Source organism: Tolypothrix tenuis PCC 7101, assembly GCF_963874875.1.
Classification (GTDB): domain Bacteria; phylum Cyanobacteriota; class Cyanobacteriia; order Cyanobacteriales; family Nostocaceae; genus Aulosira; species Aulosira tenue.
Map to the genome: position 1 here is coordinate 6,243,322 of NZ_CAWNJS010000001.1, position 57,671 is coordinate 6,300,992.

Here is a 57,671-nt window from a genome sequence, read left to right on the forward strand (position 1 = left end):
TTATCGGTTCCAGCGACTGCAACAGAGTCTGAAATAGGGGACATGTGCCAGGAGAATGTGGGAGTTGAAGCGAGAGCAGGTGAGACGATGACATTATCTGTTGTAGAGGAAGTGGAGAGTGTTGTGTGTGAGGGATCGCTGGAGGTATTACATAATGTGCAGCACTCGGAGCAGGTGATGGTTGCGCCAACTTCTGAGAGAAAATTAGAAGTCAAGAGTGATGGTTGTGGGTGTTTTGAAGTGGCTCTATTGCTGTGTGAAAAGCAGCCTACAGCAATTGTAGCTTTGGCTCAATTAGGTCAAGAAAGTCGAAATAGGGAGAATTCTTTTCTGACTATGCAAAATATACAACAACAGCATCAGGTGGGGGAAGTTGTGGGAGAATTTGTGCTAAAGTCCGGCTCCGTTATGCAACCTATTACTGCTACTGTGCGCGTATTTTTTAGACACTTTGGGCATCTGGAGGCGATTATACTGAGAGCAAATAGTCAATCATCTCCACAAAAAAGCCCAGATCTTGGTTTTGAACTGATTAAGAAAATGTGTTTCTTGAAAGAGGGTTAATAACCGTAGTAAAAGCAACTGTGATCGTTTTTCAGGATAATTGTCAAGAGATCGGGTGGTTCAAGCCCCTCTTTTTTATTTTGATGGAAGAGCGATCGCGCGATTGTAAATTTTGAATTTTCAATCCAAAATCTACAATTCGGTTAAGGAATTCTTGTCTACAATCTCCACATTCTTGCTTGTATGTCCAAATCTCAATTGGCTTAATTTGTCAATTACTTCTACTGGACTGACTCTTTGGGACACATTTATATGATGAGGAATAAGTAGCTAAATCGAACAATTCAGAAATTGATTACTGGAACCGTCTTATAGGTGGATAAGCGAAAGGAAGAAAACCTAACTTTGTCCCTGTTCAAATACCAGCAACAAAACTAATACACAAAAGAGGTGTTTGTATGGCCTCTTTCTCGATGTACTGAAAATTAAAGGAAGGAAATATGGCTGAAATTGTTGAAAAAGGTGATTGGATACAATTTGACCCAACTGAAAAGCAGAAGGAGCCAACTATTATCAAATGGCAACAAGATTTGGGTAACCGAGAAGAACCTTATATCGCGCTACCCTACTCTGTCAAGGATAAAGAGGCGGGTGGCAGTCTGTTTATACAAAAAGCTCTTGCAGACTCATTTTTCAAGAAATGCCAAAAAGATGAAGACAGCAACCCCCTAGTTAGCGGCGGCTACAAAATTCAGGTTGATGAGGCTTTTCAATATGGACAAAATAATGAAAAAACGTTGCGGTTTTTAGTCTATCACAATAAGGCTAATAAGCCCTATCAACACCGATTTATTGAGACTACTGCCTTTTCCAACATCGGAAATAAGATTATAGCGGTAGGTGGAGCAGCAGCTCCGCAGTGGGCAGCCATTTTACAGAAAGGCGCAGACCTATTAAAAGGTTTCATTGGTGATTATTTGAGAGATTTCTAAGTGGCTGTTTCATCTTGCACATCGAGTTTGAAACATACTTCAACCTCAAAAAATTCACCCATTATTTGCGGAAATTGTCTCGAAATCTATTGGAGGAAGTTTTACTATGTACATTTCACAGCTTACAGGTGTATACCTTGCCTGGAGAGGAACTGACGACCATCTCAACATTATTTCTTCTACAGACGGTGAAAACTTCGGACAGAAGATTGTCCTGTCTGACACTAGTCATGTTGGGTTGTCACTAGCTGTATTCAACAATAGGCTTTACGTTGCCTGGACAGGAACGGATGACCACCTCAACATTATTTCTTCTACAGATGGGAAAAATTTCGAGCAGAAGGTTGTTTTACCTGAAACCAGCAATAGCGGACTGGCGCTAGCTGTTTTCAACAATCAACTCCATCTTGCTTGGAGAGGAACAGATGACCATCTCAACATTATTTCTTCTACAGACGGGGAAAACTTTGGGCAGAAGATTGTCCTATCTGAAACTAGTCGCGTTGGGTTGGCACTGGCTGTATTCAACAGTCGGCTTTACGTTGCCTGGACGGGAACGGATGACCACCTCAACATTATTTCTTCTATAGATGGGAAAAATTTTGAGCAGAAGGTTGTTTTACCTGAAACCAGCAATAGCGGACTGGCGCTGGCTGCTTTCAACAATCGACTCCACCTTGCTTGGAGGGGAACAGACGACCATCTCAACATTATGTCTTCCACCGATGGGGAAAACTTCGGACAGAAGATTGTCCTATCTGACACTAGTCACATTGGGTTGGCACTAGCTGTCTTCAGCAGTCGGCTTTACCTTACTTGGACGGGAACGGACAACCATCTCAACGTTATTTCCTCAACAAACGGGACAAATTTTGAGCAGAAGGTTGTTTTACCTGAAACTAGCAATAGCGGACTGGCATTGACTGGAGTTTAATCAATGCTTGAGTGTACTACGTTTCTAAGTTCTTCGTTATATAGAGACGAGTGCATGGCGATTAGATTTAGAACTCACAAGGGTGATTGACGCAAAGCGCCAGCGCTCTCATGCGATCGCAGTTTCTCTTAAGAGACTGCGATCGCTTCTTGAAGGAACTTCCAAACATTTAGAAAAATAGGAGACAATCATGCAAGCACAAGGGCAATTACCGGGATTGATATTGAACAATTTACAAGCTGGTGACATTCTGTTAACTTCTGGTAGCAAAGACACTCTTGTCCACGGAGTGATTACATTAGGACAATGGTTGGGACAATTGTTCAAACCTACTGGCGGCAGTAGCTCTACTGTCCACGCAGCTATCTACATAGGTCGGGATCAAAACAATAGGCACCGACTGATCGAATCCGCTGGCGAAGGACTTGCCTATGTAGACATGGAACCAAACAATCCTGGCTCTGGAACAAGTACATATTTAGTGTACCGATACATAGCTCCCCACCCTGATAACCCAGAAATTTCCCTATCCCAGATGGCAGCTTTTTGTGCCGAAGATTACTATACGCAACAACAAAACCCAAACTGGGCGGGAACACCAAATGTTGGTCAATACAGCAAATTACAGGCAGCTAGGAGTGTATTATCTGCATCAAAGGTCACGGAAGATGTTATAAGAGCAATGAATAGGATTTGGGGCGATCCAGCAGGGGTTATGGGGGAGGTCTTTTGCTCCAACTTCGTGATACGGTGCTACGTAGCAGCTAGTATTGCCCTTAGTCCTGGAGGAATGATTATTCAAGAAGCTCAGCTAGGTATTCGCAAGAACCCCAAAACTACTTCACCACGAGAGTTACAAGGAACACTGGATGAAGATCCCCAGCGTTGGCAACGTGTTGGTAATATTACAGTACCAAAACCTGCCAAAAAATAGCTTGAAGAAATCACAGGAAGCGACTGCCTTATAATTTAGGCAGTCTCTCTAGATAAAAGGCGATCACTCCTCCAGCTAATCAGACTCACAACTCACAAGGGCATAGTTCTCTCTAATCCAAACTGTAATTGCTCGTTTACTGAAGTCATCGCTGGTAAGCCTCTTTCAGATTCGATTACCAATGGAAACAGATACTTCATGTTTCATAGAAGCAAGAGTTTGCTACCTAGAACACCGATTTAGTAATTAGGATAAAGTAGCAGACTGCTCAGTAGCGTGGGTAAAAATTTTGGTAAGGACATAATATTGGCTATGCATTAATAATATTTTAGAGGGCAAAGTAGTGCCTTGCCCCTACAATTTGCCCCATTCTTTTTTCAAATTGGTGTTATTGTTCTTCCCTGCTTTGTCTAGCTTTATGGATCAGCTACCGCATATTGCAATCACTGATTTAATTATCCGACTTTTCCGACTTCATGAGCCGACTTTGCCGACTGACAAAAAGGAGGGAGAGGAATGAGAATAGATAAAGATATTACTCATTCATTAGACGGAAACTTCTTAATTATGTAGAGTTTGGTAACAGAAGAAAGGAATCATTGCTATTTGTATTTCAATTTAGATTTTGAAGAGGTAGAGTGTGCGACTCTACAATGTGCTCTAGTCGAAGGCAAATTATTGTAACAAATCTAGGAAGGAGAAAAAGTCATGAAAATTTTTAAGCAATTACCTGCTATTTTTTCAAAAAAAGCCTTGAAAACAAATACATACCGCAACTTAAAAATCGCGAATATTGCTGTTGTTGTTTGGATATCTACTATTGTCCTATCCTTCTTTGCTAGCCCGAGCTACGCCTTTGAACCTAGAGATTTAGAGAAGTTAAGGCAAATGGGTGAATGTCGTGGCTGTAACCTTGCAGGTGCTGACCTGAGACCTATTCTACTGAAGGACAATGCTGACCTTTCACGTGCTAACCTTTCAGGTGCTGACCTTGAAGGTATTCCGATGAATGGTATTAACTTTTACAACGCTAACCTTTCAGGCGCTGACCTTTCAAAGACTAGAATTGCAGGTTCTAACTTTTCAGAAGCTAATCTTGAAGATGCTAACCTTTCAGAGGCTGACCTTGAAGGTTCTGTCTTTTTAAATGCTAACCTGAAAAATGCTAACCTTGAACGTGCTAGCCTTTCAGGTGCTGACCTTGAAGGTTCTATCCTGAAAAATGCTAACCTGAAAGATGCATTGATATCGCCACACCAATTGGAGCAAGCTAGAAAGAACTAAAGTCTGAGGGAATTGGATCTGGGGGATTGAGGGTTAATGGGTGTTCAGCAAGCCACAAAAAACTGCCCCAATCCGTTTCTTTTATTTGTAACGGTTAGCGCGCCGCCTGTGGGGCCCTCCTCAGATCCACTTTGTCCAATGTCTGAAATACTCAATCAACTTGGCAGCACAGAAGTTACCAGTAATTTCCAGATACTCTCGTCGTAATATCACCAGCACAGATATTTTGTCAGAGGAGACAATAGCACTCATCTTTTACCTCCTTGCCAAAGTGAAACTTCGTTGACGCAATATCACTTTTGAAAAAATGCATATAGGAGTGAGCAGCAATTTCTATTACTGCTCACAGTGAGTTTGAGACTGTTACCAATTACTGAACTTGCGCCTCATCCGAAAGAAGCGATCGCTATTCTCTAGGGGTAAGAGTTCAAGTATTGCAGATATGTATCAGTCGTAGGCAAAAAGTTGCTATGTGATAGCAAATGTTTTTTTAGGTCTAACTACTCTTGTAATAGGAGTTTACCTTCCTGGTACAGTTGTTTAATGTAACTGTGACATCTGGCTGGGCTAATATCTCGAAAAATCTCTTTAGCGTTAATTATTACCCGCCAGTATAGATTATCGTAATTTCCATAGTCGTAGATAATCCTAGCTATCAGTTGCTCACCAACAAATGCTTCTTGCTCGTAAAAAGAAATTTTCATAATTGTCGGGACTTCTGGGACTTCAGCCAGTTCAATTTGGTCGAATGGGTTGAGTGTGCCATCCTGGTAATGCCATTGAATGTAGCGTAGGCATTTGGCAGATGTAGTGGCGCGGAACATCTCTTTGCCGTTAACCATAACCAACCAAGGTTGCATAACAAATTCGTCATTATCGTAGACCATATAAGCTATGAGTTTGTTACCCACGTAGACTTCATGGTGGTAGAAGTTGATTGCTACTGTTCTCAGTTGGGGAGCAATAGCTTCGGTTGTGGGTTGTTCGTCAAGGGTAGTATCAACCACTGTCTGAACCCTGCTAGCTTGATACTCAGCTATGGCATTAATCCAAGCATCCTTGCACCGCTTGTCAAGTACCTCAACTGTACAGATGATGTCATTGTAGATTTGCTTGAGTCGAGCTATGGATTTGTATTGCAGCTGTTGATAGCTATAGATGGTTTGAGTCATAATGGTATTTCCTATTAAAGGATTAAAAGGCGATCGCACTAAGTTTTCCAGGCTCTGAGCGATCGCCTTTCACTTTGACATTATCTAAAATAACAACTCAGAGTACAAAAATCAACTCTTAGTACAAACTATTGTTGTGACTTCAACACGCAATTCATAAATTATTTCAATCAACTCAACGTCAAGGGTTTTAGCAATTGTAGTGATAATTTTCGTGGAAACAGAGGCGGCTTCACCGTTTTCCAGTTTTCTGATGTACTCTTGTGAGCATTCAACACCTTGCTGAGAAACAGCATCTGCAATTTCGCGTCTAGACCTTTTACCGCGCAATAATTTTAGAGTTTCGCCACACTCTTTGTTCCACGCCAGCATGACAACCCATTCCAGCGGAACCATAATTACCTCTTTGAAATTCCTAGTTCTTATATTTGCACTTTCAGTTGTCATGTAGCAAGATATTTTTGTACCGTGAGTGTCAGCTAACCAGTTTAGTTATACAAGAATTTATAGGTGGCATGAGTATTCAAGTCGTCATTTTGGCGTTAACTTCATTTTCTTGTAAGTATATAGTTACAATTTTCATTTATTGTTGAGCAGCCATTTCCTTTACGATAGGCTGTCCTCAACAGATATTTCTAGTTTGATAGTGTAAACTGTTAAGAATAACAGTTAAACCAACGTTCCCAATAATCTTCTTTATTAGTTAACTTCGCTAAAACGCGGTTGTAGGTGGCAAACCACCCTTCCCAATAATCTGTGGGTTGTTTAACGCAACCATCACAAGTAGGACAACCAGCTTGACATTGAGGTACTGTATGAATACTACCGACGCAGTTTGTGCAAAGTTCGGGGTCAATCCAGCGATTACCATCAACTATTTTGATTGCACCAGTAGGGCATACAGACAGACACAAATCACAGGAAATACATTGGCCAGTAATTTTGTAAGCCATGACTAAGCTCCTTTTGGGGATTGGGCATGGGGCATAGGGCATGGGGCATGGGGCATTGAGCATTGGGGGTATAATTTTCCTAGCCGCTAGCCGCTAGCCCCTAGTCCCTATTTGCCTAACCCTTCGACATATTGCTCGTAATATTCCAAAGCAACTTTCTCAATTACGTCGTAAGCTTCAACAGTCTGTATGCCAGCTTTGTGCAATTCTTCTTTGGGACAGTTCCCAATCTTGGAGACCAAAACCGCTTTGCAATCTGCGATCGCTTTAATAATGTAGTCTAGAGTGGCTTCTTCTCCAAATCCACCTTGACAATAGTGGTCAATTTTACGATGACTGATAAAGCGTACTTCACTACCATCCACTTCGTAAATCTGGAATTCCTTCGCATGACCGAAGTGTTGGTTAACTAATCCACTTCCTTTGGTTGCTACAGCAACTAAGATTTTCGGTTTGTTAGCAAAATTCTTGCCGACTAGCGCCTTTTCTTTAGCGGCTTTGATTTCTTGTTTAAATTTCTCAATACCTTCGTGAACTTCTTGGCGTTGTTCTAGGTTATATTCGGGAGCCATTTCCAGGAATTTATCTTTGGTAAATTCTTGGCTGCGGTCTTCTCCTAACAATCCTACAGCATCGGCTCGGCATTGGCGACAGTGACGCATCATTTTCATGTTGCCGGCACAGTTGTCTTGAACTTCTTTGAGTTCTTTGGTGGTAGGGCCACGCTGACCAGTTAAACCGAAGTGTGTGCCATGTTCTGGCGCAGAAATCAACGGCATGATGTTGTGCAGGAATGCGCCGTTTTCACGAATGAATTTATTTACTTCTACCAAGTGCTGGTCATTGATTCCCGGAATCATTACCGAGTTGACTTTGCACAAGATATCGGCTTCTTTGAGGGCTTGCAATCCTTCCATCTGCTTTTCTAGCAGAATTCTCGCTCCCTCAACACCTTTATAACGCTTACGTTTGTAGTGAACCCAAGAATAAATCTGTGCGCCTATTTCTGGGTCAATAGTGTTAAGGGTAATAGTAACGTGATCTATATTGAGTTGTTTAATGCGATCGACATATTCAGTCAGCATCAAACCATTAGTTGATAAGCACAACTTAATATCTGGTGCTTTATCTGCAATCAACTCAAAGGTACGGAAAGTTTTTTCGGGATTCGCCAATGGATCACCAGGGCCAGCAATTCCCAAGACTGTCATTTGGGGAATCTTACCTGCAATCACCAATACTTTATGTGCTGCTTCTTCTGGGGTAAGTAACTCGCTAACTACACCAGGACGGCTTTCGTTAGCACAGTCATATTTTCGGTTGCAATAGTTGCATTGAATGTTACAGGCGGGGGCAACTGCAACGTGCATTCTAGCGTAATGGTGGTGTGCGTCTTCGCTATAGCAGGGATGCTTGGCAATGCGTTCCTTGAGCTTTTCATCCATCTCTACGGTAGAGTTGCTTTTGCTGTCGCATCCGCAACCACCTGATTTGGCTTGGGTAGTGGTAGGTTCCTGATTGGAGGAGGTGAGGAGTCCTGTAGACGGTGGTGTCATTGAATTTCGCAAGGGTCGGTGGACTGGCTGCCACTGTGAGAGATGCCGTTGCTACTCTTTATTGCCTAGGAATCGAAGTCGCGGCTTCTACTCGTGATTCGCAAGAATTTACTCTTTTGCGAAGTGATACTGATGAGAACATCAAATATGAGAGTAAAGCAGGCTTACAATCCTTGATTTTCGGCTGGTGTGTCAACGTTTGGGTCGTGGGTAGAATTTGTGCGTACAGCCCTTACAGCCGCGACTTCTATTCACAGAGGCATGGTGCTATCTCATCCCTCCACTCACTCTTCGCTTTTGTTTAGAAGCGTTAAGTGATTGGCGATATATGATTTATAGCAGCCATTTTTCCAGTCGGCTGACTTGTATCTAGGATAGAATTTATTGGATTTATTAAACTTGTACTCAAATTTTTTCAGCCCGAGTTTTCAGGCGTTACAAGAATTAATAAATTTTTTTTCGGGTAGAGGTTCTAGTATTTTTAGATTGGGGTACAAGTATTTATAGAGTGGGGTACAGGATTTCTTTGTACTCAGCCAAAACTTAGCACCCACAAAGGTTAGAACTTGATTTTAGATTGTTTTCAGACATTTATGTCTGTACTCAAACATTCCCCAGACATCACCCAAAGCCAGTAATCATAGGGGATTGAGGGGGAAAAACTGGAGTAGTCTACGTCGTTCTACTCCAGATACGTGCGAAATTCAATTCTGTATCCAACATATCATTTTTTTTTTGGTAAAAATGTAATTCATATTGTTTTAATCTTTCATTAAAAATAATATGCAATAACGTCAATAATCCTTGCTATATAAAGCTTATATAACGGTCTATATATCTACATTAATGCATATGATTGTCAAAAACTTAATTTTTTATCCTAAATTTTTCTTTTTCTAAAGAAGTCAAAACAGGCATTTTTACTCGATTGGTAATGGGTAATGGGTAATGGGTAATGGGTAATGGGTAATGGGTAATGGGTAATGGGTAATTGGTGTTTGTCTCCCTCATCCCGAGTCCCCAGTCCCCAGTCCCCAATCCCCACTACACTGTATTCATAGGCGAAAACGGGGTAGCAGGAGGAATGGGATGAAAGCTATGTTTATCCGCTGCTATGGGTCTGCTGAGGTGGTTGCAGCATGAGGATATGGAACAACCAACGATTAAGCCTGACCAATTATTCGTGAAGATTCACGTTAGTAGTGTTAATCCTGTTGATTGGAAAATTCGCCAGGGAATGTTGCGATCGCTCATTTGGAAAAAATTCTCGGCCTGCTGATAGCAAACGAGTCCTCAAACCCAATAATGTGTAATCACCACCCTACCCAGCACTGAAAGCTTCATGCAGAGCATTTTCACAACCTTTTTACCTGGTAAAAAGGTCAAATTTATCATAGAAAAACCCCAATCCTAAAGACTTACTTTACTTAAAAAACTTGATTGAATCGGGTAAAATTTTTGTTGTCATTGACCGCACATATCAGTTACAAAAATTAGTAGCAGCGCATACAGATAGTAAAACAGAACGTGCTGTGGAGAAAATAGCTATTACAGTTACTCTTTGAGCCAAATTGACCAATTTGATACATATCTGTGCTGTGCGAGTAGTCAAGAGTCCAAATTCTAAATTTGTTAACTCATATGACAAATAAATGTAGAAGATTTAAACTTTTTACACCATTATTAGAAAATTTTGATACAATTCACTCTTCCATCTCTTTCAACTTAGTTAACCAAATGTATTATTTTTTAAGTCAAGTGGTATTTAACCCCCGCATACTGATACCCTACACTACACATTAATCAAGCATTTTGTGATTTTTCGATTATATTTCTGCAATAAAGTGGAAAATTGCTATATTAAATGAATATAGTGTATATACTTATAACTAAATATCAAAGGCTACTAAATTTATGCTGAATTGGTTGACTGTTTGGGGGGCAATTCAGGCTGTTGGGTTGATTTTTAAGGTAATTTTGGAAGAAGTTGCAAAAGAAGTTGCTACAGATGGGACAAATATTTTATTGCATGGTATCCCTAACAAAGTTTTAAATCAATTACCAAAAGAAGAGCTAGGAATTACTGCTGGTAAGGCATTAAAAGAACTTTTACAGCTACTACAACAGCAGTTAAAAGTGCGATGCAAACTTTCTGACGATGAAATTAAAAGCTATACCGAAGATGTCAGGAAATTTACTAAAGATAAGTATGTCAGAGAAATTCTTGGTCAGGCTTTTGATATTCATTGTGAACATTTAAATGCTAAATCATTAGAAGAAGCTTGGCAAAGACTACGCCTAAAATCTCTACCTTATAGATTTAACTGGCAAATTTTAATAGATCAGTATTTAATACAAGTTCAAGAATTGCTGTTAGAGTCGGATACTTTACGCTTTTTTTTAACATCAGAACAATCATCTAATTTTGCTGAAAATGCTGGGATTGTCATCGAGCCGATGGTAAATTTTAACCTAGCTAAATATCAGGAATCTATTCGGGAAATCTACGGTGACATTAAGCTAGATAGTTTAGATACTAGCGGTTATGCTTACAGGAATCTGAATTTATGGCGAATGTTTATCCCTCAAAATGTGCGAGAAACACATCAATTTTTACCACAACTTCACGAACTACCAAAGGAATATTTTAGACAACTAAGAGAAAGTGATGAATTAGCATTAAAAATTTCCGATGCTGAACTAGTGGGACAGAAACTTCTTTATTTGGAACAGCCAATTCGCTCAGTATTAGACGTAATTAACGAAAAACATATTTACAAATCTATTGTAATTTTGGGATATCCTGGTTCGGGTAAATCTACATTGTTGCAATATTTAGCATTGAATTGGGCAGAATCTTCTCAAGAGAATTTAATGTTATCCCCAATTCCCTTGCTAATTGAATTACGTAATTATATGCGGCTCCGGGAGAATGGAGAATGTGAAAACTTTTTGGATTTTTTTACCCAATGTAGAAATACAATTGCCCAATTAAATCAAGTTAAATTACACGATCAGTTAAAAGCTGGTAATGCGTTGGTAATGTTTGATGGTTTAGATGAAGTATTTGACCTCAGGCTACGCGACGAGATAATTAATGATATTCATAGCTTTGTTAATGATCATCCTTATGTGCGGGTAATTGTTACTTCTCGGATTATTGGCTATGAACCACAACGATTTAGTAATGCTAATTTTCATCACTTTATTTTACAAGATTTAGAACCGGAACAGATTCAGGATTTTATTGATCGTTGGCATGAGCTAACTTTTAGTGATGTAGCAGATAAAGTCAGAAAAAGAGAACGCCTGCAAGAAGCAATTAATACAGTCAAATCTATTGCAGAATTAGCAGGAAATCCCTTGCTATTAACGATGATGGCAATTCTAAATCGTAATCAAGAACTGCCACGAGATAGGAACGAACTTTATAATCAAGCATCCAAGATATTACTACATCAATGGGATGTAGAACGCACTTTGGTAGAAGGTAATCGTTTAGATAAAAAGACTATTGATTATAAAGATAAACAAGCAATACTTCGTCAAGTTGCTTATTATATGCAAAATAGCCATCCAGGATTGGCAGGTAATTTAATTAGAGAAAATGAGTTAGAAAAGATTTTAATTGATTATTTAACACTCAGAGAATTTGAGCAGCCCAGAGAAGTAGCGCAGATGATGATTAATCAAATGCGGACTCGTAACTTTATGCTATCTTTTTTAGGTGCAGATTATTATGCTTTTGTACATCGGACATTTTTGGAATACTTCTGTGCTTGGGATTTTGTTTGGCAGTTTAAAGAAACACAAACTCTGACTATAGAGCAAATAAAATATGAAGTTTTTGGTCAACACTGGCAAGATGAAATCTGGCATGAACTTTTGCTACTGATATCGGCAATGATTGAGCCGAAATTCGTAGGTGAAATTTTAGTTTATTTAATGGCACAGAATGGTGAAGAGTTTGCATTTAAAAACTTATTTTTAGCTGCTAAATGTTTAGCAGAAGTCAGAAATCGTTCGGGGATTATCTCAATAGCTAATCAATTATTTGAGCAATTAAATGCATTAACTAAATATGACCTCTCATACAATTACGTACTTTATCGAGATGAAGAAGAAACAAAGCTAGTTCAGGAAATTCGCACTCAAGCAGTTGCAGCAATTGCTATGACTTGGGCAGAATCTTCTGATACTAAAATCTGGCTGCAACAACATGCTGCTAGTGATGATGATAGTGATGTGCGCTGTGCAGCAGTAGAAGGATTCGCCCACAGTTTCAAAGATGATCCTAATACTAAAACCTGGCTACAAGAACGCGCCATTAATGATGCTCATTGGGCTGTCAGACGTGCAGCGGTGCAAGAATTTGCTCGTGGGTTTAAAGATGATCCCGACAACAAAACTTGGCTACAACAACGGGCTGTTCACGATGATCACTGGGCTGTGCGTGTTGTCGCAGTGCAAGAATTGGCTCGCAGTTTTCCCAATGATCCTGACAACAAAACTTGGCTACAACAACGGGCTGTTCACGACGATCACTGGGCTGTGCGTGTTGTAGCAGTACAAGAATTCGTCCGCAGTTTCCCCAACGATCGCAATTCTACAAGCTGGCTACAACCACCTGTTAACCAAGATGATGATAGTGATGTAAGAGTTGTAGCAGTGCAAGAATTCGCTCGTAGTTTCCCTAACGATCGCAATTCTACAAGCTGGTTGCAACCACCTGTTAACCAAGATGATAATAGTGATGTGCGACGTACAGCACTCGAAGGGTTAGCCCGCAGCTTTCAATACGATCGCGACACCAAAATTTGGCTGCAACAACGTGCTATTCAAGATAATCATTGGGCTGTGCGAGTTGTAGCGGTGCAAGAATTAGCTCGCAGCTTCCCAGAGCAATCGGATACTAAAAATTGGCTGCAACAACGCGCTATCAATGATGACAACAGTGATGTGCGACGTGTAGCACTTGAAGGATTAGCTCGTAGTTTCCCAAATGATCCTGAAATCAAATCACTCCTGAAACAAAGTGCTACTCATGATGATGATAGTGATGTGCGAATTGTAGCGGTACAAGAATTAGCTCATAGCTTTTTATTTGACCCAGATATTAAAATATGGCTGCTAGAACGCACTATGCATGATGAAAGTGCAGGTGTAAGATGTGCAGTGATGGAAGAATTAGTCCGCAGTTTTAAAGATGATCCCGACACAAAATCTATTCTTAAACAACGGGCTATCCAAGATGATAATGAATATGTGCGGCGGGTAGCAGTAGAAGAATTAGTCCGCAGTTTCAAAGATGATCCCGACACGAAATCTATTCTTAAACAACAAGCTACTCAAGATAATAGTGCAAGTCTGCGTGGCGCAGCAGTAGAAGAATTAGCCCGTAGTTATCCAGATGATCAGGAGTTGTTTGAAATTTACTACAACTGTGCTGTCAACGATCCTGTTGAAATTCAAGCAGACTATGAAGGTAATCCCCGACAAATAGCACTGCAGATTATAGTCCAACATTTTTCGCAGCATCCCTACACCGTACCATTACTACGCGACAGAGCAGAAAATGACCCAGATGAGCAACTGAGGAACTTTGCTCAGAATCAGTTGCAGCAATGGCAAGAATAGAATTTCTCCCTATAATTTTGGATGCGATCGCAGTAACTGCAATTACAAATTCTCTATATCGATTCCCTCGGCTTGGAGTTTAGTTAACAACTGTTGATAGCGATCGCGCTTTTGCTCCTTTTCCCCTTCCCCTTTTGCCCTTAACCGATATTTATATATTGACTAATTTGTAGAACAGCTAGCTGCATTAAGTCCAGAACTATGAGGCGTGATCACTGTTGCTTGTGCTGTTAATAATATTTCTCCTTGAGGAGTAATGAGCAGTCCCTGAGCTTCTATAATCTCATTGGCAGTCTGGGATGGTAGATTTATCGAACTAGCAGTTACCAAAGAGCGATCGCTGTTTGTAGGAATCGGAACTGTTTGCATATCTTCTAAAACTGTGTCGCTCCCCAAAACTACATCTGGATTTTGGGGTAAACCACCTCGTCCAGTGACAATGAAGTGGTTAGATTCACTAGGTTGATTTTGTCCACAACCTTGAGTAATTAATGATGATGCATCTTTTGGCTGTACGGGTAATGCCACAATTCCTTTGCTAGGATCAACTGCTAGAGTTTTAATTTCTACACCACCATTTAGTCCAAACTGAGAACTAGCGGTAATATCGCTTTTAGAAGTTAGCTGCGGACGTAATTCGAGACCAAAGATACCTTGAGTTGTAATTTGAATGTTCCCACCTTGACCTTGGACTGCATTGGCAATAATGTCGCTGTTTTCTAAACCAACAATCACCGATGCATTAATTAACAGGTTACCACCATTACCTTTACCCGCAGCAGTGGCGGTAATGAGGCTATCGTGACGCATGAGCAAGTCATTATGTAAGTTTAATTTGACATTCCCCCCATTGCCATTGATATTCCGTCCTTGAATTTGAATCGAGCCGTTAGTGCCACTGGCATCAAGTAGCGATCGCTCATCGAGATTGATATCCTTGAATTGCTCAACTTTTGAGTAATCGCCTACCCAATTTTGTCCAGTACTATTGAGTGCAACCTGCCCATTGCTGACACTGCCTATTTCTATATGTCCCCCCCCATTAACGGTTGCAATCCCACCGACGAACTTCACATCACCGCCAATCAATGCCAATGTATTACCTGCCTTGACCTGTAAGCCAATGGGATTCTGGCTACGATCTGTAGGGATATATAATCCGCTAATCAGGCGATGTCCATTTCCTTGCACAGTAATTCCTTGGGAATTTGGCCCCAACTGTAAGCCGATGGGCACAGTCATTGTCAACAAGGGCGGCGCAGCAGGATTAACTGCACTAAATTCTACCCCATCAGCAAACTTAATACTATTCGCTGTGGTTCCCACAAATGAGCCACCAATATTCAACGAGGCATTTTGGCCAAACACAATCCCTGCAGGATTCATCAAAAACAAACTCACAGGATGATTACCGTTGAGAGTTTGAATTAACCCGTTAATATCGGAAATCTTTCCACCTGTAACTCGACTAAATATAGTTGTAATATTGGGCGTATGAATTAAATCAAATGTTGCTGAACCATTCTGAGGAATAGAGAAGTTACTAAAACTGTGAAATAAATTATTACCTTTTTCACTACCATTAAGAATATTAAAATTATTTCCACTTTGCTTGACTATGGTGTCAGTAGTTCCGTCAGATATCACCTGAGCATTGGCGCAGCGATTCCACAGGAGTATTACTAATAGGATGATCCCTAGAGTGAATAACTCACTTGTGAATTTCAAGAGAAACAGTACTACCTTCATCACCCATGACTTCCTCGTCCTGATTTAAAGCTAGTGTTCCCGTTCTAGGCACAATTCTCTAGCTGCTTTATAAACTCTTGTTTGTTTCAATTTACTTAAACGAAAAAATGTGACGCTTGCGGAAGTCCTATTAATAACAATTCAAATAATGTTTGCGACAGATAAAGTCTTTGTAGGGGCACGGCATCCACAATCTTTTGGTATATGAAATATCTTACAGGTGCCGTGCCCCCACCCATCTGTCGCGTTCTTTTTTCAAAATGGTATAACTTAACTTTAGACATCGCTCGCCATAGATCCAGATAATCTTAATTAAGCTGCGATATCTTCAATATTGCTGAAATGTGCTTGAAAAACAGCATTAACTGACTATTGATTTGGGGGTGTTTGCTGTGCTACTTGCTGAACTTGTGCAATATCTAAATCCAACGCCTGTGCTATTTGTTCCACAGTTAAACCCAGTGCTAAAAACTTAGGTATAGCTTCTAATTTTGCTTCCAAACGACCTTTCTGTTTACCTTCTTGTTCAGCTTCTTGATAAACTCGCGTTTGCTTCAATTCACTTAAACCAAACATTGCTTCTATCTCCTCTCGACTCATTTGCGGAAATTTATAAACTAGGATTGTCTCTATTAATTCTAGTAATTGCTTTTGTGGTAGTTGCAAATTAATGGCTTGCTGGGTGCGGTTGATTAATTCCCTGGCGGTGTTAATTGCTGTATCTTCCCCTTCAATTACTAATTTTATCGTAGCAATACCTATTGGTAAGGATGCAGATTCGCCTAACTCATCTAGGTAAATTAGACTGATACGCTGGCTTTGAAATAATTCTAAGAAATGTTCTTTATCTCCGATATCTATATCTCTGCTGGGATAAATCACTACTCCTCGCCAAGGATTTTTGGGTTTATTTTGGCGTAAGTATAAAGCGACTTCTGATATTAGGCGTAAGTAAATATCTGAGTCTGGTTGAAATTGAACTTCAACAAAATAAATCGGGCTTTGTTCATCTTGGGTGGGGAGAAATACACCATCAATTCTAAAGGCTGTTTGTTTGATTTCAACAGATGCAAATTGATAGATGTTGGCAATTTCGGGAGGATTGTCAATTAGTTCAAAGAAGATAGCAGGGAGTTCTTGAAAGAGGCGATAAAATATGCTGTCAGTTTTCACACTTATTTTTTAATTAAAGTCAATATCACCAAAGTCTTGTAATTGAATAAGCATCAAATGCTGTATCTGCGCTAATAATTGGAATATTTTCTACCATTGCTTGGGCAATTAAAATTCTATCAAAGGGGTCACGATGTTGTAAGGGTAAAGTAGTAATTACATCAATATGGTCAAGATTGATATTGAGTAAATTAAAATCATTTAATGCTATTTGTTGCTCGATAAAAGTCTTAATTGGCAAACCAAAACTTAGCTTACCAATGTTTTGTTTGATTGACATTTCCCACACGCTAGCAATGCTAATGAGCTTTTCGTTATTTTGGTCTTCTATTAATAGTCTCATCTTGTCACTAAAACTTTGATGTCCTTGGAAAAACCAAATCAAAGTATGAGTATCTAACAATACCTGCATTACATATAATCCTGGAATTCTTCTAATGGCGCATCAAAGTCATCTGAGATTGTAATCAAATCTTTAGCGCTACCAAATAAAGGAGAACGTTTTTTTTCTGAAATCAATGGAGTCAGTTTAACCACTGGCTGCTCATCTTTGGTAATAATAATTTCCTCGCCATTGATTGCAGCTGCAATTAATTCGTGTAAATGTTGTGATGCTGCGTCAATTGTAATGTGTTGCATAACTATCACCATTTAATTAAATATTTTATAGCATTATGCTATTCCTCAGCAAATGGGATATGGCGATCGTTACATCGTGCAGGAGTCTCTAAAATATAATTTTCTTCAACACAGAGTTGACGTAATTCTGCAAAAGCATCTGCCACCGAAGAGACTTTTTGTTGCTGATGCCAAGCAAGGAACTCTTGAAACAAATGAGGTTCTACAATTGCAGCTACTAATTTGTCCTGCTTGAAGATTAATTGAGGTTCTGACGTAATAGCATCAATCACCTCTGGGAGTTTTTGTTGTGCTTCGTCAAGTTTCCAGTTCATTTGTTTTAAATGTTGGACTGCTGATTATAACTTAACGCAACTTTAGACATCGCTTGGCATAGATGCAGATAATCTTGATTAAGTTTATGTTGTGATTATTCAATCCTGAATTACTATTCCTTAGCGATTATCTGACTATATTCAGTCACAGCATCATATTGGTCAGCCATTAGCGCACATTTTGCTAATATATCCAAATTTAAATCAGGCAATAAAGTACTTTTAGAGACTTTTATATAGCTGTCACCTTGCAAACAATAAACTGATAATAAACCATCTTCCCAAAACCAAACTTCAGGTACTCGCAAACGCTGATAAATTTCTAGCTTATTAATTCCGCCACTCGTGACAGTTATTTCCACAATTAAATCAGGAATAGATTTTTTTGTGCCTAAATTATAAGACTCATCTGGTTCTCGTCGCGTTTTGTCTTCCTGTTTACCTATAGTTGCACTTCCCCGACCATAAAAGCGGATATTCTTTGCCCGCATATAGACTTCCAGCAACATCGCCAGAGTTTTTTTATAATCCTCATGGTCGTCAGAAAGTGGGGAGATAATTTCGAGAATCCCATCTAAATAAGTTAGTCGTGCGCTTGTTCCTGCAAGGGTGACATCAAGCTGTTCTAACTGTTCCCAACTGACATTGTACAGAAGAACGTAGGAAGTCTCAGAAGTCGAAGGTTTTTCCAGGACAGGAGAAGACATAAGTTAAACCATAGAGTGGCTTGTTTCTATCATAGAACTGAGATGCCATAGATCCAGACTATCTTGATTAATCTGCTATAGTACTCAAAACTGCGAATTCAGCACTCATTACTTTAGTCACCAAATTTTGATGGTATTGCCATCACTACTTACAAGGGTTTTGCCATCTGGGCTGATGGCTAGGGAATTAACACCGCGAGAATGCTCAGTCAGGTTGCGGATTTGCTCTCCTGTCTCCAGATTCCACACTTTGATAGTCCCGTTACGACTACCACTGACAAGGGTTTTGCCATCTGGGCTAATGGCGACGGAATCAACCGAGCTAGAATGCCCCTCCAGGGTGCGGATTTGCTCTCCTGTCTCCAGATTCCACACTTTGATAGTATTGTCACCACTACCACTAACAAGGGTTTTGCCATCTGGGCTAATGGCGACGGAAAAAACCGTGCTAGAATGCCCCTTCAGGGTGCGGATTTCCTTTCCTGTCTTCAGATTCCACAGTTTGATAGTCTTGTCAACACTACCACTGACAAGGGTTTTGCCATCGGGGCTAATGGCTACGGAATAAACATTACTAGAATGCCCATCCAGGGTGCGGATTTGCTCTCCTGTCTCCAGATTCCACAGTTCGATAGTTCCGTTAATACTACCACTGACAAGGGTTTTGCCATCTGGGCTAATGGCGACGGAATTAACATCACCAGAATGCCCAGTCAAGGTGCGGATTTGCTCTCCTGTCTCCAGATTCCACAGTTTGATGGTGTCGTCAATACTACCACTGGCAAGGGTTTTGCCATCTGGGCTAATGGCGACGGAAAAAACCCAGTGAGAATGCCCAGTCAGGGTGCGGATTTGCTTTCCTGTCTTCAGATTCCACAGTTTGATGGTCTTGTCATCACTACCACTGGCAAGAGTTTTGCCATCTGGGCTGATGGCGACGGAACGAATCAAGCTAGAATGCCCTTCTAAAGTTTTTGTTAGGAAAACATCGCTATCTTTGCTAGCAATTACAGGTATGGGGTTAGTTGGAAATAAGCCATAACGAACATAGCTAACAAACTTGGTCAACACTAATCCGCCCACAGTAATAGCCACAACCGCGAGTAATCCTTTTTTGCGTTTGGTATTTGGACTGAAAAACTTTTGTAGCGATGCTTTCAGTTTTACTGGTGGCGTTGATATTTGAGCCTGAGAAGGTACTGTTACAGACAGTGGTGGTGATGATGGGGTAGTAACTATAGGCTGAGTTGGCGGTAGTGGTGACGGCCGTGATGATGGGGTAGCAATTACAAGCTGGGTTGGTGGTAGTGGTGACGGCGGATTTAAATCTTGTAAAACTTGCTCTATTGACTGATAACGCTGCTGGTATTCTTCTTGCAACAACTTATCCAGTATTTGCCCAAATGCGTGACTTATTGGTTGCTGTAAATGTTGTCTCCAATTACTAACCCAGCCATAACCTTGTCGTTGCCAAAGTTGCCAAGGGTGAATTCCACTCAACAGGTGAAAACAAGTTGCACTGACACTATATAAATCGCTGGCTGGGTAAGCTTTGCCTCCCTGCATCTGTTCTAGTGGTGCATAACCATAGGAACCGATGGTTGTTCCTACTTGCGTCATCACCGTTGCTGTCAGTTGCTTCGATATACCAAAATCAATCAGCACCAACTTACCATCACTGCGACGAATGATATTCACTGGCTTGATATCGCGGTGAATGACTTTGTGATGATGAACTGTTTTGAGAATATCTAATAAATCAAGCAATAATTCTTTTATCTTTTGCTCATTGAAAATTCCCTGCTGTTTTAATTCATCCAATAAATTCTGTCCGTCGATAAATTGCTGCACTAAATACAGGCGATTATCTTGCTTAAAGTATGCCAACAGCGTGGGAATTTGCGGATGTTCACCTAATTGTTCTAGTCGCCTTGCTTCTTGTTCAAATAATTCTGTGGCCTTTTGCAGTTCGCGAGTTCCTTGTACTTGTGGTGCAAATTGCTTAATGACACATTTTTGATTCAATTTGTCGATATCTTCTGCCAAATAAGTTTTACCAAATCCTCCAGCACCTAATGATTTAATCGGGCGATAGCGGTTTCTCAGCACTACCAATCCTACACCGCAGTTTGAGCAAAACATTGTGCCATCAGGATTGGGCGGATTGTGGCAATCTGAATTTAGGCAGCAGGTCATAACTGTGCATCTATTGGCAAATGCATTTATTATCGCTTAAACACAAGCTCATCTTGTTAAAATCCGCAAAATCATCGATAAATTTAGTTTTTTTGCAACATGGGGTTCTAAGCAGTGAACCTCTGGGGCTGATTATATCTGTGTCAAGTTTCAATGTAGGGGAGCCAGTTGCGTGGGCGGGTTTCCCGACTTGAGCAAACTGGCGTTGTGTTGTCGCCAAGCGCCGCACCGACCTGTCAACCATCAAAGGTGCGTTAGCCTACGGCGTAACACACCCTACGAATTCAGGAATTTTATGATTGCAACTTGGTATAGTACTAAATCAAATAATGTTTGCGACACATCCATAATATTTTAGAGGGCAAGGCAGTGCCCACCTGTGTAAACTTAACGTGAAACCCGCTTGGTTGCAAGGTTTCGCCCTCACCCCCAGCCCCTCTCCCGCCAGGAGAGGGGAGCAAGAGATTAAATTCCCCTTCTCCCTCAGGGAGAAGGGGTTAGGGGATGAGGGCGCGAGGTATTTGTACAACGCCCGCCCTATATAGCTTTTAGCTTCAGTTGACACCACTGCGGCGTGCATTGCCCATTGATGTCAACTTAACGTGAAACCCTCTTGGTTGCAAGGTTTTGCCCTCACCCCCAGCCCCTCTCCCACCAGGAGAGGGGAGCAAGAGATTAAATTCCCCTTCTCCCTGAGGAAGAAGGGGTTAGGGGATGAGGGCGAGGTATTTGTACAACGCCCGCCCTATATAGCTTTTAGCTTCAGTTGACACCACTGCGGCGTGCCTTGCCCCTACAATCTGTCGCATTCTTTTTTCAAATTGGTAGAATTTTGTGCGATCGCATTCTTTACTGGGCATTCTATACTTAGCAACTATTGCTACTTAAACATAGAAGTATCCTGGTAATAATACGATGGTTTACCAAAATATCACAGGCTCTCTCTCACCACAAGATATCCAAGAAATTAAAGCCTCGCTACAAACTATTCAACAAAAGCTACCGTTTTTAATCACTCTCAGTAATGAGGAAAGACGTAGATTATTAAAAATGGGTGATAAAAGCTTGGCGTTTGTCAATAATAGCGTTACTGCTGCTCAGTCAAACCGTGATATTCTCCCAGCTAGTTTTGATGTTGAGGAACTTGTTCGAGATTATCAATTAGCGACTGCACTTACTGAACTTTTAACTTCCATACGCCAACTCAATGAACAAGTAGATGATACTCTACTGGCAGTTGGTAGTGAAGCTATGACCAGTAGTTTGACGGTTTATGACTATGTAAAAACAGCGGCGAAAAAGACTCCTGGTTTAAAAACTGTGGCTGAACAATTAGGCGAACGCTTTAAGGCTATTAAAAGTAAATCGGCTAAAGTTGCGTCTGATTCGTAAGTAATAAGTCCTCATTACAGCTATTGTCTAGTTGAACAACTGGATTTTTTTATCTCACGCAAAGAAGAAGGCGCAATTGTGGTTTACATGGGTAAAGAATGCTGTGATGAGGTTATTTTGTTCGTGAACGAGGCTTTTTTGCTCGTCAGCGAGGTTATTTTGCTCGTGAACGAGGTTATTTTGCTCGTGAACGAGGTTATTTTGCTCGTGAACGAGGTTATTTTGCTCGTGAACGAGGTTATTTTGCTCGTGAACGAGGTTATTTTGTTCGTCAGCGAGGTTATTTTGCTCGTGAACGAAGTTATTTTGCTCGTGAACGAGGTTATTTTGCTCGTCAGCGAGGTTATTTTGCTCGTTAAGCAATCAAGGGGTGAGTTGATTGTGGTGATAAGTGCGATCGCTTAGGAATTTACAATTAAAAAAATACCGCAATGCTGAGGGTACAGCATTCAAAAGCTTTCAGTTAAACAGATTGATGATCTACGTTATGCCCTTACTGTGTATTAGATGCAAATATGAATTAATTGCAAAAGTATATAGATTTACAGACAGCAATTACTAAAAGAAAATTAAGAAATTAGGTTTTTGCCCTAGCAAAAGAATAAAATAAGAATCGTAACTGGCTATACAGATATAACATTTGTTGTCCCGTTTACCTCATCTTTAATAACTTTTGAGTACAACTTAATATATTGCAAAATAAGTTAGATAAAGCGTTGCAAAGTGTTACGGATAAAGGGTTTTGTGGCGAGTACAAAAATTCTTAACCCCCTACCCGATAAATACTAGTACCCCCAATAGAAAAAGCCAGTACCCCTACTCCAAAACAAATTTGCAATATAGTTGCAATGGGAATTACGGGTTGTGAGTACAACATTAATCAATCCAATAATTCCAATAGGCATGGGTTAGACTGTCCTATTTGAAGCTGCCTGATATAAGCAGAAAAATAGCACATGGCTCTTTTAACCAGACAGTACCGATGCAACAGACATTAAATAGTATCAGAAATTCTAAGACTGCTACTAAGCCGGATTCTGCAAAGACCTCCCTGCTCGCTAATCTACTCTCTGGCAAATTTTTTGAGCCATTGTTGAGTGATTTCCGCATCATTTTTGAGCGCGATCCAGCGGCGCGTAATTGGCTAGAGGTAGTTTTCTGCTACCCTGGGTTGCACGCTATCTGTTTGCATCGTCTTGCTCACTGGTTACATCGTCGCCAGGTAATTTTCATTCCCCGGTTCATTTCCCATCTAGGAAGATTCTTAACGGGTATTGAAATTCATCCTGGCGCACAGATTGGCAAAGGTGTGTTTATCGACCACGGTATGGGTGTCGTCATTGGCGAAACTGCGATCGTTGGCGACTATACGCTAATTTATCAAGGCGTTACCCTTGGCGGTACAGGTAAAGAAAGCGGTAAGCGCCATCCTACAGTCGGTGAACACGTTGTTGTCGGTGCGGGTGCAAAAGTTTTAGGTAATATTCAAATTGGCGATCGCGTCCGGGTTGGCGCAGGTTCAGTAGTCTTGCGCGATGTCCCCTCCGATTCGACTGTGGTAGGGATTCCTGGTCGGATTATTTCTCGCAAGCAAGGCGAACCCCTAGAACATGGTAAGCTACCCGATGTCGAAGCCAGCGTCATGCGCTCATTACTTTCTCGCATCGAGCAACTAGAAAAACAACTGCAAGAATTAAAAGTCAAAAGTCCAGAGTCAACAGTCAATCACAAATAACCAATGACCAATGACAAATGACAAGTGACAAAGCGCAAAGTCGGAGCGCCGGTTTCCGGCGATCAGAACTTTGTAAGAGAGGACAAACGACAATGTTGCCATCTAGTAGTTATAATTTCCCCGCTGAACAAATACTGCACATTCCCCTAAGCGATCGCTGGCTGATCTACCACCGCTTGCAAGACTTAATGATTGACTGTTCCTGTTTAGCGGATGGTTCTTTAAGGGTGCAAGTCAACAATCGGCGAGAAGCACTGCTCATTCGTAGCACCGTCATGCAATTTCTCGCGTCTCGCCAAGAATTAGTAGACTGGTTAGAGCGTTGCTGGCCTGATAGTGCTGAGTTGTAAGGAATCGGTCAAGATTTATATTGTCACATGGGCTGGTAATTGGTAATTGGTGATTGGTAATAGGAAAGACCTATGACCAAATTAACAACCTTCATCCCCAGCTGCAACGGATTGACGCTAACAATCAATCCAAAATCCGAAATCTAAAATCCAAAATTGAATACGCCAAGATAATTGAGAATCTTTGCAAGTATGCGTAATTATCTCATATAGTACTTCCGAATCATTTGTGGGAAATGACAAATGAGAAAGGTCATAATTTCCGTAAAATCTCACAATTTAAAGCGGATCGCTAAAGATTTGGATGTAGAAGTTACTGTTCATTAGGAAATTTTATTGCAGACTGATGAGGTAACGCTTCATGTGAGTTTCCTCCCAGCTGCTACACCTGAAATTTTCTTGATATATCTTGGCAATTAAAGATGTGAAGTTACCAAGTAAAGCTAGGAATTTCACATTTTTAATTCATACCGCCATCTAGAAATTAAAAGTCCGATTATGGTTGTCCGTAACAGCGATATAGAATTTTTGAATTTTTTGCATCAAGACTTGGAACTGTCCACAGCAGATATTTCTGTGGCACTAAGACACCGCGAATTCGATAACGGCCCGTTACCTATGCTGCTGTGGCAGTACGGTTTAGTGAATTTAGAACAGCTTGAGCGCATCTTCGATTGGCTCGATGAGCAAATTTAATTGTCATTAGTCATTGGTCATTTGTCATTGGTTATTTGTCATTGGTCATTTGTTATTTGTCATTGGTCTTATTTATTTCTCTCCTCTGCTCCTCTGCTCCCTCTGCTTCCTCTGCTTTTTTACCTATCATCAACTCTGGAAAAACATACTTATTGCTACTTGGAAAACTACTGACTTTCAATGGTAAAAACAATTTGTAAATGATACTAAATTTTGGTTCGCTGTCATACAGATATGTCAAGGGGATTGCCACATAATGAAGAGTCATGAATCGTGTCTATAAGATTCTTCAGCATTTACCGTTCATCCATTAGAAATTCTATCGGCGTTTACCATTACTAGCGATTGCAGAGAACCAGGCTAGCAATCAAGAAACAATATTAAGAGTAATTCCCATAGTGAGATGATTGAAAATGTTTGAGATGAATCAACTCCAAATTAATGACACTACACTACGTGATGGCGAACAAGCAGCAGGTGTTGCTTTTAACTTAGAAGAAAAAGTTGCGATCGCTAAGTTTCTAGATGCCATCGGTGTTCATGAGTTAGAAGTCGGTATTCCGGCAATGGGTGAGGAAGAAACACGCGCAATTTCAGCTATTTCTCACTTGGGTTTACAAGCTAAACTACTTGGCTGGAACCGCGCTGTGATGTCAGATTTAAAAGCTTCTCTAGTTTGCGGTTTACAGCGAGTACATATCGCTATTCCTGTTTCTGGTATTCAAATTGCCGCTAAATTTCATGGACAGTGGCGGGTAAGTCTGCAAAAACTTAAAGATTGTATTAGCTTTGCTGTTGATAATGGTCTTTGGGTAGCAGTCGGCGGCGAAGATTCTTCTAGAGCTGATGATAACTTCCTTTTAGACGTAGCGCTTTATGCTCAAGAATGGGGTGCATCGCGGTTTCGCTTTTGTGACACTGTCGGAGTTCTTGACCCATTTACTACTTATAATAAAGTGAAGCGGCTAGCCTCAGCCTTGATGATTCCGCTAGAAATTCACACCCACAATGATTTTGGTTTAGCTACAGCCAACGCACTGGCTGGGATTAAAGCTGGAGCATCTTCAGTTAATACCACTGTCAACGGCTTGGGTGAAAGAGCAGGAAACGCCGCATTAGAAGAAGTTGTGATGGCTGTTAAACGTATTTACGGCCATGATTTAGGTATTGACACTCCCAGATTATTAGAACTATCTCAACTAGTTGCATCTGCATCCGGTAGCAGTGTTCCACCTTGGAAAGCAATTGTTGGCGAAAATACCTTCGCACATGAATCTGGAATCCATGCTCATGGCGTATTGCAAAACCCCGATACCTACGAACCATTTTCACCGGAAGAAGTAGGTTGGGAACGCCGTTTAGTAGTTGGTAAACATTCTGGTCGGCATTTAATATCTAGCGTTTTAGAACAGCACGGTATCTTTCTCAACTCACAAGAAACCCAAACTGTTTTAGATGCAGTACGCCAACAATCAATCCAGAAAAAACGTAGTTTAACTACAGAAGAAGTGTTGAATTTAGCTAGAGAACAGAGGTATTCTCATGCCACCCGATGAAATTGAACTTGACGCACCACCTGCTTTTGAAATCGGCCAAAAAGTCAGATTGCGTAAGCTGATCAAAAACGATGGTACATTTCCCGGTCAAGAAATTGGGGTAGTTTTAGCTAAAAAAGGAGAAGTCGGCTACGTCGCGAGTATCGGCACATATTTGCAGAGATCGTATATCTATGCCGTGCATTTCTTAGAAAAAGGGTTCGTCATCGGTTGTCTCAAAAAAGAACTAGAATCTGTCGAGGAAATTAATGAAAGTAATGCTACGGGTGAATGATGCTGGTCATTTGGTTGTCTACGTTGCTAAAAAAGATTTAGAAGAAATCGTAGTCAAACAAACAGACGGCGCTGAGGGGAAGATTCTCACTTTAGCTAATGGTTGGGAATTAGAATTTCGCGATATGCCAGACGAAAAGAGTTTACCTCTAACAGTAGAAGCTAGACGACTTGCCTAAAATAAATCATCGGGGAGATAGTAATTGGGGAAGCATCTATCTCTTAATATCATGTTCAACTAATTACTTGATTGTCATTTGTCATTTGGCATTTGTCATTGGTCATTTGTCACTTGGCGTTGATAATCAAGAATTAGCGAATATCATGTACATTTAAATATACATAATTTAGACTTGTGCAGCAACGCCAAAAGTTTATATTATTGTTAATTTTTAGGACATGATATAAGAATTTTATTGGACATGATAGCACCCGGTTAGATTCAGTTTGAACTACGTTTAATTTTGAATTGTGAGTTGCTGAACATGGGTGAAAAATATCAAACATTATCGGAATTAAACCTTGAAGGTAGATTCCTGGGTTTTGTTGGTGATGAAGTAAAATTTAAATACTTGCGATTAGCAATTCCCGCCGGGAATTTGCAAGTAAAAGTTCCTAAAGATTTACGCAGTGCTTTACGTTCATCTTTAATCCCCGGCGAACAAATTCGCGTTGATGGTATTAGCCAATTAAATCAACGCACAGGTAAAATAAAATTCAAAGCATTTCGGGTAAAATCAACTGGTGTTTGCCCAATCGAAAATCTCCCATCTCAAACCAAAGCGAAAATCATGGTTTGCCAGAAATCTGGCTGTATGAAGCGGGGTGGTAAAGGTTTAGTATCAGAATTAGAAAAAACTTTGTGCGATCGCGGTTTAATCGACAAAGTCACAATAGAACATACAGGCTGTCAAAAACGCTGTAGCAGTGCGCCTAACTGCGTAGTCCGCATTGGTAAAAAGCAATACAAGAAACTCCATCCAGAAGCGATCGCATCTCTCTTAGAGAATCACTTAACTTAATTTACAAACATATCGAGTAATGAAATTTTACAGGTGGAAAGGGTAGACTCCCAGTCCGCCTATTTTCCGTATTATTGTTTTAATAAAGTACGGGTAGCTTTTCTAAGAAGCTGAAATTAATCATCAGGAGGATGCCAACCACTAGTTGTCCAACGTCTTCGCGCAGCAACTATTACTGGATTATTCATTCGCAAGCAAATAACTGTAGCTCTACCAATATTAGTTAAACCTTCAACTTTCGTTGCATCAGAACTCCAATGAAAATGGTCAGACCATATCTGTATACGTGGATTAAATAGAGGTGTTATTTTTCCAGTGACAGGGTCTATAGCTTCAGTTAAATCAGCTTTAAATTCATTGCAAGAACGACAGGCTAAACATAGATTTTCAAAAGTAGTTTCTCCACCTCTTGAGCGCGGGTGAATATGGTCGTGAGTCATCGGAATACCGCTATTAGCTTCACTTGTTAAGCAATAACAGCAACGTCTTTTATCACTAATAGCTATTTGATTTCGTAAGCTTTCAGGAATATATTTAGACACAAAAATTTACGGAGTTGGGACATGATGTCCTCGCCAACGGAGTAACACAGCCGCTTGGGCTTTGCAAAGCATAAAACTGTCAGCTTTATGACGCAGTTCTATTAGTTCTAACTGCTCTGTCTCTGTAATGTTACCACTAGAGTTAAGCTCCAACAGATAGTTGTATCGCTCCATTTCATCTGCTGTTTTAAAATTGCGGACAATTTGCCACAAGCTATTGTCGTCTAGTTTATCTAAAGCTGCTAGGTCAGCTTGGAATTCTTCTGGTACATCATTCCATTCTGGCGGACTACCCACCTGTAAAGCATGAACAATTACTTCTTCAATTGGACGACGTTGTGCGTGAGCAGTATTAAGTAAGCGCTGATATAGCATTTCTGGAATTTGCAGCGTAATTGTTTCTCTTGCCATTTTATAATTACCTACCCATGCCTTAATATGCCGAAAATTAACAAGAAACTCTGAAGCTTTATCAATTTTCAGGTAGTGTTTGCTGTGCTATTTGCTGCACTTGTGCAACATCTAAGTCTAACGCCTGTGCTATTTGTTCAACAGTTAACCCTAATGCTAAAAGTCTAGGTACAGCTTCTAATTTGGCTTTTTGTTCTCCCTCTTCTATAGCTTCTTGATAAACTCGCGTTTGTTTCAACTCATTCAAGCCAAACATTGCTTCTATCTCCTCTCGACTCATTTGGGGAAATTTATAAACCAAAATAGTTTCTATCAATTCTAATAACTGCTGCTGTGGTAATTGTAAACCTACAGCTTGCTGAGTACGGTTAATTAACTCTCTGGCAGTGGTAATTGCTGTATCTTCATTCTCAATGATTAATTTTATCGTAGCAATACCGATGGGTAGTGAGGCTACATCACCTAATTCATCGAGATAAATTCTTGTTACACGTTGACTGCTAAAAAACTCGTGACAATCTTTGATATCTCCTATATCAATACTCCTGTTGGCATAAATAATTACTCCTCGCCAAGTATGTTGAGGTTTATTCTGCCGCAAATATAGAAAGATTTCGGAAATTAGACGCGAGTAAATATCTGCGTCTGGTTGGAATTGGACTTCGACAAAATAAATGGGATTGTTTGTATCTTGAGTAGGAAGAAATACACCATCAATTCTAAAAGCTGTTTGCTTGACTTCAACTGAAGAAAATTGATAGATATTAGCAGTCTCAGGTGGGTTACCAATAAGTTCAAAGAAAATACTGGGAACCTCTTGAAATAGTCGATAAAAAATACTGTCGGTTTTCACTCTGAGTTGATATGCACAATTTTTAGAATGTAATGATGTAGTTTATCCTTATCCTTCCTTCGCAATCAAACTTTCCATTGCTTTTTGTAAATCATTAGTAAAATCTGTGACAGCTTGCTTTGCACCCACACGATTAGCCTTATATGTCGGGTATCTCTCAGAAATAGATATGGGTTCACCTATAGTAATTTTCACTTTTTGTTTACCCAATTGTGGACGACGCAAGGGGTCATTATTACCTTGAATTTTCTTCACCATATCTCTTAACAATAAGGTGGTTTCGGCAAACCTTTCTACTGAAGGTTTGTCTTTGATATAGCTACCAGAAACAGCAACAAAACTTTCCACTAATCGCATATGCCACATTCTGCGATTGGCTTCTTCGGCAACGCGATCGCCTAAGGCTCGTTCTATGGGAGATAATAATTTCAAATCCTTAAAGTCTTCTCTAAAGATATAATTCCAGCCAGCTTGCTCTAAGCGGCGACAACGATCATTCCAAGCACCTTTAGGCGGTAAGTCAAAATACTGCTCTGATATTTGTAACGCTACGTGCATCAATGCTTCTAACCTAGCTTTTAAAGCTTCATTGCGATCGCCTCCTTCATGAGATGCAACCATTGCTTCTGGTAGCTTTTGATGATAAAAGCGCTTATAGAAGTCTTCCATCAGCGTTAATAAATGTTCTGCCAATGTCAACAAGCGGGGATAAAGGGACTCAATTGTGGCACTATTGCCATTTTCTGAGGGATTTATTGGTAACCCGCTAGCTGCTTCTAATTCGCTGATAAGTTGTGCGATCGCACTCCAAGGGGCAGCAACGTAACTATATTTAAGCCCAACTGGTACAATGTAAACCTGCTCAGAGCGTCCAGCTTTGTGCAAATCTTCAGCACACCAAAAGCCTAATTGAGCAATACCTGGTTCTAAGGGACTCATTATCTCTGATAAACCATTAGTTGCTCCTTCTGGCGCAGCCGCCATTGGTAATTTGCCATTGGCGAATAAATCCCGCGCCGAACGTAAGCCATTCCAGTCGGCTTTGCCGCGTTGGATGGGAGTACCGCCTAAATGCGAAGCCAGCCAGCCAATGTGTTCACCTGCCCACAGAGGAATGCCGCGATCGTAGATAAAATGAGCATGAATTGGAGTTTGGATTTTTATATCTTTTTCTCGTGCTACCTGCGGCACGAGTTGCGAAAGTAAGTAGCCTAAACAAAGAGGATCTTCCGTTTTTGGGTGGCGAAATGCTAACAAAAACCGAATCTTACCTTCCTGAAACTGATGATAGAGATCCGCTAAAATTTCTACGTTGTCTGCTTCAATGTGGGTAATCGCTGTTTTCCAGCTAATTATGCTGGGTAATAACAGATGCGCCGCTTGCAGAAGTAAAGGGTTGAGTTTCGGCGGGATAAATTCTAAAGGTGGTTGTGCTTGGTAAATTCCGGTAGTCAAGATATTTTTCTCCTAAATATGGGGGACTGGGGATTGGGGATTAGGGACTGGGGACTGGGATTTTGACTCTTGTACAGACGCGATTCATCGCGTCTCTCCTGATTCATCGCGTCTCTCCCGATTAATTGCGTCTCTCCAACTCAGCACTCACAAAGATAAAGCATGAAACTTGATACTTTATACTTCATACCTAATGAAGTGAGTGAACAAATTGTAGTAATTGCAGCTTTATATTTCATACTTCATACTTCATCCTTCATAATTCATTAAGTGTTTTGGGAAAGGGAATAAACGATGCGACTGTCACAAATGTTATTCGTTACACTACGGGATGATCCAGCTGATGCGGAAATTCCCAGTCATAAATTATTACTACGTGCAGGTTATATTCGTCGCATCGGTAGCGGAGTTTATGCTTATTTACCACTGATGTGGCGGGTATTGCAAAAGGTTTCCCAGATTGTGCGCGAAGAAATGAACGCCACAGGCGCGCAAGAATGTTTGTTACCACAATTACAACCTGCTGAGTTGTGGAAAGAATCAGGACGCTGGGATACTTATACCAAAGCTGAGGGTATTATGTTTTCCCTCATTGACCGTCGAGAGCAACAATTGGGATTAGGCCCCACCCATGAAGAAGTAATTACGACGATCGCGCGTGATATGATTCGCTCTTACCGTCAGCTACCTCAGCATCTCTACCAAATTCAAACCAAATTCCGCGATGAAATTCGTCCCCGCTTTGGTTTGATGCGCGGACGTGAATTTATCATGAAGGATGGCTATTCTTTCCATGTCGATGAAGAAAGCCTCAAAGCCACCTACCAAGATATGTACCAGGCTTACAGCAATATGCTGCGCCGTTCTGGTTTAGCTTTCCGTGCAGTTGAAGCTGATTCTGGCGCAATTGGTGGTTCTGGTTCTACAGAATTTATGGTGCTGGCGGATGCGGGAGAAGATGAAGTTCTCTACACCGAAGATGGAAAATACGCCGCCAATGTGGAAAAAGCTGTTTCATTAAGCGCTGATGCTGTCACCTCACAGTTTATCGCCCATGAGAAACGCGAGACACCAGGAACAGATACGATTGACACAGTTTGTAAATTCCTCAACTGTTCTCCTACTCAAGTAGTAAAGAATGTTCTTTACCAAACAGTTTATGACAATGGCAAAACGGTTTTAGTTTTGGTCAGTATTAGAGGCGATCAAGAAGTTAACGAAGTTAAATTGCAAAACGAATTAACTAAGTTAGCTGCTAATTATGATGCCAAAACTATTATTGCTTTAACTGTACCCAGTGCTGAAACCCAACAAACATGGGCAGCAAAATCTCTACCTTTAGGCTATATTGCCCCTGATATTGCGGATGAATATATTCAAGGTAATCAACAGATACATTCCCAGTTTTTACGCTTTGTCGATAAAACAGCCGTTGATTTAAAAAACTTTGTCACAGGAGCCAACGAGACTGGCTATCACGTAGTTGGCGCGAATTGGGGTGAGCAATTTAAATTACCAGAATTAGTAGTAGATATTCGTAAAGCCAGACCAGGCGATCGCGCTCTTCATAACCCAGAGCAAACCTTACAAAGCGCTAGAGGAATCGAGGTAGGACACATCTTCCAATTAGGGACAAAGTACTCTGTAGCGATGGGTGCAACTTATACCAACGAACAAGGGGAAGAAAAACCTTTAGTGATGGGTTGTTATGGCGTAGGTGTATCGCGATTAGCACAATCAGCCGTCGAGCAATCCTACGATAAAGATGGAATTATTTGGCCAGTAGCGATCGCACCCTATCATGCAATTGTCACAATTCCTAACATTAAAGATGCTCAACAAATAGAAATCGCCGAAAAACTCTACAAAGAACTAAATCAAGCCGGAATTGAAACTTTACTCGATGACCGCGATGAACGGGCAGGAGTAAAATTCAAAGATGCCGATTTAATCGGTATACCTTACAGAATCGTCACAGGCAGAGCGATCGCCAACGGCAAAGTAGAAGTTGTAGAAAGAGCTACTCGTAAATCTCAAGAAATTGACATTAACGAAGTGATCGGTACAATCAAACAGTGGATTACCGAGGCTATAAGCTAGGGACTGGGGACTGGGGACTGGGGACTGGGGACTAGGGACTAGGGACTAGGGACTGGGTTCAAAAAACTTCTTCCAATTACTAATTACCAATTACCAATTACCAATTAACAATTACCCAATCCCCATTACCCCTTATCCCCAGAGGGGGCCCCGAGTTCCCCAATCCCCAATCCCCAATCCCCAATCCCCAATCCCCAATCCCCAATCCCCAACCCCCAGATAGGTGACGTAATAAAACTACGAATCTAAAATTAAGGTAGTTACTGCGGAAAGAGACATGGCGGCATTGTTGATATAAATAGCCATACTCTAAGTGTTTGGAAACTCCCCAATTAAGTACCGACTTTAATCAGGCTGCTCTTCCCACACAAACCATCTCAGCCCTCAGTCAAGCAGGTTTTGAATATGAAAGACCAATCTAATCGTAATTCTTCCGGTGTAATAGCTGCTGTGTCCGCAGCTGTGGTAGCAGTCAGTGGCGGCGTTGCTTGGCTTACTTTACACTCCCAAAATCCGCCCACACCTTCCCCAGCTTCACAATCATTAACCCAGCCAGGAAAGCCCTCAACTGTACAGCCTGGACAAGAGCAAAGTGCTAATGTCTATTGGCTGAAAGACAACGGCAAAAATTTAGAATTAGCTCCCCAACCAGTCAAAATAGCTGCTGCTCAACCTAACCAAGTTGTAGAAAAGGCTATGCAAAACTTATTAGCAGGCCCAACTGAAGGAGCAGAATCTACCACAATTCCCAAAGGCACCAAATTACTAGGTGTGAAAGTTAACAATGATGAAGTTCATGTTAATTTATCTGAAGAATTTACCAGTGGTGGTGGTAGCAGCTCGATGATGGGTCGTGTAGGACAAGTAGTCTACACTGCAACCACAGCAAATCCCACAGCCAAGGTTTACATTGAAGTCAATGGCAAGGAGTTGGATGTGCTAGGTGGCGAAGGCGTAGAGTTACAACAGCCACTCACACGTGACCAATTTAAAAATAATTATCCACTTTAATGTCAGTTGTCATTAGTCATTGGACAAATGACAAATGACAAACTACTAATTTAACGCTTACCATTCAATAAACGAAAATTATGGGCTTGCTGTTCTAACCTAGTAGCTAGGCGATCGCAAACCCGATTACATAATTCAAAAATCATTTCGTCTTCGACCCGGTAGTAGGCGCAAGTTCCTTCACTGCGGCGGCTAAGAATACCTGCTTGCCACATTACCTTCAGGTGTTTTGAGACGTTGGCCTGCGAAGTCTGTGTTGCCTCTACCAACTCTTGCACGCATTTTTCTTCATCCCGTAATAAGTGCAACAGCCGAAGGCGCATCGGTTCACTTAACAGGCTGAAGTATTCTGCTACTTGTTGCATCACTTCTGGTGGTATAGGCAACACTTGTTTCATCAGGATTAACCCGCAAGGACTGAAAATGAGAAAAAAATGACTTGCGTCATAATATAGATTAATACTTAATCAGGGTTAATTCGCATTAAAGGTTGACCATATTCTACAGGTTCACCATTTTGCACCAAAATTTCCATGACCTGACCAGATACTTCAGCCTCAATTTCGTTCATCAGCTTCATGGCTTCGATGATGCAGACTGTTTGACCACTGCGGACGCGATCGCCCACTTCCACAAATGGGGCTTCACCTGGAGCAGGCGCACGGTAAAATGTTCCTACCATTGGTGAAGGAACTTCTACTAATCTTTTATCAATTGCTGAGGGAGAATTGCCAGCCAACTGCACACCAGAACCAGTGGCATTATTATCCAAGACGCGATTTGTAGCCGTCTCCACTGTCGATACAGTCTGGGGTGCAGCCACTGATGTTAATCCCAAACCAACCACACCGCCTGATGCTGCTTGGCTGACTGACACCATTTGATTGCTAAAACTTACAGCTTTACGCACTGTCAGCTCAAAGTCTTCGCTTTTGAGCGTGACTTCGGCAATATCTGTTTGTGCAATAGTTGCTAGCAGTTGGCGAATTTCATTAAAGTCCAATGGCACAGTTTTTATTACCTCGACCTGTACGTAAAGAATAATGTTAAGTGTGGCAGGGATTTAATCCCTAAAATAGGGATTGAAATCGGGATTACTCTCAAAAGAGATAATAATTATTCCCTGCCTAAATATTTATCGTCACGGGTATCTATCTTGATGCGTTCGCCTTGAGCGATAAACAAGGGAACCATGATAGTTGCACCAGTTTCTAGAATTGCTGGTTTTGTACCACCTGTTGCAGTGTCACCTTTAACACCTGGATCTGTTTGCACAATTTCTAAAACCACAGAGTTAGGCAGTTCCACTTCTAGAACTTGCTCACCCCAACGGATGACGTTAACTTCCATACCTTCTTTGAGGTATTTTACGCGATCGCCAATTTGCGTTGCGGTTAATCTGCCTTCTTCGTAGCTTTCCATATCCATAAAGACGAATTCATCACCTTCTTTATAGGTATGTTGCATTGTGACTTTTTCTAGAGTTGCTTGCGGTACAGTTTCCCCCGCACGGAAAGTTCTTTCTAGAACTTTGCCGCTTTGGACATTTTTCAGCGTTGTCCGCACAAACGCCGAACCTTTACCTGGCTTAACGTGGAGGAAATCAATTACCCGCCATACAGACCCATCTAAAACAATTGAGACACCGGGTCGAAAGTCGTTACTGGAGATCATGAAGCTTTCAAATTTTGGAAGACAATCGGCATTTATTGTACCCCTCTAGGGTCGTCATTGGTTATTAGTCATGGGAATTGGGCATTGAGTAATGGGTAATGGGTAATGGGTAATTGGTAATTGGTAATTGCTACCCTCATCTCCCTTATCCCCCTAGTCCCCAGTCCCTAATCCCCAATCCCTAATCCCCTAATCCCCAATCCCTAATCCGTAGTCCCTAATACTGTGGGAAGATAATTTATGGGTTATGTCCAGTCAACAATTTGATGCTGCATTTAAGCCATACCATGTTTAACTTATTAAAATCCTGGCTGAAGAACAGCCTCATGGCAATACTGCTGGTAACAATATTTTTAGGCATAAGTACAGCTGCGTGGACTCCCTCCAGTAGCGCCGCCCTACCAGCTGGGAATGCAATCACTGACGGCAGATCTCTGTTGCGGTATGCACTCCCGATAAAGAATGAACCTGTGCGGCAACTGCAAGCCAGTTTAGAAGATATCTCCAACCAACTGCGGGCAAATCGGCGGTGGGGAAATATTTCCAAAGACTTAAGCAAAGCATCACGGTCTCTCGATCAATCCTCCAAAATCCTAGCAAGCGTTCCCGAAGAACGCCAACCCCAAGCCGAAGCTTGGATTAAGGATTTACAATCTGGCGTGAATAATTTGCAGGAATTAGTCAAAGTTAAAGATAAAGAAAAAATCCAAGGGGAACGCGATCGCCTCCTGAACATTGTGAATCTTCTCGAAGAGTCAATGGTCAAGGAATTTCCTTTTGAAGTTCCTCAGGAGTACAGTAACCTACCTCAACTTAAAGGTAGAGCAACTGTGGATATCAAAACCAATAAAGGCAACCTTACCGTTGTGGTAGATGGTTATAGCGCTCCTGTAACTGCTGGTAACTTTGTGGATTTGGTACAACGTGGTTTTTATAATGGTTTAGAATTCACCCGTTCCGAAGAATCTTACTTTTTACAAACTGGCGATCCTCCAGGAAAAGAAGTAGGTTTTATCGACCCCAAAACTGGTAAATATCGTGCTATTCCGTTAGAAGTCCTTGTACAAGGCGATAAAGCTCCCACATACGGCATTACTCTAGAAGATGCTGGGCGTTATCTCGATATGCCAGTTCTGCCATTTTCTTCTTTTGGTGCAGTAGTCATGGCCCGTCCGGAAACTCAGGTAAATGGCGCTTCCTCGCAATTTTTCTTCTTCCTGTTTGAACCAGAACTCACCCCAGCCGGACGTAACCTATTAGATGGTCGTTACTCCGTTTTTGGTTATTTAACTGAGGGTAAAGAAGTTTTGGACATACTCAAGGCGGGTGACAAAATTGAATCTGCTACTGTTGTTCAAGGCATAGAAAATTTAGTGCAGCCACAAGCAGCATAAAAGGATGAAGTATGAAGGATGAAGTGTGAAGTCTTGCATTTCATCTTTCAACTGAGATTTCCAGAATTCAAAACTAGATCAACTGCGATCGCTAATTCGGGAAAAGTCTGCGATACAATCTGCTGAGAGCCAGTAAATACAGTCTCTTCGTAAAGTCCTTCTTCCAGCAATAAAACCGTAATTTTCGCCATTAAGGGGTCTACAATCCAATACTCTGGTACTTCCAAAGCCGCGTATTCAGAGCGTTTATAGCGATAGTCTCGTTTCACTGAATCTGGACTAACTACCTCTACAATCAACAATGGTGGTGACTGAAATACTAATGACACATTCATCAATTCTTTTGCTTGCTCCAGCGTCACCACAGATAAATCAGTCAATCTAGATTTATTTCTACCTGTTCTCACGCCGCTTTCCCGAAAACACAGCCAAGGCAAATTCAACCTTTTGATTTCTGATTTCAACAAAGTATCCAAGAAATCCACAATCAAGAAATGTTCAATTGTTGGTGGGTTCATTAGCTCTAACCTGCCATCCACCAGTTCATAATGAAAACCTGTACCATCATCATAGGTTAAGTACTCTTCAAAAGTGATACTGGTTACTGGTGTAGCGACCATCTCCACTAACTCCTAGACAATACCCTTATCGTAACTATAAGTAGCCATCATTCCCGGCGTAAAGCAGGATAGATAAAACTTTTGTCGTGATGTCAAGGGTCAAGAGTCAAGGGTCAAAAGTCAAAAGTTATTTTTACTCTTCCTTCTGGTGTCTCATTACCCATTACCCAATCCCTAATCCCCAGTCCCCACTGTGAAAAATGAGTCATCTTCCTTGCAAGTAAAAGATATTGGCGAACAAGGTCTGTTAGCCATATTGCAGCGCTTTTGTCCGCAAGAAATTATTGGCGATGATGCAGCTGTGCTTGTCACTACACCAGAACAATCTTGGGTAGTGACAACCGATGTCTTAGTTGATAATGTGCATTTTAGTCATGTCACGACCTCCCCAGAAGATGCTGGCTGGCGGGCGGTGGCAGCTAATTTATCAGACTTGGCGGCGATGGGCGCTACACCTCTGGGGATCACTGTGGGATTAGGGCTTCCAGGGGATATAAGTGTCAATTGGGTTGAGCGCTTGTACCAAGGAATGACAGAATGCTTGCAAAAGTACAATACGCCAATTGTAGGTGGTGATATTGTGCGATCGCCTGTGACGACGCTGTCAATTACCGCTTTTGGTCAAGCCTACCCCCATCAAATTATCCGTCGCTCTGCGGCAAAAGTAGGAGATGCGATCGCAATTACAGGTGTACATGGAGCCTCTCGCGCAGGCTTAGAGCTGCTCTTAAATCCGGAAATAGGACAAAACCTCAAAGATACAGACAAGGCGGCTTTAATCACCGCACACCAGCGTCCCCAGCCACGATTAGATGTCTTACCCATCCTCTGGAATATCTTCAATTCGCAATCCCAAATCCCAAATCTAAAATCTAAAATTGCTGTTGCGGGGATGGACAGCAGCGATGGTTTGGCTGATGCTGTTTTACAAATCTGTCGTGCTAGTAATGTTGGCGCTATTCTGGAAGCCAAGCACATTCCTTTACCACCAGCATTTACTAACTGGCTAACCCCAGAACAAGCTATAAATTATGCCTTATACGGCGGCGAAGATTTTGAATTAGTGCTGTGTTTACCACCAGATGTTGCATCAGCCTTAGTCGCACAAATAGGTCAAGATGCAGCAATTATTGGCACGATTACATCAGAAACAAAAGTACTATTACACCATGAAAATACAGAAATCCCTGACCAAACTTTAAATCTGAATCAGGGATTTCAACATTTTTAGTAATTAGTCATTTGTGGAAATACAAATGACTAATGACAAATAACTAATGACAAATTACTGCCATTTTTCAGCTACGAGTTCAGCCAAATCGAGAACTCGTTGGCTGTAACCCCACTCGTTATCGTACCAAGCCATGACTTTTACTAAGTCATTACCCATAACCAGGGTCAAGCTAGCATCAACAATTGAAGAAGCATCGGTACCTTGGTAATCCGATGAAACTAGTTGTAGTTCGCTGTAATCCAAAATTCCTTTAAGTGGCCCTTCGGCAGCATCTTTGAGGGCTTGGTTAACTTCTTCAGTAATAGTACGCTTCTCAACCTGAACTACGAAATCTACCATTGAGACGTTTGGGGTAGGTACACGTAAGGCAACACCATTTAGCTTGCCTTTCAGGTCTGGGATCACTAGTGCTACTGCCTTTGCCGCACCAGTAGAGGTCGGTACAATGTTGATGGCTGCTGCCCTAGCACGGCGGACATCACGGTGAGAAGCGTCTAGCAAGCGCTGGTCACCTGTGTAGCTGTGAGTGGTGGTCATCGTACCTTTGATGATGCCAAATTTTTCATTTAAAACTTTGGCGATCGGAGCCAAGCAATTTGTGGTACAGCTAGCATTACTGATGATGTGGTGTTTGTTGTGGTCATAATCGTGATGATTCACACCAATCACAAAGGTGCCATCTTCATTTTTGCCAGGAGCAGTAATCAAAACTTTTTTGGCTCCAGCATTGACGTGCTTGAGCGCTCCTTCTTTGCTGGTGAAAACACCAGTTGCTTCGATAATTAGGTCAATTCCCCAATCTCTCCAGGGCAAGTTTTCTGGATTGCGATCAGATACACATTTAATTGTTTTACCGTTAACGGTTATAGAGTTATCATCAGCTGAAATGTCAACATCCTTTAACTTTCCTAACATCGAGTCATACTTCAGCAGGTGAGCGTTAGTTCTCGGGTCGGATGTGTCATTGATAGCCACAAGGTCGATGTTGCTATTCTTTCTACCCACCCAACAGCGTGCAAAGTTCCGCCCAATTCGCCCGAAACCGTTGATTGCGACTCTAATCACAGTGTCTTGCCCTCTGTATTTATGCCTATAAGTTTATATCGTTGACCCCAATCATATCGCAAAGGGGGGGAGCATTAATAACCACAAAGTGTAAGATCCAGAAAAAAAACACATAATTTATTCAGATTTATTTTGCGTAAAGGTTGTGAGCAGCAATGTAAACCCGCACAGGTTCTGCAACTAAATATCTAATAGATTGGCGTTCGCGAATTAATTGACGAATAAGACTTGACGAAACTCCTACTAAAGGTATATGCAATAGTTGCCAGTCAATGATGATTGACTGATTTCTCAGTTGATGCTCGACTTGCTTGCAGATTAACTCACTTTGAGCTATATTCTCACCACCAAGGAGTCTAGGTGCAATCAACCAATCACACATCTGTGTGAGTTCATGTCTACGGTGCCAACGGGGTAAGGTTTGGAAAGTATCCAAACCCACAATCCAGTACCAGTGAGTATTGGGATAATCAGCAGCTAAATCGATCAGGGTGTTGATAGCGTAGGATGTTTCAGGGGTATTTACTTCAATTAGTGAAACCGTAAAAGCCGGGTTGTCTTTTGTCGCTAGCTTAAGCATTTCTAAGCGATGCTGAAACGCAACCGCTTGTTTATGGGGAGGATTTAGTGACGGTACCCAAATTATCTGTTCGACAGGGACTTGATGCAAAGCTGTTTCGGCTATGAGCAAGTGTCCCCAATGAACAGGATCAAATGTGCCACCAAAAATTGCTAGTTGCTGCATCCACTTAAGTTCGGAATTCTATTCAATTTCAGAAAAGTTTCATTATCAATGTACTATTGTAGTCAACTCAAGCCTAAGGTTTATGTCATTTAAAAGCGACTTAACCAAAAATGTACTATTGTAGCCAATTCTAGTAAGGACAAGAAAAATATGTATTTCTCATTACAAGAATTTCTTTCCCGATGTGGCGGAAATTTTCCGAATAATCATAAGATAAACTTCAGAAATTACAAAAACCTCTAACGAAGGTAAAATCATTCTCAACAAAAAAAAGCAGAGGGGAAAAATTTACGAAAACCCAAAAATTAAATACATACAGGAGTAGTTACAGTAAAAATCAAATTCCTGTTATGATACGCGTGTCATTTGTGATTATGGTGTGGTGTGGTGTAAGAGGAGTAATCAATGAGTAATAATTCTGTAGATTTTAGCGGTAGACCATTTCATTTCATTGGGATCGGCGGTATAGGAATGTCTGCTCTGGCATACGTTCTTGCTAAACGTCAATTACCAGTATCAGGTTCAGATTTACGCCCGAACCACATAACAAGAAAATTAGAATCTATCGGCACACATATTTTTAGTAGACAAGAGGCAAGTAATCTCGAATTCTTTCGACCTCTAGTATCTTCAGGAGTAGGATTAAACTCACGCTTAGAATCAAATAGCAGTAACAACACAACACTGCCGCAAGTAATTTGTTCAACAGCAATTAACACTACTAATTTAGAATACAAAGCAGCAATAGAATTGGGATGCCCAATTTTACATCGTTCAGATGTACTAGCTGCTTTAATTGCTGATTACCATAGCATTGCTGTGGCGGGCACCCACGGGAAAACTACAACCAGCAGTATGATTGGCTATATGCTGCTGCAAGCTGGTTTAGATCCAACTATTTTGGTGGGTGGCGAAGTCAATGCTTGGGAAGGCAATGCCAGATTGGGAGAAAGTCGGTATTTAGTTGCAGAGGCAGATGAATCAGATGGTTCTTTGGTAAAACACGCTCCAGCAATTGGTGTGATTACTAATATTGAACTAGATCATCCCGACCATTATGAAACATTAGAAGAAGTTGTTAATATCTTCCAAGAGTTTGCTCAAGGATGCCAAACCTTAATAGGTAGCATTGATTGTGCAACAGTGCGCGATCGCCTAAAACCCACAATTAGCTACAGCCTACACCCCGATAGCAACGCTGACTATACTGTCACTAACATTGACCATCGTGCTGATGGTACTACTGCCTTAGTTTGGGAACGCGGCAAAGCTTTAGGAATGCTGAATTTGCGACTGCTCGGTCGGCACAACCTCAGCAACGCTCTCGCATCTGTAGCTGTTGGTCGATTTGTAGGTCTAGAATTTGGAGAAATTGCTAAAGGGATTGCCACCTTTGAAGGTGCAAGACGGCGCTTTGAGTTTCGCGGTGAAGTTGATGGTATCACCTTTATCGATGACTACGCTCATCACCCCAGCGAAATTCGTGCTACTCTCGCAGCGGCCCGCCTGCAAGCAAGGCCAGGGCAAAGAGTTGTGGCGATTTTCCAACCCCATCGCTATAGTCGCACACTGACCTTTTTAGCAGAATTTGCAGAATCCTTTACTCATGCTGATTTGGTAGTGCTAACTGATATTTACAGTGCTGGAGAACCTAATTTAGGGCAAGTCAGCGGTGAAATGTTAGCAGCAGCAATTGCGAAGCAGCATTCACAGGTTGTCTATCAACCTACCTTGAGTGCAGTTGGCGAATATCTACTCAAAGCTTTGCGTCCAGGGGATTTAGCGCTGTTTCTCGGTGCTGGAAACTTGAATCAGACAATTCCTGATGTGATTGCGACACTGCGCGAACCAGCAACAGCCACATCGTAAATTTTGGACAATGACTAGGTTTCATTAGGGAAACAAGTATCCTTGTTACCTGGTAATCTTTTCGCAAAATTTTATAGTTAAGCCGTATTGTTACGGCGGAAAAATGTAAAAATTTTACTCAATCGACCGAAAGATGACAATCTCCCAGGCAGCTGGCAGCGTCTGCACAGTTTCTACTTTAACTTCAGAGAAACAGGAAACAGCTAATTCCGTCACTAGTCAGGTAATTTGCTTGCCTGACACTGATTGTGCAATCAAACCCCAAGCTTCCTTGTCAGCGTTTACTTCCTATAGGGTGGGTGGAGCTGCTGAATTGTATGTAGCCCCCCGCAACGTAGAAGCACTGCAAGCAAGCATGAAGTATGCAAAAGAACATGAGATTCCAGTGACGATACTGGGTGCAGGTTCTAATTTATTAGTGAGCGATCGCGGTTTACCCGGCTTAGTGATTGCCACTCGTCATTTACGATATAGCCACTTTGACCCCGCAACAGGGCAATTAACCGTCGCTGCGGGCGAATCAATTCCCAGCTTGGCATGGCAAGCCGCAGATTTAGGTTGGGAAGGCCTAGAATGGGCGGTTGGTATCCCGGGAACCGTTGGTGGCGCTGTTGTCATGAATGCTGGGGCCCACCATAGCTGTACCGCAGATATGTTAGTCAGCGCTCAGGTCTTGTCACCTGATGGCACAATCGAAACTCTGACTCCAGAGCAGTTAGGTTATGCCTACCGCACTTCATTATTACAAGGTAGCAATCGCATAGTCACCCAAGCTACTTTTCAACTGCGTCCTGGCGCTGACCCAGCAACAGTAATTGCAGTCACCAAGGAACATAAACAACACCGACTGAGCACCCAACCCTACAACTACCCTAGTTGTGGTAGCGTCTTCCGCAATCCCAAACCTTACTCTGCAGGCTGGTTAATTGAACAATCAGGGTTAAAAGGTTTTCAAATTGGGGGAGCGCAAGTTGCACAACTCCACGCTAATTTTATCGTTAACCGTGGTGGGGCAAAAGCTAGCGATATCTTCTCCCTGATCCGTCATATTCAGCACCAAGTGCAAGACCAGTGGTCAATTTGGTTAGAGCCAGAAGTCAAAATGCTGGGAGACTTTCAATTAGCTTGTTGATCGGGAGATATCAAGACTAGAGGCTAGTCAAGCTCTGCGGCAGTCAACGCTTTTTGCTGGTTTTTGAGCCAGGATCATCCCTAATCACTAGCCCCTAGCCCCTTATCCTCATCCGTAGCATTAATTATCAGTAAAAAAATAGGCAATTTGCCTACCGCATCTATAATTGAATTTGATTTGTTATTGAACGCACACGCGGGCTATTTATTATGACAGGAAAAGGACAGGGTTTCGGCTTTGGCTTGGGAAAAATGAAAGAACTGGCCGAAGCTTTCAAAAAAGCGCAGCAAGTTCAAGAAGGCGCAAAGCGGCTCCAAGAAGAGTTGGAGCAAATGGAGATTCAAGGAGAGTCTGGCGGTGGTCTGATCAAGGTAATTGTCAGTGGCAACCAAGAACCCAAGCGCGTGGAAATCTCTCCAGAAGCTTTGGGAGAAGGTGCAGAAGTACTGTCCGATTTGGTAACAGTAGCCATGAAAGATGCTTACAACAAGTCCACAGCTACCATGCGGGAACGCATGGAAGATTTGACCAGTGGACTAGAACTGCCGGGATTTTAGTCATTAGTCGTTAGTCATTCGTCATTAGTCCTAAATCATAATAGTTGTGGACAAATGACAAATGACTAAGGACAAAGGACACAAGATATTTATGCCCTACAAGCTACTATTTGTCTGCCTGGGTAATATCTGCCGCTCGCCATCGGCAGAAAATATCATGAATCATCTCATCGAACAGGCAGGCTTGAGCGATGAGATTATTTGCGATTCTGCTGGTACCTCCAGCTATCACATTGGTAGCCCACCTGACCGTCGTATGAGTGCTGCGGCTGCTAAAAAATTAGGGATTAAACTGCGCGGTCATGCTCGCCAGTTCCAGAAATCTGATTTTCAAGATTTTGACTTGATTTTGGCGATGGATCGGGAAAATTACGACAATATATTGGCTTTGGCTGCCACACCGCAAGACCGCGATCGCGTCCATTTAATGTGTGATTTTTGTTCTCGCTATACCTTAAAAGAAGTGCCTGACCCTTATTACGGTGGTAGTGACGGCTTCGAGCAAGTAATTGATTTACTGGTTGATGCTTGTGAAGGTCTGCTTAAATATGTTTTAAGTCAGCAAGCACGCACTTAAACTGTGGATGCGAAATCAGAGTATTAATTCACAGCAATTTTTCTGATTTATCAGAAGGTAAAAATATCTCTTCTTACTGATGACTGAAGTCAGAGACCTGGGACATTGATTTACAGAGTGTAATATTGGTCTATCTGACTCAGCACTTCCTCGGTAATCTACACAATCTTTTATTCTACTAGACCATGCTTCATGGCAAACCGTACCAGTTCGGCGCGGTTACTTGTTGCTGTTTTCCTCAATAAATTACTCACGTACTTTTCTACAGTCCGCGCACTCAGATGTAACTGATGACCCATTTCGGCATTTGAAAGCCCATGAGTTAAAAGTTCTAACACTTCTTGTTCTCTAGATGTGAGATCTGAGATCATTGGCGATTTCTGAACTTTAGTCATTTGAGATGGCTGGGCTGTCATTGGTTTTGTTGACTGAGAATTGCCCAAATTTTCTTGTTCAGAAAAACGGTACTCTGATTGAATAATTTGCGATCGCTCTAACAAATTGCGAATAGCAGCGGCTAACTCTTCTAGCTCAAAAGGTTTGGGTAAGTACAAATCACACCCCGATTGATATCCCAGAATCCTTTCCTGAGTCTTTGTCCGCGCTGTTAATAAAATTACAGGTAATAAACGGAACTTTGGTTGTTGACGTACTCGGCGCACCAACTCATAGCCATTCATTCGTGGCATGACAATATCGGTGACAATTAGATCGGGATGATACTCTTCCACCATCAACAAAGCCTCTTGACCGTCATTAGCGGTGATTACTGAATAGCCAGAGAGTTCAAGATAATCACTAATAGACAGACGAGTGCCCAGATCATCATCCACTACAAGGATCATCAAGGGCATGGACAGTACACCCCTAGCATTGGTTTGACTTGGCAATTGACTTTTAGGAGCACTATTAGTGAACACAGGCGATAATAGTGTGTTCTTATGTTTCATACTATGACAGGTTTAACAATTAATTACTGCCTCAGGACTGATTTATTAAGAAAAACTTAAATCTTTAGAAATTGTTAAAGAAATGTAACACGCCCTGAAATTTTATTAATGGAGAACTGTAGAAAATTTTGTACTTCATCACAAATAACCACAACGTTAGAGTAATCTTTTACCTTACTGTAAATTACAATCTACTAAATCAACAGTCCGATTGAGGCAAAAGTTGGCAGAAAATTCTAACTTGAAAATAGCGTTGACTATTGGCTGTTGACTGGGAAGAGAGATTTTCATGTTTAGTTGGGGTTTTTTGCGTTGAAGGGTTAGTTTTAGCAGTGAAAAAAGCTAAATTAATAGGATGAGTCTGATATCCATAGTCACCAGATATAGTGGTTTAATATAGCCCCGATAAATTTCTCAGCTAGTTCAAAGATTATTTAGATAAATTTTACTACCGTATAATTTTCAATGAGCGACAAGAGCGAAAGTTACAAAGTAATTAGCGACAATCGTCAAGCCCGTTATTTGTATGAAATCCTAGAAACTTACGAAGCTGGAATTCAGTTAACGGGAACCGAGGTTAAGTCCATTCGTGCAGGTAAGGTGAATCTCCAAGATGGCTATGCTTTAATTCGCAATGGCGAAGCATGGTTAATCAACGTGCATATTTCTCCTTATGTTGCTAGTGGGCAATATTTTAATCATGAACCACGCCGTACACGAAAACTATTACTACATCGTCAAGAACTCCGCAAGCTAATTGGCAAAGTAGAACAGCAAGGTTTAACTTTAGTTCCCTTAAAAATGTACTTCAAACGCGGTTGGGTAAAAGTTAGTATAGCCCTTGGCAAAGGTAAAAAGCTCCACGACAAGCGCGACGACCTCAAACGGCGACAAGACCAACGCGACATTCAACGCGCGATCAAAAATTATTAACAAGATTGAGAAGGTAGGAGGAAGCAAAAAAATTAGATAAAGGACTCCAAAGAAAAAATATCCCATTGCTTTGTAAACAGGGATATAGGGCAGAGACGCGATAAATCGCGTCTCAACGGGCATAAAAGAGTAAAATTTATTTTTGACATTTCCAGAATAAAAATTAGGGAGTCAGTTGTATAAGTGGGTTAGCTACCTTGAATTGCTAGGAATCTTGGAACCTTAGTGACTTGGTTTTGCACTAGGGTACATTTTTTTCTCTGCAAGATGTGACACGACGGTAGTATGTGTTCCCTTAAAAATATTTTTATTTTCTTATAAGTAAATTTAATTGTACTTTTCTCAATATTCAGGGGAGATTTCAAACTTGTTTACTGTTACTTCTTTCCTGCTTTTATATATCTCGAGTGTGAGTTAGAAAACTTCTGAGGTTATCGCTGCAGATTGATTTTCTTCATGTTGAGACTCGATACAGTGGTGAGTAACTTTGGAAGGGATGAGGAACTTACAACATGACACGGAATTTAACTAAAGTACTTGGTACTGGTGTTCTGACATTAAGTATGGGCATTTTAACCTTAACTTCACCTGTAAAAGCCCAAACCACTAGCGACCCTGGAACTAGCACCGGAACCACCACCACAGCACCAACTACAACAACTTACGATCGCAATGATTTTGATTGGGGTTGGTTGGGTTTACTGGGTCTGTTAGGTTTAGCTGGTTTGACAGGTAAAAGACGTGATGACGAACCAACCCGTTATCGCGATCCCAGTACTCCAGGTGCTAGTACCTACAGAGAGTAAACAATCGATTTTTGGGGTTTCAATATGGTTCGGTTAAGGGGAAAAAATAAAGGGTGAATTCAAAGATGCACCCTTTTTCCCAAATTACAAGCGATATGAAAAATAATTAACCGAACCTGAGTGTTAGTAGCTTGCCTGACAATTTGGTATGTTCAGCTGGCGGAAGGTTCAGAGTTAGTTGAATTCAACTCAGAAGTCCTATTTTTAGCTAAAGGTGTCCAGTAGCTAGCAACCAAGCCTACCAATAGCCACCAAATACTGTTCACTTCCGGACGGAACCAGACTGTATCAAAAGTACCATGAGCCAGCATACCGAGCATGGAAGCGATCGCCCCAATTAACCAAAATCCCTCGATATTGCCTATCTGGCGCAATCTTTGGAGTTGTAAGTAGCCAGTATTGAAGGTGACAATTAATAGCCACACAAAACAGCCTAAACCAACAAAGCCTGTTTCTACAGCAATTTCTAGCAAAATTGAATAAGCACTCAAAGCGCTATAACGGGGCTGTTGATAAAGGGGATAGATTTTATTAAAAGCATTATGACCAGGGCCAATACCTAAAACTGGGCGATCGCCAATCATCTTGAAGACAGCATCCCAAACATTGCGCCGGAAGTTATTACTGCTATCTTGACGGTCAGCAAAAATACTGAAAATCCGCAGGCGTAATGGCTCAATAAATATTACTCCTAGCAGCAATACTCCTAATAACCCACCAATCAGAATTGGCAGCGACCAAGTCCGCCAAAAAGGCGGCATTTGCAAACTTCGCCAATAAATTAGCAATGCCAATGTAGTTAATACTGCAACTACTAAACCAATCCAACCACCACGGCTAAAAGTTAGTACTAGACAGGAGGCGTTAACAATTAACGCTGTTACTGCTAAAGCCTTCTTATACCAGCTTTGCCATGCAAAAATTGCCACCAAGCTAAAAATTACTGCGGGAAGAAGATATCCAGCCAATAAATTGGGATTGCCTAAATAACTGTAGACCCTGGTAGTTTTCGACAAAGGCGATTCTGGATCTGTCCAGGTTGCTAATGGCGGTGCGCCAAAAAACCATTGCCGCATTCCATAGACGCTCACAATTAGCGACACGTGGAGATACAAGGCTATCAACCAAGCACGCAAGCGAGACGACCTCAGTACCCTGGCACAAAGCGCAAATAGCACCAAATACAGTGTTAGGGTGACGAAATCGTTCAAGGCCGCTTTTTTTACTGGTGAGAATGCTGTTGCTATTGCTGCAATTGCCCAGTAAAGCAGTACCAACAGGTGGATGGGTGTCAATGATGAGGAATTTGTTGGTGTTGCTTCATCTGATAAAGTTAGCAATAGCCAAAATACTCCACAAGCTGCTAACAACAAGCCGAGTAAGGTAGTAGAAACAAAGGGAGCTAGGCAATATATGATGCTCAGTAAGGCAGCTGCGATCGTGTCTCCCCACTGTAGCAAGATACTACTTTGCCGCCACGAAGATAACAGACCTACGATAGATCTGTAGAGGTAGCTAGTAGCAAAATATTCTTTGACCGTCAAAGACGATAGAGTGAATTGTTGCCAGACTAAATTCATAAAAAACGCCGTGAGCAATTAGCACGCCCGCTTAGGACTTGGACTTAATCATAATGCGGGTAGAAATAAAATGGTAATCAAGCAAATTGTCAATGGAGAATTTGATTAACAGTCCATCATCATTATTCAGTACTGATGACTTGTAACCAGGGACTATTGCCCATAATCTGACAAATTTACTTGCGTGCTAGTTTTCACAGCTATTTAGTCATTAAAGAAATACAGTACTGATTGTTGAGTAAAAAAAATTTATGTTCATTCCCTATATTTTAGATACCAGCTTTTTGATGGAGGAGCTATGCGATCGCGTGCGCGGGTCTAAATTAAAAATAGGGGCTAGGGAATAAAGATTTTCATATTTGGTTGTTGCTTGTTCCTATTATGAGTTGGGGAAAAGGATGTAAGGATTTAGGGAATATTCCTTTTTTATGCTGATTTATGACATTTTTTGGGAATTGCTGATTGGAAAAAGTGCGATATTACTGAACTATTACTGAACTATAAATCTTAGTCTCTAGTACTGCTACGTTGAATGCATGATGACCTTTCTACAAGGGTTGCAGTCGTTGGGAAGTGGTGATTTTTTCGCCGTGCTGTACTAGTCCCTTTTTCATAATTCCAGATATAAACAGTTTGTGACGTTTACTTACATATCATTAACTGTCTCTGCGGATGTCGCCGCTTGTAATGGCAAAGAAAGCACATAGCGGTATCCTGATTCTGGCGAACCTTGAATGGAAATTTGTCCCCCATGTAATTCTGCTAGCTGACAGCTAAGTAATAAGCCTAAGCTTTCCCGAGACAAACCATTTTGCCGTTGAGCCACATCTACACCTGAATTCATAGTCAGGACATCAGAGTGGGAATCCAAGTTTTTGGCATCCATGATTAATGGTAAGTTTCCAACTGGCTCATGATTGTCTAGATGCAGATTGTAGGGTGATGACTCACCAGTCAGTTCCAGCAGAGTTAAGGGGCTAAGACGAAAATAGGGATCAACTTCAGTGATTCCATCGCCCAACCAAGGATGGGAAACCCAAACTGTAATATTCAACATGTTTTCTTTATAGGAAACATGAATGCGAACTACGCTACCGGTAGCAGACATTTGAATCACGCTAAAAATGAGGTGATACAACATTTGTCTGACTTTATCTTTATCTAAAGGACAAATGCGGCTGTGTCCAGGTTCTATAGATAAACGAATATCTTGCTCACGGCGGTTAGCGGCTTCTTCTAGAGTATTGATGGCTTGTTGACATACCATTTCAATATCTACAGGCGCTAGATTCAAATCGCTAGAGCTTTCATTCATTGCTCCTAGTTCAGTAATTTCATTGACCAAGGACAGTAAATATCGACCGCTATGTTGAATAATATCGAGATATTCTCTTTGCTTAGTTGTTAACGGCCCGTAAATCTCCCGCCCTAGCACACTAGCCATACCTAGTACAGATGTCAGAGGTGTACGTAACTCCTGAGTTAGCTGTCCTAACAGTTCTAGTTTGAGTTCTTTTGTTGAAAAAGAGCCTTTTTCTAAAGTAGAAGGGCTGAGTTTGATCTCACTGTTACTATCATTATTAAATGCCAAACTCAGAGGTGCTTTAGCAGCACTAATTTCTGATTTACTCTGTAACAACCGATTGCGCTCAAACTCACTCATGCTCCAACGCGCGATGATTTGGAGAAACTCAACGTCTCTGGTTGTAAAGTTGCGGGGTACTAAATCCATGACCTCCAATGCGCCCAGACAATGACCGGAAGCATCAATTAGTGGTGCCCCTAAGTAAGCCCGAATCCCATATTCCTGGATCAACTTGCTACCAGCAAGCACTGGGTCGGTAATTTTATGTGTATCATTAATAACTAAAAATTGAAAACTATCAACTACTTGACTGGAAAAAGATTCCCTCCGTAATAATTGGCGGCTTTGTGCCAAATGATTCATTAGTCCTAGCCGCGATAGACCAACTGCTGACTTGAACCAATGACGTTCTTGATCTATAAATCCCAAAATGGAAATAGGTGCTTCCAAAAAATGAGCAGCAGTTTGAGTAGCTTCCTCAAATACGGGAATTGTTTCTGACTGCCGCAAACCCAAGTCTGACAATGCTTCTAGGCGTTGTTTTTCTTTTGGTTCTTGGGAAGTCCAACCATCCTTTAAGGCTAATAATTTGTTTTCCGGCTCTACCATTAGCATCACTACCTTGATAATTGCTCGATACTGTAGTTTATATAACCACTGTTTGTGGATTATTATTTGCTATTTTTAAGCATTCCCCAATTTAACCTCCGATCAACAATCTCAGGATAAAAATTTTCCCTGATGGCATTAATCTAGAAAGCAATCGTCTCTTACTTAGTAATTACCGATAGTCAAAATTCTCCTCAAAGTTGTGGCAATCATATTGCTTTATCTTTTACTGCTAGACAGCGTTAGTTAGACTTTTAGACTGGGTAATATAACACTAAGCAAGGATGGGACATAAAATTTGTACCATTCTTACATATATTAGGTAAATTTCTAGTGCTTAAACTGAATTTCTTTTTACCTACAATAGCTGGATGCTAGATTTTCCAAGTGTAATCTCTGGAAGAGTGGATAGTAATGTGCAAAAATTCTGCCTTATTTACTCAGCCTAATATTAGATATGTCAAAGCTGTTGATGATTGTAGACGACATATAGTTGAAGCAATCATATCTGCTTTGGTAAGAAATATCATTACAGCCAGATTTAGGCATATTTATGATTAAAATATCGCCATTTTTCCTAATAATGAATTTTTAGCAAAAAAACGCCAATAACTGCGCTTAAGCTTGTGGAATCATTCATCAGTCACATAAATAAAACCTGAGTATTCAAATTAAAGTAATATGCCAATAAATTCAACTAGTAATAAAATTCCTTTTGTAGAGCTTAAGTTACAACATCAACCGATTCAACGTCAACTCGAAGAAGCAATTGAGGCTGTATTAACCCAAGGAGATTTTGTTTTAGGAAAAGCACTTGCGGATTTTGAGACCGCATTTGCCGCAGCATCTGGGACAAAATATGGTGTGGGTGTAGCATCCGGAACCGATGCGATCGCTCTCGGCTTACAAGCTTGTAATATTGGTAACGGCGATGAAGTTTTGTTACCAGTGAATACTTTTGTCGCCACCTTGATTGGAGTACTACGTGCTGGGGCCAAGCCAATTTTTGTAGATTGCGATCCTCATACCGCTTTAATTGACTTAGAAGCAGCTGCCAAGGTAGTTACGCCTCAAACTAAAGCCATTATTCCGGTGCATCTTTATGGTCAGATGGTATCGCCCCGCCAATTGTTAGACTTTGCTGACACATACAAGTTGCTAATTTTTGAAGATGCAGCCCAAGCACACCTAGCAGAGAGGGAAGGATATCGTGCTGGTTCTGTGGGAATTGCGGCTGCTTATAGTTTTTACCCCAGCAAAAATTTGGGATCGTTTGGCGATGGTGGAATGTTATTGACGCGAGAGGCAGACATAGCGCAAACAATGGTGCGGTTGCGGAATTATGGCGCAGCGAAAAAGTATTTTCATACAGATTTTGGCACAAATAGCCGCCTAGATACCTTACAAGCCGCAGTATTGCTGGCAAAACTACCATATTTGCAAAATTGGAATTGCGATCGCAACAGTATTGCTCAACAGTACGATCAAGAACTATTACCCTTAGCCTCTGCTGGCATTCTACCGATAAAAAATGATAGCGAAACAGGTCATGTATATCATCTTTATGTGATTAGAGTAGATGATGCTTGCCCCCTATCACGCGAGCAAATTCAAGAACAACTAGCAGCAAATGGCATTCAGACAGGTATTCATTATCCAATTCCCTGTCACCTCCAGCCAGCATTTACTAATTTAGGCTATCAAGAAGGTGATTTCCCTCAAGCAGAAAAGCAGGCGCAGCAAATATTATCCTTACCTATGTATCCAGGTTTAAGCAGTAGCCAAATTAAAGAAGTTGTGGCAGCAATTAGCTCAATCATTAGCGGTCAACAACAGTTAATGTCTATTTCGTAGTTTAGAATTTATTCCTGTCAATTTAAGCACTCAAGTGCTGAATATGAAAGCATTAACTATCAATAAATTTGGCAGTGCTTAACATTATGGCAATTCCACAACATCTAAAACATACAAATACTGCACAATTGCTCAATTTGGCAATCTTGGGCGTTTTAATCCTACTTTATGCGCCTATATTGCTGCACTGGTTAGATGGTTGGTTGCATAAGAATATTAGTACAGAGCATGAATATTTCAGCCACGGGATGATTGGTTTACCCTTTGCAGCTTACTTAGTTTGGTTAGGAAGAAAACAATGGCAAAGACTACCAGATTGTATCCATCCTCTAGGCGCTATTTTACTTTTATTAGGGGGAGTTTTTTATTTAAGTGGTGTAACAGAATGGGTAAACCTTTCCTTACCTACTATCTTGGCGGGATTATGTTTATGGTTTAAGGGTGTACCTGGCTTACGATTACAAGGATTCCCTTTATTATTAGTATTTTTAGCCACCCCCACCGCAGTACCTTACCTAATTACTCCTTACACTTTACCTCTACAAAGTTTTATTGCTGGGACGGCTGGTTTCATTTTGAATCAGTTTGGTATGGCAGTAACAGTAGACTCAGTGAATCTGTATGTGGGCGGACGAATTGTAGAAGTAGCGCCCTATTGTGCTGGATTGAAAATGTTGTTCACGACTATATATGTCAGCTTAATGCTGCTTTATTGGACAGATTCTTTATCCTCGCGTCGGACAACCACTTGGTTTTTAATGCTTGCTATGGTTATTAGTATTACTGCCAATATTATTCGGAATACTGCACTCACATTTTTTCATGGCACAGGTCAAGAAGCAGCTTTTAAATGGTTGCATGATAGTTGGGGTGGTGACCTTTATTCTGCTTGTATGCTGCTCTTATTAGTGCCTTTATTGAATCGCATTAATAGCTATTTCTCTGCAGTTGAAGATAGCGAAGTGGAAGCAGAAAATTAAATCAGTGATTGAATGAAATAGCCATGATTGCAGGATGACTGTTAATTTTACTGAACTCATCACATTATGTACCGAAGTAAAATTTTGCTTAAGTATTACAAATTTTATTGATGATTTCCTTATCTAAACTTGTTAAAGACAGCCAATGGAATCAAGTAGTAGTGTTGTTATTATTGCTACTTTTGTTTGCTATTGGCAGTTTTCCCGGATATTTGGCAGGAAAATGGCAATGGCAACAGATAGCACCTGTGATTAAGCTCAAAGAATTGAAACAGATACGCAATTCAGGGTTAAATATCCCTGGTTGGCAAAATGTTGAGCAGAATGAACAAGAAGTTGGTGAACATAAATGGTCGCTACAACTAATTAAAAAACAAGACTCCGAGACTAAAGCCATAGTGCTGTTGTTACCGCAAAATGGCCCGATGGATAAACCGGAAGTGGAGTGGACAGAAGTTAACGGTTGGGGAAAGTCGCGTTGGGGAAAGTGGGATGTAGCGCAATATCGTTCGGCGCAATTGACTGTGAAACAGCCTAGTGCAACTAAAGTGGAAGCTAGATTTTTTCGCGCTTCTACACCACAAACAACTTTTGGGGTGTTGCAATGGTATGCTCTCCCAAATGGTGGCAATCCATCACCTTTAAACTGGTTTTTAGCGGATCAATTAGCACAGTGGCGTAAGCAGCGAGTTCCTTGGGTTGCTGTGAGTATTCTCATTCCTATGGAACCTTTAGGTCAGGTGGAAAAAATTTGGCCTTTAGCCGAGTCTATTGGTGAGACTGTACAAACGGCATTAATGACGCGCCTGCTTTAGAAAAGCAAATAAATTATTCAGCAAATAGGGAAACAGTATTGCTGTGTCCCTATTTATGTGCAGAGATGGGTATTAAATCTGAAATCTTCAGGGTAATGCGATCGCTCTTTCAAAACCATATATACTTAGTTTTATTTTGATAATTTATACAAAATTCACTAAAATTTTACATTTAAGAATATAGTAATTTCTCGGAGACAGACGAGACATTTTAGGTATTTGCAGAGTAAAATAGCGACTCAAATAGACACAAACTTGGGTCTAGCTTGCTCATAAAAAAATTGCTTATAGTTTTTATTTATCAATATGCGTGTATTTAGCGCCTTGTGTTTGGTTAGTCTCCAGTTAGGCGTTTTCTTTACCACAGCGGTTGAGGTGTTTGCTCAACCTGTAACATCCCCAGGACAACCATCAGAGCCTGCTCCGGCTCTACCCTTTCCATTACCTACTGAAACTGTACCAGGGAATGTTAATAACGAAGTTTCTCCTCAACTCAACCGCTACCTTTTAGGCCCAGGAGATGGAATTAGTGTTGTCATTCAGCGCCCTCCTGGCCCCTATCGCCTAGGGCCGCAAGATAGTATTAGCGTTGTGGTGCAACGCTTTCCAGATTTGAGCTTTCAAGCCACAATTAACCCAGAAGGCAACATTATTGTCCCTCTGATCAATACAGTGTCGCTTCAAGGTTTAACTTTACCAGAAGCACAAGAAAAAATCCGTGTATTGCTCAACCGCTACGTAGTTAATCCGGTAGTAGTTTTATCATTAGTAGGGCAACGTCCAGATTTAAGTTTCCAAGCCGCAATTAATCCGGAAGGATACATTGTCGTACCGCAAGTAGGTACAGTATCCCTACAAGGCTTAAGTGTGGAAGAAGCACAAGAAAAAATTCGCTTAAGTTTAAGCCGTGTTTTAGTAGATCCAGTTGTGGTTGTGTCGTTGGCAGCACCACGACCAGTTCAAGTTACCATTAGCGGTGAAGTATTTCGTCCGGGAATTTATTCAATTTCATCCACCATACCCCGGGTTGCGGATGCTTTGCTGACATCTGGTGGCACTACGATGAATGCAGATTTGCGGCAAGTGCAAGTGCGGCGGCGGTTGGTTGATGGTTCAGTGATTTCCCAAAATATTGACCTATATACAGCCTTACAAAATGGTAGTTCTTTACCTAATACCCGCCTCCAAGATGGCGATGCCATCATTGTGCCACGTCGAGAAATTGGTAGTGATGATGGTTATGACCGCAATTTAATTGCTCGTTCTACTTTAGCGGTACCGCAAATCAGAGTTAGGGTTTTAAACTATGCTGCGGGTGGCATTGCCAATCAAGTATTGCCTAATGGTAGTACCTTTGTTGATGCGTTGGGAGGGATAAACTTAGATACTGCCAACCTCAGGGATATTGCTTTAGTACGCTTCGACCCAGAAAGAGGTCAAGCCGTTACCCAAAGACTAGATGCTAAAAAAGCGCTCGGTGGCGATGGCTCTCAAAACGTGCCGCTTCAAGATAATGATGTTATTGTGGTTGGTCGAAACCTCATCGGTAGAATTACCAACGCCTTGACTACAATTACTCAACCATTTTTTAACGTTCAAAGCTTTATTCGCTTCTTTGACTTCTTTACTGGCGGATCGAAGTAGTTGAGGGGGTTGGGGATTGGGGATGAGGGGGGAAAGGGGAAAGGGAAAAAGGGAAAAAGGAAATTATTATTACCCATTACCCATTACCCAATGACAAATGCCCTATAACAAATGCCTAAGTTGCTATGACTCCACCTATTGTTAAACGTTATCTTATTGCTTTTGAGAAGTATAAGTGGATTGGATTAGCCAGTTTTACTTTAGTTGTAGCTGGGTCAACTGTGGTGGCTATACAACCAGACCCACCAGTTAGCTATGTGGCAAATTCTGCGCTGACTTACAATCGTCCACCAGTTTCGTTCTCGACAACTGGTACAGAAATTCAACAACAAGGGCAGGAATTAAATGCACAAGTTTTGCTCTCTAATGAACTTATAGAATCTGTAGCAGCAAAGGTTAATGTTAAGGCGAAAACTCTTGGCAACAATGTTGATCTGACTCTACCGAAAAAAAATGCTAGAAGCGGGCAATTAGAGTCTACTATTATTGAACTGAAATATAAAGATAATAATCCTAAGCGCGCTGTAGAGGTATTGAATGCATTAATGCAGGCAATGGTGAAGCTGAGTGGTGATGTTAATACAGGGCGATTAAAATCTATTATTAAAAAAATTGATGAACGGTTACCAGAGGCTAAGGTTGAACTCCAATTAGCGGAGAAAAAGCTAGAACAATACGATCGCAAAGAGCGACCAGCAATCTTAGCATCTGAGAATGGTAGTTTACTAACTGCGGTAACTACCAGTCAAAATCAGCAACGTCAGCTGCAATTCACGATTGCTGGAGTTGATGCCCAAATTCGCAGTTTACAAGAAAAATTGGGATTAAATGTTAATCAAGCTTATGTTTCCTCAGCTTTGAGTGCCGATCCTATTATTGCTAGCTTGCGATCGCAAATTTATCAAGTT

The 57,671-nt window shown here is 41.2% G+C and carries 58 protein-coding genes (2 of these 58 only partly in view); 32 read left to right on the forward strand and 26 right to left on the reverse strand.

What is annotated here, in order from left to right:
• The 5 genes from AACU25_RS24680 to AACU25_RS24700 all read left to right on the forward strand — a co-directional run.
• Positions 1–564: the 3' portion of an RNA polymerase sigma factor gene (locus AACU25_RS24680; RefSeq protein WP_096580176.1), read on the forward strand. It extends 600 nt beyond the left edge of the window; only the last 564 of its 1,164 coding nucleotides appear in the window; its start codon lies off the left edge, out of view; the stop codon is at positions 562–564.
• A gap of 440 nt (positions 565–1,004) precedes the next feature.
• Complete coding sequence (locus tag AACU25_RS24685; protein WP_096580178.1) at positions 1,005–1,496, forward strand: hypothetical protein; 492 nt, start codon at positions 1,005–1,007, stop codon at positions 1,494–1,496.
• Between the two features lie 106 nt (positions 1,497–1,602).
• Positions 1,603–2,430 (forward strand): hypothetical protein, encoded by an 828-nt coding sequence (locus AACU25_RS24690; protein WP_096580180.1) that lies wholly within the window; start codon positions 1,603–1,605, stop codon positions 2,428–2,430.
• Positions 2,431–2,620: 190 nt separating this feature from the next.
• Positions 2,621–3,364, forward strand: a complete 744-nt coding sequence (locus tag AACU25_RS24695) for a hypothetical protein (protein ID WP_096580182.1) — start codon at positions 2,621–2,623, stop codon at positions 3,362–3,364.
• Positions 3,365–4,072: 708 nt separating this feature from the next.
• Positions 4,073–4,648, forward strand: a complete 576-nt coding sequence (locus AACU25_RS24700) for a pentapeptide repeat-containing protein (protein ID WP_096580184.1) — start codon at positions 4,073–4,075, stop codon at positions 4,646–4,648.
• A 120-nt stretch (positions 4,649–4,768) separates the two neighbouring features.
• On the opposite strand, the gene AACU25_RS24705 is transcribed toward AACU25_RS24700, so the two are convergent.
• From AACU25_RS24705 to nifB, 5 genes are all read right to left on the reverse strand, one after another.
• Positions 4,769–4,900 carry a hypothetical protein gene (locus AACU25_RS24705; RefSeq protein WP_321206837.1) on the reverse strand — a complete coding sequence of 44 codons (132 nt, stop codon included), beginning with the start codon at positions 4,898–4,900 and terminating at the stop codon, positions 4,769–4,771.
• A 248-nt stretch (positions 4,901–5,148) separates the two neighbouring features.
• Positions 5,149–5,820, reverse strand: coding sequence for a hypothetical protein (locus tag AACU25_RS24710; protein WP_096580186.1), 672 nt, complete (start codon positions 5,818–5,820; stop codon positions 5,149–5,151).
• Between the two features lie 111 nt (positions 5,821–5,931).
• Positions 5,932–6,216: a helix-turn-helix domain-containing protein gene (locus AACU25_RS24715; protein ID WP_190445939.1), complete on the reverse strand. Its 285-nt coding sequence runs from the start codon at positions 6,214–6,216 to the stop codon at positions 5,932–5,934.
• Between the two features lie 260 nt (positions 6,217–6,476).
• The gene (locus tag AACU25_RS24720) at positions 6,477–6,773 is read right to left on the reverse strand and encodes a 4Fe-4S binding protein (RefSeq protein ID WP_096580190.1); all 297 of its coding nucleotides are present in this window, start codon (positions 6,771–6,773) and stop codon (positions 6,477–6,479) included.
• A 107-nt stretch (positions 6,774–6,880) separates the two neighbouring features.
• Positions 6,881–8,329, reverse strand: a complete 1,449-nt coding sequence (gene nifB, locus AACU25_RS24725; RefSeq protein ID WP_096580192.1) for a nitrogenase cofactor biosynthesis protein NifB — start codon at positions 8,327–8,329, stop codon at positions 6,881–6,883.
• Between nifB and AACU25_RS24730 the strand changes: the two genes are divergently transcribed.
• The 4 genes from AACU25_RS24730 (at position 8,323) to AACU25_RS24745 (ending at position 13,966) form a co-directional block, all read left to right on the forward strand.
• Positions 8,323–8,634, forward strand: coding sequence for a hypothetical protein (locus AACU25_RS24730; RefSeq protein WP_339382066.1), 312 nt, complete (start codon positions 8,323–8,325; stop codon positions 8,632–8,634). The genes nifB and AACU25_RS24730 overlap by 7 nt on opposite strands.
• Positions 8,635–9,476: 842 nt before the next feature.
• Entirely contained in the window at positions 9,477–9,608 is a 132-nt protein-coding gene (locus tag AACU25_RS24735) for a hypothetical protein (RefSeq protein WP_321206838.1), read from the forward strand.
• 157 nt (positions 9,609–9,765) lie between these two features.
• Positions 9,766–9,894 carry a zinc-binding dehydrogenase gene (locus AACU25_RS24740; RefSeq protein WP_321206839.1) on the forward strand — a complete coding sequence of 43 codons (129 nt, stop codon included), beginning with the start codon at positions 9,766–9,768 and terminating at the stop codon, positions 9,892–9,894.
• 349 nt (positions 9,895–10,243) lie between these two features.
• On the forward strand, positions 10,244–13,966 hold the full coding sequence (locus AACU25_RS24745; RefSeq protein ID WP_096580196.1) for a HEAT repeat domain-containing protein: 3,723 nt from the start codon (positions 10,244–10,246) through the stop codon (positions 13,964–13,966).
• A 162-nt stretch (positions 13,967–14,128) separates the two neighbouring features.
• Here AACU25_RS24745 and AACU25_RS24750 read toward each other — a convergent pair whose 3' ends face one another.
• The 7 genes from AACU25_RS24750 to AACU25_RS24780 all read right to left on the reverse strand — a co-directional run bounded on the left by AACU25_RS24750 (position 14,129) and on the right by AACU25_RS24780 (position 20,744).
• The gene (locus AACU25_RS24750) at positions 14,129–15,715 is read right to left on the reverse strand and encodes a filamentous hemagglutinin N-terminal domain-containing protein (protein ID WP_096580197.1); all 1,587 of its coding nucleotides are present in this window, start codon (positions 15,713–15,715) and stop codon (positions 14,129–14,131) included.
• Positions 15,716–16,084: 369 nt separating this feature from the next.
• A complete protein-coding gene (locus tag AACU25_RS24755; protein ID WP_096580199.1) occupies positions 16,085–16,888 on the reverse strand; it encodes an Rpn family recombination-promoting nuclease/putative transposase in 804 nt (267 codons plus the stop codon).
• A gap of 25 nt (positions 16,889–16,913) precedes the next feature.
• Positions 16,914–17,300 carry a type II toxin-antitoxin system VapC family toxin gene (locus AACU25_RS24760; RefSeq protein ID WP_096580201.1) on the reverse strand — a complete coding sequence of 129 codons (387 nt, stop codon included), beginning with the start codon at positions 17,298–17,300 and terminating at the stop codon, positions 16,914–16,916.
• The gene (locus AACU25_RS24765) at positions 17,300–17,527 is read right to left on the reverse strand and encodes a type II toxin-antitoxin system Phd/YefM family antitoxin (protein WP_096583996.1); all 228 of its coding nucleotides are present in this window, start codon (positions 17,525–17,527) and stop codon (positions 17,300–17,302) included. The genes AACU25_RS24760 and AACU25_RS24765 overlap by 1 nt, the downstream gene beginning before the upstream one ends.
• Positions 17,528–17,565: 38 nt before the next feature.
• Positions 17,566–17,841, reverse strand: coding sequence for a prevent-host-death protein (locus AACU25_RS24770; protein WP_096580202.1), 276 nt, complete (start codon positions 17,839–17,841; stop codon positions 17,566–17,568).
• Positions 17,842–17,954: 113 nt separating this feature from the next.
• The gene (locus AACU25_RS24775; RefSeq protein WP_096580204.1) at positions 17,955–18,548 is read right to left on the reverse strand and encodes a Uma2 family endonuclease; all 594 of its coding nucleotides are present in this window, start codon (positions 18,546–18,548) and stop codon (positions 17,955–17,957) included.
• A gap of 117 nt (positions 18,549–18,665) precedes the next feature.
• Positions 18,666–20,744, reverse strand: coding sequence for a protein kinase domain-containing protein (locus AACU25_RS24780; protein WP_096580206.1), 2,079 nt, complete (start codon positions 20,742–20,744; stop codon positions 18,666–18,668).
• Positions 20,745–21,659: 915 nt separating this feature from the next.
• On the opposite strand from AACU25_RS24780, the gene AACU25_RS24785 reads away from it, so the two are divergent.
• Positions 21,660–22,136, forward strand: coding sequence for a hypothetical protein (locus AACU25_RS24785; RefSeq protein WP_096580209.1), 477 nt, complete (start codon positions 21,660–21,662; stop codon positions 22,134–22,136).
• A gap of 54 nt (positions 22,137–22,190) precedes the next feature.
• On the opposite strand, the gene AACU25_RS24790 is transcribed toward AACU25_RS24785, so the two are convergent.
• Complete coding sequence (locus AACU25_RS24790; RefSeq protein WP_190445708.1) at positions 22,191–22,499, reverse strand: hypothetical protein; 309 nt, start codon at positions 22,497–22,499, stop codon at positions 22,191–22,193.
• Positions 22,500–23,118: 619 nt separating this feature from the next.
• Here AACU25_RS24790 and cysE point away from each other — a divergent pair.
• The 7 genes from cysE to AACU25_RS24825 all read left to right on the forward strand — a co-directional run bounded on the left by cysE (position 23,119) and on the right by AACU25_RS24825 (position 27,768).
• Positions 23,119–23,871 carry a serine O-acetyltransferase gene (gene cysE / locus AACU25_RS24795; protein ID WP_096580212.1) on the forward strand — a complete coding sequence of 251 codons (753 nt, stop codon included), beginning with the start codon at positions 23,119–23,121 and terminating at the stop codon, positions 23,869–23,871.
• Between the two features lie 92 nt (positions 23,872–23,963).
• A complete protein-coding gene (locus AACU25_RS24800) occupies positions 23,964–24,221 on the forward strand; it encodes an Asr1405/Asl0597 family protein (protein WP_096580214.1) in 258 nt (85 codons plus the stop codon).
• Positions 24,222–24,719: 498 nt separating this feature from the next.
• On the forward strand, positions 24,720–24,917 hold the full coding sequence (locus AACU25_RS24805; protein ID WP_096580216.1) for a DUF2949 domain-containing protein: 198 nt from the start codon (positions 24,720–24,722) through the stop codon (positions 24,915–24,917).
• Positions 24,918–25,339: 422 nt separating this feature from the next.
• Positions 25,340–26,473, forward strand: a complete 1,134-nt coding sequence (nifV, locus tag AACU25_RS24810; RefSeq protein WP_096584001.1) for a homocitrate synthase — start codon at positions 25,340–25,342, stop codon at positions 26,471–26,473.
• Entirely contained in the window at positions 26,460–26,747 is a 288-nt protein-coding gene (locus tag AACU25_RS24815) for a nitrogen fixation protein NifZ (protein WP_045871050.1), read from the forward strand. The genes nifV and AACU25_RS24815 overlap by 14 nt, the downstream gene beginning before the upstream one ends.
• Positions 26,722–26,925, forward strand: coding sequence for a putative nitrogen fixation protein NifT (gene nifT / locus AACU25_RS24820; RefSeq protein WP_096580218.1), 204 nt, complete (start codon positions 26,722–26,724; stop codon positions 26,923–26,925). The genes AACU25_RS24815 and nifT overlap by 26 nt, the downstream gene beginning before the upstream one ends.
• Before the next feature lie 306 nt (positions 26,926–27,231).
• A complete protein-coding gene (locus AACU25_RS24825) occupies positions 27,232–27,768 on the forward strand; it encodes a (2Fe-2S) ferredoxin domain-containing protein (RefSeq protein WP_096580220.1) in 537 nt (178 codons plus the stop codon).
• Between the two features lie 116 nt (positions 27,769–27,884).
• Here AACU25_RS24825 and AACU25_RS24830 read toward each other — a convergent pair whose 3' ends face one another.
• From AACU25_RS24830 to AACU25_RS24845, 4 genes are all read right to left on the reverse strand, one after another.
• Complete coding sequence (locus tag AACU25_RS24830; RefSeq protein WP_096580222.1) at positions 27,885–28,310, reverse strand: HNH endonuclease; 426 nt, start codon at positions 28,308–28,310, stop codon at positions 27,885–27,887.
• Between the two features lie 6 nt (positions 28,311–28,316).
• Positions 28,317–28,721 carry a hypothetical protein gene (locus AACU25_RS24835; RefSeq protein WP_096580224.1) on the reverse strand — a complete coding sequence of 135 codons (405 nt, stop codon included), beginning with the start codon at positions 28,719–28,721 and terminating at the stop codon, positions 28,317–28,319.
• Between the two features lie 61 nt (positions 28,722–28,782).
• Complete coding sequence (locus AACU25_RS24840) at positions 28,783–29,574, reverse strand: Rpn family recombination-promoting nuclease/putative transposase (RefSeq protein ID WP_096580226.1); 792 nt, start codon at positions 29,572–29,574, stop codon at positions 28,783–28,785.
• 48 nt (positions 29,575–29,622) lie between these two features.
• Complete coding sequence (locus AACU25_RS24845) at positions 29,623–31,029, reverse strand: glycerol acyltransferase (RefSeq protein ID WP_096580228.1); 1,407 nt, start codon at positions 31,027–31,029, stop codon at positions 29,623–29,625.
• A gap of 294 nt (positions 31,030–31,323) precedes the next feature.
• Here AACU25_RS24845 and AACU25_RS24850 point away from each other — a divergent pair, with 294 nt between their 5' ends.
• Complete coding sequence (locus AACU25_RS24850) at positions 31,324–33,129, forward strand: proline--tRNA ligase (RefSeq protein ID WP_096580230.1); 1,806 nt, start codon at positions 31,324–31,326, stop codon at positions 33,127–33,129.
• Between the two features lie 405 nt (positions 33,130–33,534).
• Positions 33,535–34,140, forward strand: a complete 606-nt coding sequence (locus AACU25_RS24855; protein ID WP_096580232.1) for a GerMN domain-containing protein — start codon at positions 33,535–33,537, stop codon at positions 34,138–34,140.
• Positions 34,141–34,190: 50 nt separating this feature from the next.
• On the opposite strand, the gene AACU25_RS24860 is transcribed toward AACU25_RS24855, so the two are convergent.
• The 3 genes from AACU25_RS24860 to efp form a co-directional block, all read right to left on the reverse strand.
• On the reverse strand, positions 34,191–34,538 hold the full coding sequence (locus AACU25_RS24860; RefSeq protein WP_045871040.1) for an ArsR/SmtB family transcription factor: 348 nt from the start codon (positions 34,536–34,538) through the stop codon (positions 34,191–34,193).
• A 65-nt stretch (positions 34,539–34,603) separates the two neighbouring features.
• On the reverse strand, positions 34,604–35,149 hold the full coding sequence (gene accB / locus AACU25_RS24865; protein WP_096580234.1) for an acetyl-CoA carboxylase biotin carboxyl carrier protein: 546 nt from the start codon (positions 35,147–35,149) through the stop codon (positions 34,604–34,606).
• A gap of 107 nt (positions 35,150–35,256) precedes the next feature.
• On the reverse strand, positions 35,257–35,814 hold the full coding sequence (efp, locus tag AACU25_RS24870; RefSeq protein ID WP_096580236.1) for an elongation factor P: 558 nt from the start codon (positions 35,812–35,814) through the stop codon (positions 35,257–35,259).
• 287 nt (positions 35,815–36,101) lie between these two features.
• On the opposite strand from efp, the gene AACU25_RS24875 reads away from it, so the two are divergent.
• Entirely contained in the window at positions 36,102–37,208 is a 1,107-nt protein-coding gene (locus AACU25_RS24875; RefSeq protein WP_096584004.1) for a peptidylprolyl isomerase, read from the forward strand.
• Positions 37,209–37,255: 47 nt separating this feature from the next.
• Here the strand turns inward: AACU25_RS24875 and AACU25_RS24880 are convergent, their stop codons facing one another.
• Positions 37,256–37,828 carry a Uma2 family endonuclease gene (locus AACU25_RS24880; protein WP_096580238.1) on the reverse strand — a complete coding sequence of 191 codons (573 nt, stop codon included), beginning with the start codon at positions 37,826–37,828 and terminating at the stop codon, positions 37,256–37,258.
• Between the two features lie 193 nt (positions 37,829–38,021).
• Between AACU25_RS24880 and thiL the strand changes: the two genes are divergently transcribed.
• A complete protein-coding gene (gene thiL / locus AACU25_RS24885; protein WP_096580240.1) occupies positions 38,022–39,059 on the forward strand; it encodes a thiamine-phosphate kinase in 1,038 nt (345 codons plus the stop codon).
• Between the two features lie 54 nt (positions 39,060–39,113).
• On the opposite strand, the gene AACU25_RS24890 is transcribed toward thiL, so the two are convergent.
• Together AACU25_RS24890 and nadD are read right to left on the reverse strand one after the other, a co-directional pair.
• Positions 39,114–40,127 (reverse strand): type I glyceraldehyde-3-phosphate dehydrogenase, encoded by a 1,014-nt coding sequence (locus tag AACU25_RS24890; protein WP_096580242.1) that lies wholly within the window; start codon positions 40,125–40,127, stop codon positions 39,114–39,116.
• Positions 40,128–40,254: 127 nt separating this feature from the next.
• Positions 40,255–40,872: a nicotinate (nicotinamide) nucleotide adenylyltransferase gene (nadD, locus tag AACU25_RS24895; protein ID WP_096580244.1), complete on the reverse strand. Its 618-nt coding sequence runs from the start codon at positions 40,870–40,872 to the stop codon at positions 40,255–40,257.
• Between the two features lie 405 nt (positions 40,873–41,277).
• Here nadD and murC point away from each other — a divergent pair, with 405 nt between their 5' ends.
• The 4 genes from murC (at position 41,278) to AACU25_RS24915 (ending at position 45,007) form a co-directional block, all read left to right on the forward strand.
• Positions 41,278–42,741 carry a UDP-N-acetylmuramate--L-alanine ligase gene (gene murC, locus AACU25_RS24900; RefSeq protein ID WP_096580246.1) on the forward strand — a complete coding sequence of 488 codons (1,464 nt, stop codon included), beginning with the start codon at positions 41,278–41,280 and terminating at the stop codon, positions 42,739–42,741.
• A 133-nt stretch (positions 42,742–42,874) separates the two neighbouring features.
• Entirely contained in the window at positions 42,875–43,873 is a 999-nt protein-coding gene (gene murB, locus AACU25_RS24905) for a UDP-N-acetylmuramate dehydrogenase (RefSeq protein ID WP_096580248.1), read from the forward strand.
• A gap of 209 nt (positions 43,874–44,082) precedes the next feature.
• On the forward strand, positions 44,083–44,430 hold the full coding sequence (locus AACU25_RS24910; RefSeq protein ID WP_045871031.1) for a YbaB/EbfC family nucleoid-associated protein: 348 nt from the start codon (positions 44,083–44,085) through the stop codon (positions 44,428–44,430).
• A gap of 91 nt (positions 44,431–44,521) precedes the next feature.
• A complete protein-coding gene (locus AACU25_RS24915; protein ID WP_096580250.1) occupies positions 44,522–45,007 on the forward strand; it encodes a low molecular weight protein-tyrosine-phosphatase in 486 nt (161 codons plus the stop codon).
• A 170-nt stretch (positions 45,008–45,177) separates the two neighbouring features.
• Here the strand turns inward: AACU25_RS24915 and AACU25_RS24920 are convergent, their stop codons facing one another.
• On the reverse strand, positions 45,178–45,861 hold the full coding sequence (locus AACU25_RS24920; RefSeq protein ID WP_096584007.1) for a response regulator: 684 nt from the start codon (positions 45,859–45,861) through the stop codon (positions 45,178–45,180).
• 561 nt (positions 45,862–46,422) lie between these two features.
• Here AACU25_RS24920 and smpB point away from each other — a divergent pair.
• Both smpB and AACU25_RS24930 read left to right on the forward strand, forming a co-directional pair.
• On the forward strand, positions 46,423–46,890 hold the full coding sequence (gene smpB, locus AACU25_RS24925) for an SsrA-binding protein SmpB (RefSeq protein ID WP_096580252.1): 468 nt from the start codon (positions 46,423–46,425) through the stop codon (positions 46,888–46,890).
• Between the two features lie 512 nt (positions 46,891–47,402).
• A complete protein-coding gene (locus AACU25_RS24930; protein ID WP_096580254.1) occupies positions 47,403–47,696 on the forward strand; it encodes a WGxxGxxG family protein in 294 nt (97 codons plus the stop codon).
• Positions 47,697–47,848: 152 nt separating this feature from the next.
• Here the strand turns inward: AACU25_RS24930 and AACU25_RS24935 are convergent, their stop codons facing one another.
• Complete coding sequence (locus AACU25_RS24935) at positions 47,849–49,276, reverse strand: IctB family putative bicarbonate transporter (protein WP_096580256.1); 1,428 nt, start codon at positions 49,274–49,276, stop codon at positions 47,849–47,851.
• A gap of 646 nt (positions 49,277–49,922) precedes the next feature.
• The gene (locus tag AACU25_RS24940) at positions 49,923–51,470 is read right to left on the reverse strand and encodes a histidine kinase dimerization/phospho-acceptor domain-containing protein (protein WP_096580258.1); all 1,548 of its coding nucleotides are present in this window, start codon (positions 51,468–51,470) and stop codon (positions 49,923–49,925) included.
• A gap of 681 nt (positions 51,471–52,151) precedes the next feature.
• Here AACU25_RS24940 and AACU25_RS24945 point away from each other — a divergent pair.
• From AACU25_RS24945 to AACU25_RS24965, 5 genes are all read left to right on the forward strand, one after another.
• Entirely contained in the window at positions 52,152–53,324 is a 1,173-nt protein-coding gene (locus AACU25_RS24945) for a DegT/DnrJ/EryC1/StrS family aminotransferase (protein ID WP_096580260.1), read from the forward strand.
• Positions 53,325–53,410: 86 nt separating this feature from the next.
• On the forward strand, positions 53,411–54,304 hold the full coding sequence (gene crtB, locus AACU25_RS24950) for a cyanoexosortase B (protein WP_096580262.1): 894 nt from the start codon (positions 53,411–53,413) through the stop codon (positions 54,302–54,304).
• 110 nt (positions 54,305–54,414) lie between these two features.
• Positions 54,415–55,119 carry a cyanoexosortase B system-associated protein gene (locus AACU25_RS24955; RefSeq protein WP_096580263.1) on the forward strand — a complete coding sequence of 235 codons (705 nt, stop codon included), beginning with the start codon at positions 54,415–54,417 and terminating at the stop codon, positions 55,117–55,119.
• 306 nt (positions 55,120–55,425) lie between these two features.
• On the forward strand, positions 55,426–56,763 hold the full coding sequence (locus AACU25_RS24960) for a polysaccharide biosynthesis/export family protein (RefSeq protein WP_096580265.1): 1,338 nt from the start codon (positions 55,426–55,428) through the stop codon (positions 56,761–56,763).
• A gap of 125 nt (positions 56,764–56,888) precedes the next feature.
• Positions 56,889–57,671 carry the start of a GumC family protein gene (locus AACU25_RS24965; protein WP_096580266.1) on the forward strand. Its footprint extends 1,392 nt past the window's final position, so the window shows 783 of its 2,175 coding nt (coding positions 1–783); its start codon is at positions 56,889–56,891; its stop codon lies beyond the right edge, outside the window.

Excerpts from the sequence above, each read along its gene's own strand:
- AACU25_RS24685 (WP_096580178.1), top strand. The coding sequence starts at position 1,005 with ATGGCTGAAATTGTTGAAAAAGGTGATTGGATACAATTTGACCCAACT.
- AACU25_RS24690 (WP_096580180.1), top strand. The coding sequence starts at position 1,603 with ATGTACATTTCACAGCTTACAGGTGTATACCTTGCCTGGAGAGGAACT.
- AACU25_RS24695 (WP_096580182.1), top strand. The coding sequence starts at position 2,621 with ATGCAAGCACAAGGGCAATTACCGGGATTGATATTGAACAATTTACAA.
- AACU25_RS24700 (WP_096580184.1), top strand. The coding sequence starts at position 4,073 with ATGAAAATTTTTAAGCAATTACCTGCTATTTTTTCAAAAAAAGCCTTG.
- AACU25_RS24705 (WP_321206837.1), bottom strand. The coding sequence starts at position 4,900 with ATGAGTGCTATTGTCTCCTCTGACAAAATATCTGTGCTGGTGATATTA.
- AACU25_RS24710 (WP_096580186.1), bottom strand. The coding sequence starts at position 5,820 with ATGACTCAAACCATCTATAGCTATCAACAGCTGCAATACAAATCCATA.
- AACU25_RS24715 (WP_190445939.1), bottom strand. The coding sequence starts at position 6,216 with ATGGTTCCGCTGGAATGGGTTGTCATGCTGGCGTGGAACAAAGAGTGT.
- AACU25_RS24720 (WP_096580190.1), bottom strand. The coding sequence starts at position 6,773 with ATGGCTTACAAAATTACTGGCCAATGTATTTCCTGTGATTTGTGTCTG.
- nifB (WP_096580192.1), bottom strand. The coding sequence starts at position 8,329 with ATGACACCACCGTCTACAGGACTCCTCACCTCCTCCAATCAGGAACCT.
- AACU25_RS24735 (WP_321206838.1), top strand. The coding sequence starts at position 9,477 with ATGGAACAACCAACGATTAAGCCTGACCAATTATTCGTGAAGATTCAC.
- AACU25_RS24745 (WP_096580196.1), top strand. The coding sequence starts at position 10,244 with ATGCTGAATTGGTTGACTGTTTGGGGGGCAATTCAGGCTGTTGGGTTG.
- AACU25_RS24750 (WP_096580197.1), bottom strand. The coding sequence starts at position 15,715 with ATGAAGGTAGTACTGTTTCTCTTGAAATTCACAAGTGAGTTATTCACT.
- AACU25_RS24760 (WP_096580201.1), bottom strand. The coding sequence starts at position 17,300 with ATGCAGGTATTGTTAGATACTCATACTTTGATTTGGTTTTTCCAAGGA.
- AACU25_RS24765 (WP_096583996.1), bottom strand. The coding sequence starts at position 17,527 with ATGCAACACATTACAATTGACGCAGCATCACAACATTTACACGAATTA.
- AACU25_RS24770 (WP_096580202.1), bottom strand. The coding sequence starts at position 17,841 with ATGAACTGGAAACTTGACGAAGCACAACAAAAACTCCCAGAGGTGATT.
- AACU25_RS24775 (WP_096580204.1), bottom strand. The coding sequence starts at position 18,548 with ATGTCTTCTCCTGTCCTGGAAAAACCTTCGACTTCTGAGACTTCCTAC.
- AACU25_RS24780 (WP_096580206.1), bottom strand. The coding sequence starts at position 20,744 with ATGACCTGCTGCCTAAATTCAGATTGCCACAATCCGCCCAATCCTGAT.
- AACU25_RS24785 (WP_096580209.1), top strand. The coding sequence starts at position 21,660 with ATGGTTTACCAAAATATCACAGGCTCTCTCTCACCACAAGATATCCAA.
- cysE (WP_096580212.1), top strand. The coding sequence starts at position 23,119 with ATGCAACAGACATTAAATAGTATCAGAAATTCTAAGACTGCTACTAAG.
- AACU25_RS24800 (WP_096580214.1), top strand. The coding sequence starts at position 23,964 with ATGTTGCCATCTAGTAGTTATAATTTCCCCGCTGAACAAATACTGCAC.
- AACU25_RS24805 (WP_096580216.1), top strand. The coding sequence starts at position 24,720 with ATGGTTGTCCGTAACAGCGATATAGAATTTTTGAATTTTTTGCATCAA.
- nifV (WP_096584001.1), top strand. The coding sequence starts at position 25,340 with ATGAATCAACTCCAAATTAATGACACTACACTACGTGATGGCGAACAA.
- AACU25_RS24815 (WP_045871050.1), top strand. The coding sequence starts at position 26,460 with ATGCCACCCGATGAAATTGAACTTGACGCACCACCTGCTTTTGAAATC.
- nifT (WP_096580218.1), top strand. The coding sequence starts at position 26,722 with ATGAAAGTAATGCTACGGGTGAATGATGCTGGTCATTTGGTTGTCTAC.
- AACU25_RS24825 (WP_096580220.1), top strand. The coding sequence starts at position 27,232 with ATGGGTGAAAAATATCAAACATTATCGGAATTAAACCTTGAAGGTAGA.
- AACU25_RS24835 (WP_096580224.1), bottom strand. The coding sequence starts at position 28,721 with ATGGCAAGAGAAACAATTACGCTGCAAATTCCAGAAATGCTATATCAG.
- AACU25_RS24850 (WP_096580230.1), top strand. The coding sequence starts at position 31,324 with ATGCGACTGTCACAAATGTTATTCGTTACACTACGGGATGATCCAGCT.
- AACU25_RS24855 (WP_096580232.1), top strand. The coding sequence starts at position 33,535 with ATGAAAGACCAATCTAATCGTAATTCTTCCGGTGTAATAGCTGCTGTG.
- AACU25_RS24860 (WP_045871040.1), bottom strand. The coding sequence starts at position 34,538 with ATGAAACAAGTGTTGCCTATACCACCAGAAGTGATGCAACAAGTAGCA.
- efp (WP_096580236.1), bottom strand. The coding sequence starts at position 35,814 with ATGATCTCCAGTAACGACTTTCGACCCGGTGTCTCAATTGTTTTAGAT.
- AACU25_RS24875 (WP_096584004.1), top strand. The coding sequence starts at position 36,102 with ATGTTTAACTTATTAAAATCCTGGCTGAAGAACAGCCTCATGGCAATA.
- AACU25_RS24880 (WP_096580238.1), bottom strand. The coding sequence starts at position 37,828 with ATGGTCGCTACACCAGTAACCAGTATCACTTTTGAAGAGTACTTAACC.
- nadD (WP_096580244.1), bottom strand. The coding sequence starts at position 40,872 with ATGCAGCAACTAGCAATTTTTGGTGGCACATTTGATCCTGTTCATTGG.
- murC (WP_096580246.1), top strand. The coding sequence starts at position 41,278 with ATGAGTAATAATTCTGTAGATTTTAGCGGTAGACCATTTCATTTCATT.
- murB (WP_096580248.1), top strand. The coding sequence starts at position 42,875 with ATGACAATCTCCCAGGCAGCTGGCAGCGTCTGCACAGTTTCTACTTTA.
- AACU25_RS24910 (WP_045871031.1), top strand. The coding sequence starts at position 44,083 with ATGACAGGAAAAGGACAGGGTTTCGGCTTTGGCTTGGGAAAAATGAAA.
- AACU25_RS24915 (WP_096580250.1), top strand. The coding sequence starts at position 44,522 with ATGCCCTACAAGCTACTATTTGTCTGCCTGGGTAATATCTGCCGCTCG.
- AACU25_RS24920 (WP_096584007.1), bottom strand. The coding sequence starts at position 45,861 with ATGCCCTTGATGATCCTTGTAGTGGATGATGATCTGGGCACTCGTCTG.
- smpB (WP_096580252.1), top strand. The coding sequence starts at position 46,423 with ATGAGCGACAAGAGCGAAAGTTACAAAGTAATTAGCGACAATCGTCAA.
- AACU25_RS24930 (WP_096580254.1), top strand. The coding sequence starts at position 47,403 with ATGACACGGAATTTAACTAAAGTACTTGGTACTGGTGTTCTGACATTA.
- AACU25_RS24935 (WP_096580256.1), bottom strand. The coding sequence starts at position 49,276 with ATGAATTTAGTCTGGCAACAATTCACTCTATCGTCTTTGACGGTCAAA.
- AACU25_RS24940 (WP_096580258.1), bottom strand. The coding sequence starts at position 51,470 with ATGGTAGAGCCGGAAAACAAATTATTAGCCTTAAAGGATGGTTGGACT.
- AACU25_RS24945 (WP_096580260.1), top strand. The coding sequence starts at position 52,152 with ATGCCAATAAATTCAACTAGTAATAAAATTCCTTTTGTAGAGCTTAAG.
- crtB (WP_096580262.1), top strand. The coding sequence starts at position 53,411 with ATGGCAATTCCACAACATCTAAAACATACAAATACTGCACAATTGCTC.
- AACU25_RS24955 (WP_096580263.1), top strand. The coding sequence starts at position 54,415 with ATGATTTCCTTATCTAAACTTGTTAAAGACAGCCAATGGAATCAAGTA.
- AACU25_RS24960 (WP_096580265.1), top strand. The coding sequence starts at position 55,426 with ATGCGTGTATTTAGCGCCTTGTGTTTGGTTAGTCTCCAGTTAGGCGTT.